Consider the following 55,323-nt stretch of genomic DNA (forward strand, 5'->3'; position numbering starts at 1 on the left):
TTCGAAGATTGACGGATTGCCGGGTCAAACCCGGCAATGATGTATAATCGAGATGTTTCCGTGAAAACGTGAAACGCTATGGTTACCGGAACGCCGAGAAGCGGCTGTCGAACGAGTTCCTCGACGCCACCGGCGCTGCACTCGGCGTCGGCGTAGCCGCGTCGGCGTCGATCGCGGGCTTTAACGGCGGGCGTGTCGCGACCTGCTTGGGCTTGCCTGACTTGTCAGCCGTCTTTTCCGTCCCGTGTGCTGGGCGCTTTTCCGCCAGGGCCGGACGAAGCGGAGCGGTATGTGCCGCGGGGGCAGCCGTCTTCGGCTTGGCCGAGGCCGTCTGTTTGGTTGCGGTTGCGGTCGTTGCGGTGGTGTCGGCGGTGCCGAAACCGATCTTGCGCGCAAGGTTGCTGAAAATATTGCTCGACGGGGAGGGGGCGAGCAGCGACGAGGACGGTCTCGTGGCTTCGGCCTCCGGTTCATATGGGATTGCCGCCGTTGCCGCCGCCGGATCGCGCGGCGGATTGACGGTCGGTGGAATGGTGCCGGGCGCCGTCGAGTACGCCGTGAGCTTCAGCCCGGGCTCGGCCGGATCTGACAGTCCCGTCTGCCCCTCCGGGATTTTCGCGGCGAACACGCGATTCATGCCGCCGTCGATCCCGGTGTTGAGCCTGGCCACCGGCGTCCCCTTCGAGATCAGCCTGGCAAGCTCGGTATTGTCGCGCTCCTGCTTTTCGCGCACGGCGCTCGCGATGTCGTCGGGGATCACATAGGCCGGGCACTGCGCAGAGGCGTTGAACTGCAGCGGCTTGGTCGAGCCCGAAGGGGCTACCGGATCGAACACGTATTTATGCTCGCAGAACTCGACCTTCGGCTCCTGATGGGTCACCTCGAAATGATCGTTGCCTTCCTTGATCATCTTCCAGAACGGCATGTTCGGATTGTTGCGATGCTTCGCAAGGTTCGCCGGCGTCATGTGAAACGGATAGGCCTGGAACTGAAAGGCGCGTTGTCCGCCGAAAAACGACTCGCGTCCGACCGCGTAGATCTCGGCGATCTGCTCGTCGGTCATGGCGTAGCAGCCGCGAGAGGAGCAGTCGCCATGCACCATCAGTTCGGATCCGGTGCGTCCCAGCGACTTGTCGAAGGCATTCGGATAGCCGGTATTGAACGAGAGATAGTAGGCCGAGCGCGGATTCATCTGCGCCGGCGTGATGCTGTAGAAGCCTTCCGGCGCCTGGCGGTCGCCTTCGCGGACCTTGGGGCCAAGATCGCCGGACCAGCGGCAGATCGGGTAGGTCTTGAGAAGCGCGAACTTGCCGGACCGGTTCTGCTTCCAGACCTCGAGTTCGGCTTCCTGCTTGAACAGCCGGATCAGGATCGGCGACTGCAGATCCATGTCCTTTTCGGTCATGGCGGCGACGAGCTTGGGCGGAACGGGCTGGTTGGCCTTGGCATTGCTCGCGAGCGAAGCGTCCTCGCCGTTACAGCCGGCCAGAAGCGCGGCGCCTGCCAGCAGCGCGGCCAACGTCATGATCGCACGACCGGTCGTGCGATGGATCAAAGCCGGGCGATGGATCAAAGCAAAGCTCCGCAAGCGACGGGCAAGCCTGCACCCCGAATTCATGGCGTCCGTGCCCCAAGCCATTGAATAAAATATTATCCTTAAGCCTCCGGCCCCGCAAGCCGGGCCGGCCGGGCGTGAACCATCCATGACGACGATGGTGAACGGAGGTTAAATATTCGGTACCGGGCTGAAATAGGGCGGTTCGGCGGAAGTCCATAAAAAGCCGCGATTTCGCAGCCGTCCGAGCGGCGGAGAACGGAAATGCGGTTATCCGTCACGAATCCTGGCGGGAGCGGGCGTACTCAGCCCAGTTTGCGTCCGATATCGAGGAATTTCTGACGGCGCTGTTTGCGTAGCGCGTCGCGGTCGAGATTGCGCAGATCGTTGAAGGCATCAGCAATGGCGTCGCCGGTGAGCGAGACGACTGCTGAGGGATCGCGATGGGCGCCTCCCGGCGGCTCTTTAAGGATGGCATCGATCACGCCGAACCGCAGCAGATCCTGTGCGGTGATTTTCATGTTGGTCGCGGCTTCCTGCGCCTTGCTGCCGTCCCGCCAGAGAATCGACGAGGCCGCTTCTGGCGAAATCACGCTGTAGATCGCGTGTTCAAGCATCAAAACGCGGTTGGCGGTCGCGATCGCGATGGCGCCGCCCGAGCCGCCTTCGCCGATGATGACGGCGATATTGGGAACGCCGAGCGACAGGCAGGCATCGGTCGAGCGTGCGATCGCTTCGGCCTGGCCGCGCTCCTCGGCGCCGATGCCGGGATAGGCGCCGGCGGAATCGACCAGCGACAGCACGGGAATATCGAAGCGGTCGGCCATTTCCATCAGGCGTACCGCCTTGCGATAACCTTCCGGTCGCGCCATGCCGAAATTGTGCTTCAGCCGGCTCTCGGTGGTTGCGCCTTTCTCCTGACCGATGACGCAGATGCTTTCGCCGCGGAAGCGGCCGAAGCCGCCGATCAGCGCCTCGTCCTCACCGAACTTGCGGTCTCCTGCGAGCGGCGTGAACTCGGTAATCAGGCCGTTGATGAAATCGGAGAAGTGCGGTCGCTGCGGGTGGCGCGCCACCTGGGTTTTCTGCCAGGGCGTTAGGTTGTCGTAGAGATCCTTCAGCGCCTGCGCCGCCTTGTCCTCGATGCTCGAAATCTCCTCGCCGATGTCGCTGCCGGAAGCCGCGAGTGCGCGCAGTTCGTCGATCTTGGAATCGAGTTCGGCGACAGGTTTTTCGAAATCAAGGTAGCTGCGCATGGGATCCGGCATTTCAGCAATATAGGACGAACGTGTCGGGGGACGAAAGCTATCAGCGGGAAGGACAAAAAATCCTTTAATTCAAACGCTTAAGGGGACGATGGAGGGCGGCCAAGTCGATTGTTGGCGGGAGATGCTGCGCTCTTTCGCGGGTGATGGGTGCGAAGTCAAGAGCCGGGCTGGAGAGGTCTTCCGGCCCGGAGCATCGTACGACAAAAAAACCCCGGCATTGCCGGGGCTTCGAGGTGGATCTGAGGTAGCCGGACGGTTCGGCTGCTGTGGGTCGCCGAACCGTCGGGATGAGGCCGATGCGAATCGACCTTATCAATTGCCTACAGATTAGAACTGCTGACGCGGGATGGAAGGTGGAACTTGGTCGAGGCGAGATTTGGTGCGGCCGTGTGATGGTCTGGTAACACCCGGACGCCGCCGGCGTTTCGCACGTCCGATGTCTTGAACCGCATCGTCCTGGACGAGCGGTCAGGCATCCGCCAGCGGATGCAGATCGCGCACCAGGCTCTTCAACCTTTCTTCCACGACGTGCGTGTAGATTTGCGTGGTGGAGATGTCGGTGTGGCCGAGCAGCGTCTGCACGATTCGCAAATCCGCGCCGTTATGCAGCAGATGGCTTGCGAAGGCATGTCGCAGCACGTGCGGCGAGACCAGCCGAGGTGCGAGACCAGCGGCGGCGGCCAGTTCTTTCAATTCGCGTGCGAAATGCTGCCGCGTCAGGTGGCCGCTTTCGCCGAACGAGGGGAACAGCCATTTCCGCTTTGCTGTGGCCGTCTTGCCCGCACTGCGCTGATCGTCCATTGCGGCGAGATAATCGGCCATCGCCTGCCGTGAGGCGTCGTTGAGCGGCACCAGCCGCTCCTTGTCGCCCTTGCCGCGCACCACGATCATGCGGGCGTCGCGCCGCGCGGCCGACAGCGGCAGCGAGACCAGTTCGGACACGCGAAGCCCCGTGGCGTAGAGCACTTCGAGCAGGCAATACAGCCGCGCTGCGCGCAATCGCTGGGCGGCTGAGGCATCGGGCGCGTCGATCGCAGTCTTGGCTCGCGCCAGCAGGCGATCGACGTCGGCTATCGACAGCACTTTCGGCAGGCTTCGGCCGCGCTTCGGACCCGACAGGATGGCGGCAGGATCGTCGCTCCTGATCCGTTCGCTCAGCAGAAAGCGAAACAGGTGGCGCATCGCCGAAAGACGGCGAGCGACGCTGGAAGACTTGAAGCCCCGGACGTCGAGATCACCGAGATAGTCCCGCAGGGTCTGGGTGCCGGCGGTAACGAAATTTTCGCCAGCGCGCGTCAGGAATGCGGAAAAGTCCTCGAGGTCGCGACGGTAGGCGCCAAGCGTGTTCTCGCCGGCGCCTTGCTCGGCCGCCAGCATGTCGAGGAACAGGTCGGTCAGCCTGGGGTCGGATGATTTGTCGGATGTCATGCCGCCGCCCATAGCGTTTTCGAGCGAAGTGGATACCGGTTCGCGTAAAGAAAACGCGTCAAAACGAAAAGCTGGAGCCCGGCTTTGATTCCGTCAAAGCCGGAATAGCTCTAGCAGCTATTTCTTGAGAAATTTGTCCGGATGGATGGTCACCGTCATTTCCCGAGGCGCCGGATTGACGAAATTCGCCAGCGCGAAGATCACGCCATAGCCGATCGCGCCGATCGCCGCGACGACAGTCAGGAAGCGGAGCAGGCTGGGCATTGGCGGTCCGGAACGCGATAGTGACCTTGGGACGAGCAGTGAGTACCAACATGTTCGCCGGATCGGTGCAAGAGTCTCTGGCAACCCCCTCGACGAGAGTAGTATAGCTGGCGGGAAGAGATGGTCCAATCTGACGTCGGCATCCGTTTCAGCGATCCGCCGTTCGGATGTCAGAACCGTGGGGCCAGTTCATCCACGCTTGCAACCGCGTTCCGACAGGTGTCTTTTGACGTCCGAAACCGTTTCACAGGCCAGTGCGGGTATGCCCCCGGAGAGCGCGATCGTGGCGGCGCTGGGCGGACGGTCGCTGGTGCTTGTCGGCATGATGGGAGCCGGAAAGTCCACGATCGGCCGGCGTCTTGCGACGCGCCTTGCGATGCGGTTTGTCGACGCCGATGCCGAGATCGAACTCGCCGCCGGCATGTCGATTACTGAAATTTTCGAAACCCATGGCGAGCCGCATTTCCGTGACGGCGAAGCGCGGGTGATCGCGCGGCTCCTGAGCAACGGTCCGATGGTGCTTGCCACCGGCGGCGGTGCCGTGCTGCGCGAACAAACCCGCGCGCGCATTCGCGAGCGGGCAATCTCGATCTGGCTCAAGGCGGATGCCGAAGTGATCCTGCGTCGGATCAGGCGCCGCGCCGATCGGCCTCTGCTGCAAACGGCCCATCCCGCCGCGACGATCGGGCGTCTTATCGTCGAGCGTGAGCCCCTCTATCAACTGGCGGATCTTACGATCGCATCGCGCGACGTGCCGTATGAGAGGATCGTCGATGAATGCATCGACCTGCTTCACCGCCGGCTGACCGCCGCGGACCGGCGGAACTGAAGCCGCCCGGCTCGCGACGAATGCTTGAAAGACTTTGACATCAACGGATTTGGCAACACGCGATGACTGCTTCGCTGAAAACTCCCGACCCGATCACGGTCGATGTCGCGCTCGGCGACCGTTCCTACGACATCGTCATCGGCCGGGACATTCTGCCCTCGCTCGGTGAACGGATCGCTGCGCTGCGTCCTGGCGCGCGCGTGGCGATCGTCACCGATGAATATGTTGCGACCCATTGGCTGCGGCGGACCGAGGCCTCGCTGCAAGGCGCCGGCATCGCGACATCGCGGATTGTCGTCGATGAAGGCGAGGTTTCGAAAAGTTACGAAGGCATCGAGTTCGTTTGCGAGGAACTGATCGCTGCGAAAATCGAGCGCAACGATCTCGTGGTTGCGCTCGGCGGCGGCGTGGTCGGCGATCTTGCGGGCTTTGCCGCCGCGATCGTCCGCCGTGGCGTCGATTTCGTGCAGGTGCCGACGTCGCTGCTCGCGCAGGTGGATTCCTCGGTGGGCGGCAAGACCGGCATCAACTCGCCTCAGGGCAAGAACCTGATCGGAGCGTTTCATCAGCCGATTTTGGTGGTCGCCGACACCGCCGTGCTGGATACGCTGTCGCCGCGCCAGTTCCGTGCCGGCTATGCCGAGGTTGCGAAGTACGGCCTGCTCGGCGACGAGCCGTTCTTCGCGTGGCTGGAAACCAACCATGCCGAAATCGTCAAGGGCGGCGCTGCGCGCGAACACGCGATCGCCGTCAGTTGCCGCGCCAAAGCCGCCATCGTCGCCCGCGACGAGCGCGAGACCGGCGAGCGGGCGCTGCTCAATCTCGGCCACACCTTCGGCCATGCGCTGGAAACCGCGACCGGATTTTCCGACCGGCTCTATCACGGCGAGGCGGTGTCGATCGGCATGGTGCTGGCGGCCGAACTGTCGTGCCGGTTGGACATGATCGCCGAAGCCGACGTGTCCCGTATCCAGCGGCATCTGGCGGCAGCGGGTTTGCCGACGCGGTTGCAGGACATTGCCGGTTTCAAGCAGGAAGGGCTGGCAGACGCGGACGGGCTTATGGCGCTGATGGCGCAGGACAAGAAGGTGAAGCGCGGCCGCCTCACCTTCATCTTGCTGAAAGCGATCGGCCAGGCGGTTATAACGTCAGACGTCGAACCGGCCACGGTCCGCGATTTTCTTGCCGGCAAGCTCGCAGTCGCGACTGCGTAGGACTTTCGAATCAGAGCAGTGGAATAGGCAGCGGACTCTATTCTGGATTCTGGCGTGACGCCTTTTCTTCGCGCGAACCGGTATCCACCTCGTGCGAAGACGTTATAGTCCGGCATGATCATGGGCCCCCGATGAGTTCGACGCTTCTCCAGATATTTCTTGCATCGCTGCTGCTTGCCGCCAATGCGTTTTTCGTTGCCGCCGAATTCGCGCTGGTGAAAAGCCGCGGGTTCCGCGTCAAGGCCATGGTTGAGCGCCGCGCATTCGGCGCGCGGCTCGTGCATGATATCGTCGGCAACATCGAGGCCTATCTCGCCTGCTGCCAGCTCGGCATCACCATGGCGTCCCTCGGTCTTGGCTGGGTCGGCGAGCCGACGGTGGCGGCTCTGCTCGAACCCTTGCTGCGGCCGCTCGGCATGCCGGAACCGGCGCTGCGCCTGACCTCGTTCCTCACCGGCTTTCTGGTGTTCTCGTCGCTGCATATCGTGATCGGCGAACAGGTGCCGAAGACGCTGGCAATCCGCCAGCCCGAACCCGTGTCGCAATGGATCGCCTATCCACTCCATGCGTCCTATCTGCTGTTTTTTCCACTCAACTGGCTGCTCAATTCAGCGTCGCGCGCCATCCTGCGTGCGCTTCGTGTCAAGGAAGTCTCGCAGCATGATGTATTGACCGGCGCGGAGATTGAAGGACTGGTCGGAGAATCCGCCGAGCACGGCGGAATCGAAAGCGGCGAGGCCGAATACATCCAGAATGTGTTTCGCTTCGGTGATCTCGCGGTGTCGGACGTGATGGTTCATCGCACGGCGATGGTGACGATCAATGCCGACTTGCCGCCCGAGGAACTGGTGCGCGAGGTGCTTGCCAGCGAATACACCCGCATTCCGCTCTGGCGCGACAAGCCGGAAAACATTATCGGCGTGCTTCATGCCAAGGATCTGCTGCGGGCGATCCGTGCCTCTGACGGCGACATGTCGCGCATCAACGCCAGTGCCATTGCGCTGCCGCCGTGGTTCGTGCCGGAAATGCGCCCGGTATCCGACCAGCTCAAGGCGTTTCGCCGCCGCAAGACCCACTTCGCGCTGGTGGTCGACGAATATGGCGAAGTCGAGGGCATGGTGACGCTGGAAGACGTTCTGGAGGAAATTGTCGGCGATATTTCCGACGAGCACGACGTCGTGGTGGCCGGGGTCCGGCAGCAGGCCGACGGATCGGTGGTGGTGGACGGCTCGGTGCCGATCCGCGATCTCAATCGTGCCATGAACTGGCATCTGCCGGACGAGGAGGCGACCACGATCGCGGGCCTCGTGATCCACGAGGCGCGCTCGATCCCCGAGCGCGGTCAGAATTTTACGTTTCACGGCTTTCGCTTCAGGGTTTTGCGCCGCGAGCGTAACCGCATCACGGCGCTGCGCATCCAGCCGGTGCCGCGCGGGACGGAGGCCATGGAGAACAGACCGAAGCAGGCGCGCTCGGCGACCTGACGATCGAACCTGCATGAGACTTTCGGAAGGAGGCGCAACAGCGGAGCGCGGTTGTACGGGAAGGCCGGCGGTTCAAACCCGGATAGACGGCGCGTCACGAATCGGATCTGGCGAGCGCGCGCCCTTTCTTTTTCTTCTTGCCGGGATCCTTGTCCTCGACGAATTTGACGCCGATCTCGTCGCCATTGATGCGTACGAGTTCGCAACGGCGAAAGGCCAGCCCGGTCGACGATAACAGCAGAAAGAATTCCTTGAGGTTCAGCCCTTCGATCGAATCCTTGACCTGAAGCCGCGCGCCGCTGTTCGAGATGTCCAGCAGGATGCACGGCCGTTGCCATGTTCCGTCGATTGCCATCATCAGGACGGTATAGCCCGTGGCAAACGTCACCCGGTCGGCTTTTCGGTTACCCCAACTCACAGCTTAGATGTCCGAAATGGCGACCGCCGTGTTCGGCGCGTCGGCTTTCCTCGCCGAGCCGCGCGCCGACCAGAACCGGATCGTGCGTTGCGCCGAGGACAGCGAAAGCGCCTCAAACACTTCCCGACCGTTTTCGAAGTCCTGCTTGCTCAGGGGACGGCAATGCGGGCGATTGCGCAGGATCATGCTGGTCGTCGACCAGTTCAGCCGGGCGGCCTTGCACGCGACGATCAGCCCGTCGGGACGGGGGTTTGTGATCAGCGGCTCGATCGCTTCGATTTTTACCGAATTCAAAAGCGAGAGCGCTGCGACGATGTGGATGTATTCGCCCTGCATCGCAAACCGGTTGATGGTTTGATCGCCAAGTTTTCCAGCCCGGTTCATAGCCAGGACCATCGACTCCGATTCGGTATAATCTTCCGGCACCAGGCTTGGGGCAGCGATCTGTTCGACGACGGCCCGGATCGCTTCCTGAATCTTCGCGCGCATTTCCGGCGGCGCGGCCCTGAGCAGGCGGTCGCGGACCGCGGCGCTGGCTCTTGAAAGAAGTTCGCGCAGCACCTTGAGCGGAATGTCGATCCGCAGCCCCAATTTCTCGGCGAGTGCATCGTCCTTTTCAGAGCTTTCGACCAGGGTGGCGTAGCCAAAGTCGGAGAAGCGAGCCCCCGCATTTTTGGCGAGTGCGTGGGAGACTTGCGAATCGCCGCGCCGGAGCAGGACGTCTGTCACGCCCTCGCTCAGCGAGTCGCGGTGCGAAATGGCCAGCAGGTGTTGTGGCCCACGCAGATTCGCGATCTCGATCAGGTCGCCTTCGGACAGCCGGGCGGATTTCGTCAGGACCGGGGCCGCGACGGACACTTCCTCATGATAGGCAAGCTGCCGGATGGTTTCTTTCGGAGCAGTCTTCGAACCCGAAAGCGTCGTGCCGAGTTGCGCCAGCGCCCGCGTTTCCATCTGCTCCATGAGCCGGACGAGGACGTCATCGAAAACGCCGATCTGATTTTCGTTCAGCCTGTCCGCATCGGACAGGAACAGATCGGTGACCTGGCGAAGCATCTGGAGCCGTCGCTCGGACGAGCCGCCCTTCACCGCACTTTCCAGTTCCGCGATCAGCGCCGTTGAGGCTGCTTCGGACATTGCATAATCCCAGCGAGTCAATTCCGGCGCGCTACGCTCCATTGCGTCCGCGTTCTACCGTACGACGGTGGTATTTTGCTCCGATGTTCTAAGTAGCGGGTTAATTTCCTATAAAAACAACGTCGAAATTTATCGGCGGACCGCTCGCAGGTCGTGATCGATTCCAACAATTTTTTAAGAAGGATGCGGGCGGAAAGCCGCCAAAGACTCGCTTTGTCCCGCTCCAGGATGCGCCGCTTGTGTAATCTCGAAGGATTGTTGTCGGCCAAGGCGGGGCGTTTGGCGGGCATCGTTGATGCGAAGGCGCGAGGCAGGCCGTTCTCGCTCCGATCGGGATCCGGTGGCGGATCGTCCGTCCGCCGTTCAGTGCCTCTGTTCGTCCGGTGCCAGCGCCCGGATCGCCAGCGCGTGGACGCTGCCCGCCAGTTCCTCCGCGAGCAGCGTATTGATCATGCGATGGCGATCGATCCGGCTCTTCCCTTCGAACGCCCGCGACACGATATTAACCCGGAAATGCGTTTCGCCGCCCGGCCGATGGCCGGCGTGACCCTCGTGAAGATGTGATTCGTCGGCGACGTCGAGACTCTCCGGCGTGAAAGCCTCGTTCAGTTTCTTTGCGATGTTGTCCCTGACGCTCATGCGAGCGACTTAACGCCCCTCGCTCTCGTCCGTCAATGGCGCAGGCGGTGGCGGAATAAATCCGATGTCAAGACTTGAAGCGTAAGGCGTTGCGGTGTCAAAGATGGCCATGCCGATCGATACATCGAAATTCTTCGACAGCATCCGCATCAAGCCCAGGGCCGGCCCGAAGGCTGGTGCGAAGCAACCGCGCGCACGCGAGGAAGCGGTCGCCTGCGAGTGGCCCGACTGTCAGAACCGTGGATCGCACCGCGCGCCGAAAGGCCGTGGCAATGAGCGCGGCTATTTCCATTTTTGCCTCGACCATGTCCGCGCCTACAATCAGTCCTACAATTTTTTCCAAGGCATGAATGCGGAAGCGGTCGCGCGTTATCAGAAGGATGCGCTAACCGGCCACCGTCCGACCTGGAAGATGGGCGCCAACGGCACCCGCGGCAAAGGCAAGACCGACGCCATCGATCTCGACGGGACGGCTGATCCCTTCAGCATGCTTGGCGAACTCAATGGCCGCGGAAGGTGGCGGCCCGGCCCCGGGGCGGGGTCCGAGGCCAAACCCGAGACGCGCAAGATCTTCAATGCGGAGCGTAAAGCGCTGCAGGTGATGGGACTCGGTGCCGACGCAACGCTCGAAACCGTCAAGGCCAAATACAAGATGCTGGTGAAACAGCATCACCCCGACGCCAATGGCGGTGATCGCTCGACGGAAGATCGCCTGATCGAGATCATCAAGGCCTACAACTATCTGAAGACGGTTGTGCGCGGCGCCTGATGTTTGGCAGGATCTACTTTTTCTCCAGCATCAGCGTGCCCTTTTTCTGAATGACGCTCTGAATTCCGTGGGCCAGGCTGTTGAGCAGCCACGGCAGGGTTACTTCGAGGCGGACATGGTCCTCGAACACGTCCAGAATTCCCGACACCTGCTGCTTCATGGCCGTGACGGAGAACGCCAGACGGTCGCCGCTCCACACCTCTTCGTTGACCTGGATGAACTGCGCGTACTGCGTTCGGGCGCTGCCGAGTCCCGCCTTCATCCGGCGCAGCGCTTCATCCTTGCCGAGGCGATGGGGGATGGAAACCACGAGAGGTTTGGCCATGATTGATCCAATGGTTAGCCGGTTCGTTCGGACGCGGTCTTGACGGGTAAGTTAATGCCGCGCCGGCGCCGCCGCCACCATGTCGCGGCGCCGACGATCGCGGCAATGACGATCACCGTCGGAATCCAGATGAGTTTGCCGACGTGAGTGTGGTGGGGCAGCCCGCCATATTGATGCAGCGCCGTAACTGCCAGCACGCCGGGCAAGACATGCGCGGGAGCCCAGAGCAGGATCGCCGGAATGTTCACCGCATAAAATCGCGACGGCGGCATCGCCAGCGCGCCGGCGGTGATCGGCACGAAGGCGCGGATCGGCGGCACGAACCGCGCGAAGAACACCGCGAGCGTGCCCCAGCGGTTGAAAAACGTTTCGCTTTGCGCGATCACGCCGGGATACCGGGACATCGGCCAGGAATTGAGGATTTCGCGTTTGGAGCGATGGCCGGTCCAAAACGCCGTTCCGTCGCCAAGCATGGCACCGGAGACGGCGGCGGCCAGCACCGCGGCCAGTTGAAGGTTGCCGCCGGGAATCAAAGCGCTCAGCGCGAGGATGATGGTCGAGCCCGGCACCAGCGAGCCCAGCACTGGAACCGCCTCCAGCAAGGCTGCGAGAAATATCGTGAGATAAGCGAGCCAGGCGTGGGCCGAGACGAACGCAACCAATGGGTCGATCAGTGAACTCACGAAAATCCCGCTTCCGGCGTCCCACGGGGGACAGATTTCCGGCTCCCCATTAGCACAACTCCGCAGTCGGCAACGTCCATGACGGTTGATGGTTCGGTTCCGTAGGATGTGCTTGCAGCCTCCGCTGATTCGCCAGGCGGCTCTTAAAAATCCGTCGCCAGCATATATCTTGATGATATCACAAAGGAACTTTGATCACGCAGCAGGCTTCTGCCGGGTCCCGCTCTCTGCTAAATTTCGTGCGACCCACTCATCCGCAAGCCACGCAGTCTGGTTTCGGGAGCGCGCCCGAACCTCGGAGGATTGATGACGACCGCCGCCATGACCACAACCGAAACCTCCGCAGGTTTGCCAGACATGAAGGTCTCGGTGCGGCAGGTGTTCGGGATCGACAGCGATCTCGAGGTCCCTGCCTATTCCGCGACCGATCCCCACGTGCCCGACGTCGATCCGGATTACCGCTTCGATCGTGCGACCACGCTCGCCATTCTGGCCGGTTTCGCCAGGAATCGCCGCGTCATGGTCACCGGCTTTCACGGTACCGGCAAGTCGACCCATATCGAGCAGGTGGCCGCGCGCTTGAACTGGCCCTGCGTGCGCGTCAATCTCGACAGTCACATCAGCCGGATCGATCTTGTCGGCAAGGACGCGATCGTTGTGAAGGACGGCAAGCAGGTCACCGAATTCCGCGACGGTATCCTGCCGTGGGCCTACCAGAACAACGTGGCGCTGTGTTTCGACGAATACGATGCCGGCCGTCCGGACGTGATGTTCGTGATCCAGCGCGTGCTGGAATCCTCGGGCCGCCTGACGCTGCTCGACCAGAGCCGGGTCATCAAGCCGCATCCGGCGTTCCGCCTGTTCGCAACCGCCAATACCATCGGCCTCGGCGACACCTCGGGCCTTTATCATGGCACTCAGCAGATCAACCAGGCGCAGATGGATCGCTGGAATATCGTCACCACGCTGAACTATCTGCCGCATGACAACGAGGTCGAGATCGTTCTGGCCAAGGCCAGGCATTATCGCACGCCGGAGGGCCGCGACATCGTCGGCAAGATGGTGCGGCTTGCCGATCTCACGCGCAATGCCTTCGCAAACGGCGATCTGTCCACGGTGATGAGCCCGCGCACGGTCATCACCTGGGCGGAGAACACTGAGATCTTTGACGATCTGGGCTTCGCCTTCCGCGTCACGTTCCTCAACAAGTGCGACGAGCTTGAGCGGCCGCTGGTCGCTGAATTCTACCAGCGCTGCTTCAACGTCGAGTTGGCGGAATCGGCGGTCAATGTGGCGCTGAGCTGATGATTTTTCACCTCTCCCCGCTTGCGGGGAGAGGTCGGCAAGCGAAGCGAGCCGGGTGAGGGGCTTCGCGTCACGCCATTCATTGTTGCCCCTCACCCCGACCCTCTCCCCGCAAGGAGAGGGAGAGGCGTCATGAGTACCGCACCGCCGAACAACAAGTTTCGTACCGGGCCGAAGGAAGCGCCGAGCGAGCCGTTCAAGCGCGCGGTGGCGTCCTGCCTGCGCGCGATCGCCCGGCGGCCTGAACTCGAGGTGACGTTTGCGGTCGAGCGGCCCGGCCTGTCGCCGGGCAAGGCGCGATTGCCGGAGCCCGGCCGCAAAATGAGCAAGCGCGACGCGGCCGTCGTGCGGGGACACGCGGATTCCATCGCGCTGAAGATCGCCTGCCACGATCCGAAAGTGCATCGCAAGCTGATGCCGGGCAATCCGCAGGCGCGCGGCGTATTCGATGCGGTGGAGCAGGCGCGGGTCGAGGCCATCGGCTCCCGCCGGATGACAGGTGTCGCGAAGAATCTCACCGCCATGCTCGATGACCATTTCCATCGTGGCAAGTTTGACGAGATCACCGACATCGCCGATGCGCCGTTGTCGGATGCGCTGGCGATGCTGGTGCGCGAACGGCTGACCGGGCTCGCACCGCCGGCCGCCGCGCGCAAGATGGTCGATCTGTGGCGTCCGTATCTGGAAGACAAGATCGGCACGCGGCTGGATCAGCTCAGTCGCCTGACCGAGGATCAGGCAAAGTTTGGCGACGTGGTGCACGACCTGCTGTCGGAGCTCGATCTCGGCGACGACACCAGCGCCGAGGCCGACAGGGACGAGAACCAGGACGACAACCGCGAAAGCGAAAGCGATCAGGCCGGGGCTGAGGGTTCGCCCGACAGCGATGCCGTGCAGGAGATGAGCGCGGATCAGGCGCAGGAGACCAGCGACGAGCTGTCGGACAGCGCGGTCGAAAGCGCGCAGGCTTCCGCGAGCGATACTTTCGACGACGGTGAACTCGGCGACGACGAAACGCCGGGCGAGGCGACGCGGCCGAATGCCAGGGGCGCCAACGAGCCGCGGGGTCCGGAATATCATGCTTTCGCGCCGAAGTTTGACGAGGTAATCGCAGCGGAAGACCTTTGCGATCATGACGAACTGGAACGGCTGCGCAGCTACCTCGACAAGCAGCTCGCGCACCTGCAGGGCATCGTGGCTCGGCTCGCCAACCGCCTGCAGCGCCGTCTGATGGCGCAGCAGAACCGCGCCTGGGAGTTCGATCTGGAGGAAGGCATTCTCGATCCGGCGCGGCTGTCGCGCATCGTGATCGATCCCTATCAACCGCTGTCCTTCAAGCACGAGAAGGAGGCGACCTTCCGCGACACCGTGGTGACGCTGCTGCTCGACAATTCCGGCTCGATGCGCGGGCGTCCCATTACGGTGGCCGCGACCTGCGCCGACATCCTGGCGCGCACGCTGGAGCGCTGCGGCGTCAAGGTGGAAATTCTCGGCTTCACGACGCGGGCCTGGAAAGGCGGGCAATCGCGTGAAGCGTGGCTCGCCGCCGGCAAGCCGGCAACGCCGGGCCGTCTCAACGATCTGCGTCACATCATCTACAAGGCCGCCGATGCTCCCTGGCGGCGCTCGCGGAAGAACCTCGGCCTGATGATGCGCGAGGGCCTGCTCAAGGAGAACATCGACGGCGAGGCACTGGACTGGGCGCACAAGCGGCTGCTTGCGCGCGGCGAACAGCGCAAGATCCTGATGATGATCTCGGACGGCGCGCCGGTCGACGATTCCACGCTGTCGGTTAATCCCGGCAACTATCTCGAGCGCCACCTGCGCTGGGTGATCGAGGAAATCGAGACCCGTTCGCCGGTCGAATTGATCGCGATCGGCATTGGCCACGACGTGACGCGCTACTATCGCCGCGCGGTGACCATCGTTGATGCGGAAGAACTCGGCGGCGCCATCACCGAACAGCTCGCCGAACTGTTCAGCGAGACGCACGATCCGCCGGCGCCGGTGCGGCGGCCGCGCAAGCTGCATTCGTAGACGTTTTGCTACGGCCGTGTCCCGAGCGCGACGCAACGTCCTCAGCGCGCTCACGCGCGTCTTCGATGCGGCATGGCGTTGCTTCGCAGACCCGGGACCGTTACACATTCAGCCTTTGTGGCGGTTCCCCAGCGTGGCATAAGAATTCCACGTTGCGTCCGGGACACGTCGCCGAAAGATGGTCCTCTCAGCGATGGTTCCGTTGATCGATCGCCGCCGCTTGCTGATTCTGACGGCAACGTGCCTCGTGTTGACGTATCCCGTCGCCGCCCGCGCGCAATTTGCAACGCACCCTCGGACGCAGCCGCCACCCGACGAACTGACGCCGCCGGCGCCGGTGTCGATCACCGTGAATGCGCGGCCGATTCCCTCCTTCGACCTGCGCGACCGCTCGCGCACACGCTTCGGCGCGCTCGCCTTTCGCAGCGGCCTGGTCCTGACCTCGTCGTTTCCCGGCTTCGGAGGATTGTCGAGCTTGCGTGTTGATCCGAAAGGGCGGCAATTCATCTCGGCGAGCGACAAGGGCACCTGGATCACCGGACGCATCGTCTATGGGACCGCCGGCGAGATGACCGGGCTGGCCGATGTTGAAGCCGCGCCGATGCTGGGTCACGACGGCAAGCCGATCACTGCGCACGGCCGTTTCGACACCGAGTCGATCGCGCTCGACGGATCGTTCGTCTATGTCGGCATCGAGCGCGTCAACCGCATCATGCGGTTCGATTTCGCCAAGGACTTCACGCGCGCCCGCGGCGAGGATGTCGAGACGCCGCCGGCCGTGCGCAGGCTGCCGTTCAACCGAGGGCTGGAGGCGCTGGTGGTCGTTCCACCTGGCAGGCCGCTCGGCGGGACGCTGATGGCGATCTCGGAGCGCGGCCTCGATGCCGGCCGTAATATCGTGGCGTTCCTGATCGGTGGGCCATCGCCGGGCCAGTTCTCGATCCGCCGCACCGACAATTTCGACATCAGCGATGCCTGCCTGCTGCCCACCACCGGCGACCTGTTGATCCTCGAACGCAAATTCTCGCTGACCGGTGGCATCGGCATCCGCATCCGCCGCATTGCGATGACAGCGGTCGCGCCCGGCGCGCTGGTGGACGGCCCCTCGATTTTCGACGCGGATCTCGGGCAGGAGATCGACAATTTTGAAGGGCTGGACGCGTTCGTCAACGACAACGGCGACGTCGTCGTGACGCTTGTGTCCGACGACAATTTTTTGCTGATCCAGCGCACGCTGCTGCTGCAGTTTACGCTGGTCGAATAGACGGGGCGACCGGCGCTCCAACCATGACTTGGATGTCAGGATCAAGCCACTAGAAGGAGCCGCAAGTTTGTCAGTCTCAACGCCATCGTCCAGCAATTCGTCGGGCAAAACAGCTTTCGTGTTCGCGGGCGGAGGGAGTTTCGGCGCCATCCAGGTCGGGATGATGTATGCACTCGCCGCGCACGGCATCGCCGCCGACATTGTGGTTGGATCGAGCGTCGGGGCCTTGAACGGCGCCTATTACGCAGGCGTTCCAACCCTCGACGGTGTGAAGCGTCTCGCGGAAATCTGGCGCAGCCTGAGCCGTCGGGACGTATTTCCGGTCTCGGTCATGACCCTGCTCGGGTTTCTCTGGCGGCGGGATTTTCTGATCTCACATGAGGGCGTGCGCAAGCTGATCGACGATCACCTGCCTTACAAAAATCTTCAGGATGCGAAGCTGCCGGTGCATATCGTCACCACCAATATCCTGACCGGCGGCGCCGTCGTGCTCTCCGAAGGCTCGGCCACCGAGGCGATCGTGGCGAGCACGTCGATTCCCGGCGTGTTCGCGCCGGTCCGCTACAGGAAGATGTTTCTCGCGGACGGCGCGATCTCGAGCAACACGCCGATCAGGGTCGCTCTCGAGAAGGGCGCGCGGCGCCTCATCATTCTGCCGACCGGAACGGCATGCGCTGGCGAGGTGCCGCCGAAGGGCGCTGTCGCCAACGTGCTTCATGCGGTGACGCTGCTGATCGCGCGGCAGATGGTCGACGATCTGGAATATATCGATCCGTCGATCGAGTATCATGTCGTGCCGCCGCTCTGCCCGCTGGTCGGCTCGCCCTATGATTTTTCGCGCACCGAAGAACACATCGAACGTGCAACCCGGAAGACCGAACGGTGGATCGCAGCAGGCGGGCTCGAACAGCGCGGCGTGCCCGGCGAATTGCGGCCTCACGAGCATTGAGCGTGACAGCCTATTGCGTGAAGACCGCGGCGCGTCCGCAAAAGCAAAAGCCGGGTTCGGCTTGCGCGATCCCGGCCCTGTATGTTTTCGCGACGACGATGAGCGCGAGCGACCGATCGCTCGCCGTGTCAGCCGGCTTTGGCCTGCTTCTTCTCGATCTGGCGCTTGATCTCGATCGCTTTCAGCGACAGCTCCGAGTCCTTCGCCTTCAGCAGGAAGGCATCGAAGCCGCCGCGATGGTCGACGCTCTTCAGCGCGTTGGTCGATACGCGCAGCCGCACCGGGCGGGCCAGCGCTTCGGACAGAAAGGTGACGTTCACCAGGTTCGGCAGGAAACGCCGCTTGGTCTTGATGTTGGAATGGCTGACCCGGTGGCCCACCAGGGGAGCCTTAGCCGTCAGTTCGCAGCGCCGCGACATGGCGAAAATCCTCTGTCGTCCCCGGCATCGACCCTCAGGGCGGGCTCGGGGGTTCGAAATCGCGTCCATTTCAGGAACAGCGGACGTATAGGAGGAGAGCGGCGGGGCGTCAAGGCATGGAGGGCCGAAGTCGGGTCGTTTGCGATGCAAATGAACGCCAACTGCTTCATTCAGGCCTGTTTTCGGCGAACCGTCGCCCGTCCCTCCATCATATAAAGGGCGCAATCCGTATCGACATCATGGCGCTCGACCGACCGGCTGAGAGCCGGATTTGCAAGCCGCGTGAACCCGCAACGTGACGTGCAGGACCATCCCTTAAGTGAGCTTATCCCGAATGTGGTTGTCCCGGTCGATGCCCGCTTTGGTCCGGACTCCGGCCGCCACATCTTTCGTACTTCTTGCCGCGATGTTGGCGATGGCTGCTCCGGCGGCCGCGCAGGGCAAGCTGGAGGCTCACTACGACGTCACTTTGGCCGGGATTCTCGTGGGAACCGGCGCCTGGGCGGTCGACATCTCCGATGACCAATATTCGGCCGCCGCGAGCGGCGGCACCACCGGACTCCTCAAGGCATTTGCCCACGGCACCGGCAGCGGCAGTTCACAGGGTCGCATCGTCAACGGCGCGCTCGCTCCCGTGACCTATACCGCCACCATCTCGTCGTCGAAGAAGTCCGAGACCATCCGCATGTCGCTGGCCGGCGGCAACGTGAAGGATTTCGTCATCGAGCCGACCCCACCGGTGGATACCAAGCGTACTCCGGTCACCGACGCGCATAAGCGGGGCGTGCTCGATCCGATGAGCGCCACGCTGCTGCGCGTGCCCGGCACCGCCGATCCGCTCGGTCCGGAAGCCTGCCATGCCGCGACCGGGGTCTTCGACGGCCGCATGCGCTACGACCTGCGCCTCGATTTCAAGCGCATGGAAACGGTGAAGTCGGAAAAGGGCTATCATGGCCCGGCGGTGGTCTGCGCAATCTATTTCGCGCCGATCGCCGGCTACGTCCCCGACCGCCTTGCGATCAAATATCTCGCCGCCCGGCGCGACATGGAAATCTGGCTGGCGCCGATCGCCGGTACGCGGGTGCTGGTGCCCTATCGTCTGACGATACCGACGCCGCTCGGCACCGGCAAGCTGGAGGCGACCCAGTTCATCACGACCGCGACGCCGAAAGCCGCAGCGAAGGCGCAATAGCAGCAACCCCGCACTGATCGTGCGCTGCTTTGAAATGGAACGACCGATTACCGAGAGAGTTTCGGAATGCGCCCTCGATCATCTTGCACGCATCCCGCAAACCAATATCCGCCTATATGCGCCGCGCTCTTCGGAATCCTGTTGACTCCTGCCGCGGAATTCGTGCGCCCTCCAGATTCATAATTTGGGAGAAATAACCGCTCTTGTTGATGGCTATAGAACTTGATCTAGTTGCCGCATGTCGACCTGAACGCGAGATGTTGCGGTGAACGAACCCGGAGAAGAGGAGAGTCAGCGATTCGGGCGCGATTCGTTCCGGACTCGTTCCAAAGTTTAAGCCGCGGCCCTCCAGGCGTCGCATTGTGAAACACATCGGATCCCGGCGGTCCGATTCGAACATTTGCGTCCGTTCTCAGCAGGTGCTTGCGCAATGGTAGGAACCATAGGACCACCAGCAAATGTGGGATTTGGTGGAGGTTGGATTTGACACTTGCCTTCCGGATTCGCGGCCGGGCACGTCGCGAACGTCAAATACGCTCCACTAGCGCTGTGAAAACCCTCGGAAAATATGGCCTTTTCATCTTCGATATCTCCGCCCGGCAATGACCGCGCGCCCGGTGCGGGCGTAACGGCGGTGCTTGGCCCGACCAATACCGGGAAGACCCATCTCGCCATCGAGCGGATGCTGGCGCATTCCTCGGGAGTTATCGGCCTGCCGCTGCGGCTGCTCGCCCGCGAGGTCTACAACAAGATTGCCGACCGCGCCGGTGTGGATTCGGTCGCGCTGATCACCGGCGAGGAGAAGATCAAGCCGTCGAAGCCGCGCTTCTGGGTCTCGACCGTCGAAGCGATGCCGCGCGACCTCGACGTCTCGTTCCTCGCCGTCGATGAAATCCAGATTGCCGCCGATCTGGAGCGCGGCCATGTGTTCACCGACCGCATTCTGCACCGGCGTGGCCGCGACGAGACGCTGCTGCTCGGCGCTGCGACCATGCGTCCGATCATCGAGCGGCTTTTGCCCGGCGCGAGCATCATCACCCGTCCCCGGCTGTCGCAACTTGAATTCGCCGGCGACCGCAAGATCACGCGGCAGCCGCGCCGCACCGCCATCGTCGCCTTTTCAGCGGACGAAGTCTACGCCATCGCCGAACTGATCCGCCGCCAGCACGGCGGCGCGGCGGTGGTACTGGGATCGCTCAGCCCGCGCACCCGCAATGCGCAGGTCGCGCTGTTTCAGTCCGGCGACGTCGATTATCTCGTCGCCACCGATGCGGTCGGCATGGGCCTCAATCTCGACGTCGATCACGTCGCCTTCGCTTCCGACCGAAAATATGACGGCTACCAGTTTCGCAGGCTGAATCCGGCTGAGTTCGCACAGATCGCCGGTCGCGCCGGCCGCGCCACGCGCAACGGCACCTTCGGCACCACCGGACGCTGCGCGCCGTTCGAGCCCGAACTCGTCAACGCGTTGCAGAACCATACTTTCGAGGCCGTCAGGACGCTGCAGTGGCGCAATTCCGATCTCGACTTCTCCTCGCTCGGCGCCTTGCAGGTATCGCTGGCGCTGACGCCCTCGCACGAGGCGCTGACCCGCGCGCCGATTGCCGAGGATCTGCGCGTGCTCGATCACGCCGCGCGCGATGTCGACGTGCGCGCCATGGCGCAGGGCGCGGCGGCCGTGGAGAGACTGTGGGACGCCTGCCAGATTCCGGATTACCGCAAGGTCGCGCCGGCCGCCCACGCCGAACTGGTGACGACGTTATTCGGCTTCCTGATGCGCAATGGCCGCGTTCCTGACGACTGGTTCGCCGCTCAGGTCGCGCAGGCCGATCGTACCGACGGCGGTATCGACACTTTGTCGGGGCGGATTGCGCAAATCCGGACCTGGACCTTCGTCGCCAACCGGCCGGACTGGCTCGCCGACCCCGACCACTGGCAGGGAATTTCGCGCGAGGTCGAAAATAAATTGTCTGATGCGCTGCACCAAAGGCTCACTGAGCGTTTCGTTGATCGCCGGACCAGTGTATTGATGCGCCGCCTGCGGGAAAACACGATGTTGGAAACGGAAATCGGCAAGACCGGCGAGGTGATCGTAGAGGGCCATGTCATCGGTCGTCTCGACGGCTTTACGTTCGCGCCCGATGCGACTGAAGCCGGCTCGGAAGCCAAGGCGTTGCAGGCGATCGCGCAAAAGGCGCTGGCCGGTGAAATCGAAGCGCGCGCAGAAAAGCTGTCCGCCGCGCCGGACGATCAGTTCGTGCTGACCTCGGACGGCACCATCCGCTGGACCGGAGACGCCGTGGCGCGGCTGGTTGCCGCCGACGACGTATTGCGTCCTCGGATCCGGATCATTTCCGACGAGCGGCTCACCGGCGCTCCGCGCGATGCGGTGCAGGCCCGGCTCGACCTGTGGCTGAAAACTCACGTCGAGAAATTGCTGGGACCGCTGTTCGAACTGACCAAGGCCGAGGATGTCACCGGCATCGCGCGCGGCATCGCATTCCAGTTGATCGAGGCGCTCGGCGTGCTGGAGCGGTCGAAGATCGCCACCGAGATGAAAGATCTCGATCAGCCCTCGCGCGCATCCTTGCGTAAATATGGCGTGCGCTTCGGCGCCTATCACATCCATTTCCCGGCGCTCCTGAAACCGGCGGCGCGAGCGCTGGCCTCGCTGTTGTGGGCGCAGAAGCAGGACAATGTCGATCTGTCGGCGCTGTCGAGCGCGCAGCATCTGGCTGCCAGCGGCCGCACTTCGTTCCCGGCCGACAAACTGCTCAATCAGGACGCCTATCGTGCCCTTGGCTATCGGCAATGCGGCGAGCGGGTGGTTCGCGTCGATATCCTCGAGAGACTGGCTGATCTGATCCGTCCCGCGCTGGCGTGGCGGAAAGGTGCCCTCGGCGTCATGCCGGCCGGTGCATTCGACGGCCGTGGCTTCGTTGTGACCCAGGCGATGACGTCGCTCGTCGGCACCGCCGGCGAGGAATTCGCCTCCATCCTGCGGGCGCTCGGCTATCGCATGGAGCGTTGTCCGGCGCCTCCACCCGTGACAGAACCCGTTCCGGCGATTGAGGGCGCGGAGGCGACGTCCGCCGAGGTGTCGGAGCGCGTGCCGGAGGAATCGACTGTGCCGGACGCCATGCCCGAAGGGCAGGGAGTTGCGTCGGAGGGCACGGGTGCGCCCGATCCCGGATTGGTTGCGGAGCCAGCGCTAACGGCGGATGCGGGGTCGTCGGAGGCGATCGCTACGGAGGCCGAAGCCGCTGGTACGGCCGAGGATATGCAGGCGACGGTGTCGTCCGACGCTGCGGTCCTGCCGGCTTCCGAGGCTCCTGAACCCGCACCCTCTGATTCTGCGCAAGCCGAATCGGGCGCCGTTGACGCCGGGAGTGCGCCGGAGGGCGAGACATCCGCCGCGAGCGCCGCGGATGTCGCTGCAAGTGACGTCGAGCCGGCGACGGTCGAGGTCTGGCGGCCAGGCGGTCGTCCTGCCGACCGGCGTCCGCGCCACGATCGCACCCGCCATCGCCGGCATCAGGCGGGGCAGGATGGCGCGCAACAATCCGCGGCCGCGGATGGCGAAGCGGGCGAGGGGGCGCAGGGACGCGAGCGGCCTGGGCGGGGACGCCGCAGGTCATATGTCGATGCACCAGCCGGAGCCGGGTCCGCCGGGAGCGAGCGCGCGCCCGGCGGTGAGTCGCGCGAGGGCAAAGGACGTCCACCGCGCGAGCGTTTCCAGGGTAAGGGTCGGGATCGGGACAGAGACAGGGATCAGGACAAGGGCCGGTTTCAGGGTTCGCGCAAGGGGGGCCGCGAGGGACGTTCGGACGCCGGGCCCTCGCACCGCCCCTACGCCAGCAGTGCGCCGCGCGAGCGCGAGCGAGCGCTGGATCCGAATTCGCCGTTTGCGAAACTCGCTGCGCTCAAGGACCAGCTTGCCGGCCGCAAGGAGTGATCGCGCAGGCGACAGGGTGCAAACTCGTCTAACGCGTTTTATTCACGCGAACCGGCATTCACTTCGCGTGAAAACGCTATGGATGTGAAGCTGTTTGGCTGTCCCGGAGCGCCAGCGTCTCGACAAGTGGTTGTGGCATGCGCGAGTGGTCAGAGCCCGGACCCACGCTGCGGCCCTGATCGAGTCCGGTCATGTTCGCGTCAACGGCGCGCGTGAGAAATCTCCGGGACATCCCCTCAAGGTCGATGACGTACTCACGGTCGGACTGAGCCACGGTGTCCGCATTCTCAGGGTCACCGGATTTGCCGAAAGGCGCGGGAACGCAACTGCCGCAAGAGCGCTTTATGATGACGTGTCAGATGCTTCCGACGGACGTCAATCGCACACATAGCGCTACTCCACGGCTTGCAGCCACGCTGTTCCTGCGGTACCCCAGCCTGCAAATTTGATCCTCCGGAGCCTTGGATGACTTACGTCGTCAACGATGCCTGCATTAAGTGCAAATACACTGATTGCGTTGAGGTTTGCCCCGTCGACTGCTTCTATGAAGGCGAGAACATGCTCGTCATTCATCCCGATGAATGCATCGATTGCGGTGTCTGTGAACCCGAATGTCCGGCCGAAGCCATCAAGCCAGACTCCGAGCCGGGACTGGAGAAGTGGCTCGAGGTGAACGCGGAATACGCCAAAAGCTGGCCCAACATCACGCAGAAAAAAGATTCTCCGCCCGACGCCAAGGAATTCGAGGGCGTTGAAGGCAAATTCGAGAAGTATTTTTCTTCCAATCCGGGATCCGGAGACTGAGTTAATCTCGGGACCGCATTGCGGGGGAGGGCCGAGTGGCATCCCCGGCCTTAACCTTGTTTTTGACCGGCCCTGCCAAAAGCGGTCCTGAAGAAGGTTCCTCCGGTTTAAATCATTGATTTTTGCGGAAAATGTGCTATATTGGTCGTGTTTTCGGAGCTGGATTACGTTTTTACCTGCTTGTAGCCCCCTGAGGGGCTCCCGTGAAAACATCGAACAGGGCGTGGCATGTCCACGCGCAGGTTGTGTCACAGAAAACGCGTAAAAAAAATACTTCTAGGGCATCTGCGGCTCGCCGCGGTGCAGCACGGGTTCGTGCCCGGACCGCTGGCACGAACGCCCGAACGGCTGCCAAGGGCACGGCCGGAAAATCCTCGAGAAATAAAAGAGGCGAAATGCCAAGCAAGACTGCCAAAGTGGCCGCCAAGACCGCTGCTTCGAAAACCGCCGGGGTGAAGACGGCTGCCTTGAAGGCTGCCGCATCGAAGGCATCAGTCGCCAGGGCTGCTTCCAGGACCGCGAAACCGGCTGCAAAGTCCGCAGCGAAAACCGCGGTGACCGGCAAGACCGTCGCGAAATCTCCCGCCAAGGCCGGCGCGCTCCGGGTCGAGGAGCCGAAGAAGGTTTTGACCCAGCGCCAGGGGTTCAAGACCAACGAGTTCGTGGTCTATCCGGCGCACGGTGTCGGCCAGATTCTGGCGATCGAAGAGCAGGAGATTGCGGGCGCCAAGCTTGAGCTGTTCGTCATCAATTTCATGAAGGACAAGATGACGCTGCGGGTTCCGACTGCGAAGATCGCGAATGTCGGCATGCGCAAGCTGTCGGAGCCGGGCCTGGTCAAGCGCGCGCTTGAAACGCTGAAGGGCCGCGCGCGCATCAAGCGCACGATGTGGTCGCGCCGCGCGCAGGAATATGAAGCCAAGATCAATTCGGGAGACATCGTTGCGATCGCCGAGGTGGTGCGCGATCTCTATCGTTCGGAATCGCAGCCCGAGCAATCCTACAGCGAACGTCAGCTCTATGAGGCCGCTCTCGATCGTCTGTCGCGCGAGATCGCCGTCGTTCAGCACGTGACGGAAACCGAGGCGGTCAAGGAAATCGAGGGCCAACTCGCCAAGAGCCCGCGTCGCGGCGCCAAGGCGGAGGCCGACGCCGAATCCGATGGCGACATTGACGCCGACGCCGATGGTGATGACGCGGCGGTCGCCGACGAAGCTGCGTAACAGGCTTTTCGACTGCATCAGGACAAGAAAAACCCGGCCGAGTGGCCGGGTTTTTCTTTGGAACGTTCTTCGTCGAAGCGATGCGAATTCCTCTCCCTACCTTTGAGAGCGTCTGGAGGAATGGAGTTCACTCGCTTCTGACGGAATCCGAAGCAGGTCCCCATGATTGATCTCGACGTGCTTCTTGATGCGAGCAGGTATCCGCATCATTCGAAAACGCTGGTATGACTTCGAGCCACCGGAAGCGGGAGGGTCAATCGGCGCTTCCATAGCGTTTTCAAGCGAAATGAATGCCGGTTCGCGTAAAGAAAACGCGTCAAACAAAAAGCTGGAGCCCGGCTTTGATTCCATTAGAGGAACTCTAGCGATTTCGTTGGACCGTCCTTGAATGCATGACGGCGCAGATCAATCCACCACGATCTTGACCCGGCTGCGCACCTTGACCTGCGCGTGCGGGTCGAGACCGTTGAGCACGCGAAAACGCTCCGCTGGATGATCGACGCCCGCCATGCGATGCGACAGCGATTCCACGGTATCCCCGGGTTGCACGGTGATGACCTTGATCCGCAGCGGGCGCGCCGCCTGGATCTCATCCAGCGTCAGGCGACGGAACGAGGCGACTGTCTCGCGGGCGTTGCGTTCGCTCTCGGTGGTCTTGTGGCGGGTTGCGAAGATAAAGCGATAGACGTCGCTGCCGAAGCGCAGGGCATAGACCCGGAACTGCCATTGCTCGCCGTTGGCGACCGCCGAGGCGGCGGGAAAACCGTTGATGGTCAACTCCTCGGTCGAACCTTTGTCGACGTTCTCCATCCAGCCGGAGTTGAGATATTCGGTGAGCTTCTGCTCGGCAGGCACGCGGACGACGTCGAAGCGCATCGCCTGGCTGCCGCCCTCGCGCACCCCGATCACGGCCTGGGCCGTATTATCGAGCGAAAAACCTTCCGGGGCCTGGAAGGTAAAGCCGAGCTTGGGGTGCAGGAAGCGGCGGCCGCGAACGAATCCCTCGCTCGGATCCTCGCCGTAGACGATGTTGTCGATCGCGTCGAGATAGGTCTCGCTGTCGCGCTCGCCTTGTGCAGGCGCACTGTATTGCCGCGCATTGGCCTTTGCGTTCTCGACTCGCTCAGGCGTTGCGGGGTGCGACGACAGGAAGTCCTGTGAGCGCGGGTCCAGCGACGGCTTGCCGGCCTTGAGCGCCGCATTGCGCTCCATCGCCGCCAGGAAGCGCGCCGCGCCGTAGGGATCGAAATGGGCCCGCGCGGAAATCCCGACGCCGATGCCGTCGGCCTCGAATTCCTGGGCGCGTGAAAAGCTCGCCAGCGTCAGCTTGGACTTGGCGAGCGCCAGCGCCGTCAGATCCGGATCCGTACCCATCTCGGTGACGACGTGGCTGACGAGGGCGGCCTGCCGCGCCTGGTCCTCGCGGATCGCCGCATGTTTGGCCAGAACGTGCGCCATTTCATGCGACAGGACCGAGGACAGTTCCGAGGTGTCGTTGGCGAGCGCGACCAGACCGCGCGTGACGTAAAGCTGGCCGGTCGGCAGCGCGAAGGCGTTCACCGCGCCCGAATTGAGAATCGTGACCTTGTAGGTGAGATCGGGGCGCTCCGACGCCGCGACCAGCCGCTCGACCGTCTTGTTGATCAGTGCTTCGAGCCGCGGATCGTCGTAGGCACCGCCGTAAGAGGCGAGGATGCGCTCATGCTCGTGTTCGGCTGCCGGGGTTTGCACCGCCGCCCGCGCCGGTTTTGCAGGTTTGACGGAATGAGGGGCTGCGGTCTGGAACCGGTTCACGTCCCCGCAGCCGGCCAGGATGAGCGTCGCGCCCACCAGAACGATAGGCGCAACCAAAAGGCGGCGGCCTATTCCAGTCCCGCGCCGTTCTGTGCTCCCCGCCATCGTCGCAACATCTCCGCCCGATCGGTGACTCTATTCCAACACTCGCAACCTTCCCGGTAGGCTTGTTTGCGAATGCCGGAATTCGGAACCGCCAGCATCTTACCATTTTCGCGCGACCAAGACTCAGAAGTTCGCGCTCGGCGAGTTTCTGAATACCAGGTCACGACGATTTTGATCGAATCGATCAAAAATCAGGAACGTGATCGATTCCAAATATTCCAGAGCGGGATGCGGGCGGGAAAACCGCGCCACATTTTCTCTCTATCATCCCCGCTCTAGTCGCCAATCAGTTCGATCTGCCCGACCCGGAGCACATTGATCCGCGGTCCGCCGCGCCGTTCGACCCAGCCGCGGATACGCACGCGGCGATTTTCCAGAGAGGACGGCGCGATGCCCGCCGCCTCCAAATACGGTACCATGCGCCTTGAAATAGTCGCAGCGAAGTCTCGTGTCCAGCGTCGGCCGAAGTTGACATAGACTGTTCCGCCGGCGTGTCTGACAGACACGACTTTGCCCTCGACGACGGCGAATTGACCGACGCGGGTCAAAATATCGCCGGGGTTTTGAACGTTCTTCACAACAGAGGAATTCGCCCAGGTTCCGCGCCGCGTCTGCCGCGCCGCAGCCTCGGCGGCCGCCAGTTCCGTTGCGCAGGCTTTGTCGACGATGTCGGCGGATGCGATCGCTTCGCCCCGCGCCAGCAGATCGTGCTGCGCCGAACCGGCGGACGGTTCGGGATAATATAAGAAAACCGATTGCCGGCCGTAGCGATCCGGATCGTCACGTTCGCCGCGCAGGATCATATGCCGGCCGATCAGCGCCGTGAACACGGACTTGCGATCCTTCGGCTCTCCCGCAACGATTTCAACGCCGGCGAGGCGGACCTCGCGGCCGTCCTCGAGACGGAGTGTCCGCGCGTCGACGACGGCGCTTACGACGCCTTCACCCTGGATGTCGAACTCGCATCCGGCCGCGAGCGATGGCGCGGTCGCGCCGAACAACATTCCGCAGAGCATTGCTCCGAGCAGACTGTTGCGCGTGCAAAACAAGCGCGCCGTCATCGTCGAGCTTTATCGGCAGCCTCGTGCACCGCGGATCGCTTTTGGCCCTCGGACATCGCCCGAGGGCCGCTTGCCTCACTTCGACCCGGGGTCGGCGATGACGCGCGCCGCGACCAGCCTGTTCCAGATGAACAACACGATGATTGCGCCGATGGTCGCCGTAATGAACCCGGCGCCCTGATTGGGGCCGTAATGGCCGATCGACTGTCCGATGAAGGTCGCGAGAAATGCGCCTGCAATCCCGAGCACCGTTGTGAGGATGAATCCGCTCGGCTTGTTCGGACCGGGAGACAGAAACCGTGCAATGATCCCTGCGACGAAACCGACGAGAATAATCCAGAGAATGCCGCTCATGATGAAAGTCCTTCCTCAGAATAACCGTGACGTTGAAACGTTCCGCAAGTCGGCCGTCAGCCGGCCGATTCCGTAACGGTCGGCAATTCCATCAAAGCATCCGGGACAGTTCGCTCTCGGTCGGGAGGCGCCCATCCGGTGTCAGATGGTTGACGACCTGGGGCAGGTGCTGACTGAGACCGGTGAGCAGCTCCTCCCGCGACAGGCCGGTCTGCGCCGTCAGGGCGTTGATCTGGTCGGCTCCCAACGCGTCGGCTAGGTCGCGTGGCGCGATTTGCTTGTTGGGCCCCGGACTGACCCATGAATTTGCGGTATCGCCATGCCCTTTCTGCTGAAGCTGATTAAGCAGATCGCCGAGACCACCGCTCAGAACGCTTCCGGCCGCGCCGCCTGCCAGCAACCCGCCAAGCCCGCCCTTGAGCAGGTCACCGAGGCCGCCTCCGCTGCCGGGCAGACCGGCATTGACCGTGCTTCTCGGCACGGGAGCCGGAGGCGCGGACGGGGTGGCTTCAGAATGGTTTCCGGTGAAATGCTTCAGCGCCTTGTAGCCCAGCAGGGCAAGGATCGCCAATGTCATCGGCGACATGCCGCCGCCGCTTTCGCTTGGCGCACCGGGAGCGCTGGGCTCACTTGGACCGCGGGGACCGTTCTGCATTCCGTTGAGGACGTCGAGCAAACCCATGATCGTCTCCTGTTCCGCTCCAGCCCCGTGGCCGAAGATAATGCCGCCACATGACGGTCACAAGGCACATGCGGGCGAGCACGAAGCATCGCCGCTTCATTTTGCTATCGAAACGAAAATGACTGCGGCATGAATGGCGGCGCCTCGGTAGGGCACGGCGCGTGCTTGGGGGCTTGCCCGATGCGCCTGAGTACCGGATAAGTACCGGACTTGCGTGGCATTCAGTCCCGGTAGCTCAGCTGGATAGAGCACAGGTTTCCTAAACCTGGGGTCAGGGGTTCGACTCCCTTCCGGGACGCCATTTTTTTTCAGGCGCCGATTGCGGGCCACCTGGATCAAGGGCCGCGAAAACACCCACGCGATAGCTACTTGCGTCGATCGCGGCCAGTGCTCGCGTGACTATCGTCGGGCGATGACGCGGAATGTTGTTCCCGCGCCGGCCCTCTCACAAAACAATTCGATTCTCGCTGGACTCAATCGCTTCGGCTAGTCTGGTAGCTGCCATAAGCCAGGCTGAAGATCAGCACCAGAAAAACCGCGAGGAAGCCTCCGACAACGAGCCAGAAATCATGTGGCATGATTTAGGGTCTCCTGAGATTAAGGATCGCCCCCGCTGGATAGGTACGCCGCTATCCTGGCTCATGCCAGTCACAGCTTCGGGACTGATGGTGCCGGGTCTTTCGATTGCTGCGGGCTGACGCCGGTCGAGCATGCAAACGGGGTGACGGTGCGCTTGCACAGCGCAGCCGCAATGCCTAATGCGCCGCGTCGGCCTTGTGATCCGCTTTCGTCGCGACACGGAAGAAAGTCGCAGAAATCAGCCACAGCGCTGTGAAGAAGCCGCTGAACAACAAAGCCTTGAACAAGCCATCCGGTGTGCTCGCGCTCGACGGAGCAGTCGCAATGGCTATAGCCAACAATGCCTGCATGATCGCGGCGCCGAGCATGGCTCGGGCCATGCCAGCGAGTCGAAACCAAGCGGAGAACCCGCCTACCGCTGCCGCCATGATCAGCAGAAAAAGCCAATGCCATCGTCGCGAACAATTGTGGTCCACGCCGTCAGGAGCGACGTCACGAGTGCGACGGTAATTCCTGCGCGGTAGGCCCGGCTTCCGCTCGCGCCGGTCCGTCCGCCCGGTCGGGGCCAGAGCGAAGCGAACTGGCGTGACACAAAGGCTATGGCGGACTGCGCCCGATAGCGATGATCATCCAGGTCGTCGCACGAAAGAGAGAGTTCCGCTCCCGACCCTGAACGGACCTTTATCGGCCGGGCGGTGGATTGCCGGTGAAAACTGCCAATTGCGCGTCGAAAGCCCGCTTGTAGGCGGGCCGCGTCTCGCCGCGTGCGACATAGGCCGCCAGGTTCGGAAATTCGTTCAGGAGGCCCGACGGTTTCAGCCTCAGCAGCACCGACACCATCATCAGATCGCCGGCGCTGAACCCACCTTCGAGCCATTCGGCATCGCCCAGACGCGCGGACAGTTGCTTCAACCGCTCGCGAATACGATCCATGACCAACGGTAGGCGGTCCTTAGCCCAGGGTTTGTCACCTTCCACAATCTTCGCGATCACGAGATCGAGGATCGGCGGTTCCACCGTATTGACCGCGGCGAACATCCACGCGATCGCGCGGTCCCGCGCATTGGCATCGTCCGGGAGCAGTCCCGCATGGCGCTCGGCGATGTGGAATACGATCGCGCCTGTCTCGAACAAAGCAAGGTCGTCTTCCTCATAGGTCGGAATCTGGCCGAAAGGATGAAGCGCGACATGCGCTGGCTCCTTCATCGCCTTGAACGAAACGAGACGAACCTCGTAATGCTGCCCCGCTTCTTCAAGCGCCCAGCGGACGCGCGTATCGCGCGCCAGTCCCGCGCCGCCATCGGGTGACCGTTCAAAGGCGGTAATGGTAACGGTCATCGTAAGGCTCCGGGTTGCGCGGCGCACACAAAGCGGTCATTTGGTAAAGATATTGAATGCCTGCTTTCCACCCGTGCAGCCTGCCAGATTGGCCAGCATGCGATATGGAGCCGCCAATTCTACGCCATGACAACAGGCGCTGCGCCAGACTACGCTAAACTTTGATGGTGGACCGCGACCGAAAGTGATGATCACTACGTCTACGCCATAGTTCTCCATCCCCCCGTCGCGGGCGCGGCTCGACATGTAATGGAGTGGCATCGAAGGGGGCTAGAAACACGCTGTCGATCCCGAAAGAAAAATCTGCTTCTTCGACCGACTTTGGAAGGACGTCAGCTTTGATGATTTCCATGTCGGCAGGATACATACAAGGTCGACGCGAAAGTCGCTCTTTAAAATAGCTGTCAGTAATTTCCAAAAGGTTTCGGTGGTCGGCACGTTCGGGAGTGAGGTGTTAGAACTTGCTGACAACAGGATCGCCGAAGCTTTCCGTTAGCGCTGCTACCGATGTTAGCGCTTCTCCCCCTCTCTATGGATCAAGCGCCACCTCGGCAAACCCCTCCTCCACGTGTCTTAAATTTCAGGCGGGAGAAATCATTTGCGGCGAACTCGGATCGCTCAAATTAAACGCGTAGGGTCAAGAATGTTGCAATTCTGCATCAATGCACGATTTTTGCCAAGTGCGGCCGCTTTATAGCCCGTCTGGGTTATGACCGTTTACGCGCCGCTATTTACGCTGCCTGAGCAGATAATTTTTGGGGATTCTCGATGAAAAAGCTAGTACTTGCAGCGGCTGCAACGGTTGCCCTAATGCCGGCTGCAAACGCTGCTGATTTGGCAGCGCGGACTTACACCAAGGCACCCGTCGCACCCGTTGCGGCAGTCTATGACTGGACCGGGTTCTACATTGGTGGTCACATCGGCGGCGGATGGGGTGACATAAGATCAACAGAACTCGCTCCGGGCACCAACGCATTTCCGACCGGCACCGCCTTTACAGCACATCATCCGAGTGGGTTCCTCGGCGGGGTGCAAGGCGGCTATAATTGGCAAGCCAGCAACAACTTCGTTCTCGGCATCGAAGGCGAATATACTTGGTCTGATCTGAGTGGGACCTCGAGCACTGTCAGCACAGTGAACGGTTTTGTTAGTACAACAACTAATAAAATCAATGATATAGCGATGGTTACGGGCCGCCTAGGTTATGCGGCTGGCAATTGGCTATTGTACGCGAAGGGTGGCGGCGCCTGGGGTCAGGGCAATTCAAGGGGCACTGGTTTTCTTGCAAACGGTACGTTGTTTGAAACCACATCCTCTAGTGCCGATCGCAGCGGTTGGGTGGCCGGTGCCGGCGTCGAATGGGGCTTCGCGCCCAATTGGTCCGCTAAGATTGAGTATAATCACATCGATTTTGGCTCAACCAACGTGGCGATCAATACCAGCCGCGCGACCACCAACTTTGTTAGGTCGTCGGAAACGATTGATCTCGTCAAGGCGGGCGTGAACTATCGTTTCAATTGGGGCGGCTCGACTGTCGCAAGGTACTGATAGACGAAGACTGATTATCTCCAGGATGCTCCTTGGGCCAGTCTCGCGACTGGCCCTTTTTTATTGAAGGGTTGCGCGGGGCAGGCCTCGCAGACGTCACTATGGCGGAAGTGGAGGGCTTCGCCGGACGTTTTGAAAATATCTAACCCAAATGCGCATGAGCTATCAGAGACGCGCGTGATTTGTTGCGCGCGCCTCTGATAGCGAGCGGGTTTCCTCTACCCAGCATTCATATAGTTACGATCAGTGCTGACGAGCATCCGCATATTCGTCGCAATCGGCCTGCGGCTCAATCGTCGTGTCCAGGTCGCATTTCAAAATTATGCCAATGATCCCTGAAGATGACATCGCTGTTGATCGGGTCCGATTCCGCCCAATCACGCTTGAAACAGTGGTCGATGCCATTAGCGAGGCGGACGCTGTCGAGCAGCTTCGAGCGTTTATCGATCGATGCGCGCAGCGGCGTGCATGATCGCAGTCGAAAGTTGGCGCGAACGACCGGACGGGAAGATCCAATTCACGATGAAACGGTTGCGCAGCGCGAATGAGGCACCACGGTCCAGCTAAACAACAAAACCGCCGGTGTTACGGGCCGCCAGCGGCGGCATTTCCTATTTCTGCCGTCCATGCATGCAATCGTGGACAAATTGCTTTTTTGCGAGTCGATCTAGCCCACCCCCAGCGCCGGTGTGGCCGCGTTGGCTGGCAAGCATTTTGCATCGCATAAGCCTTTCGGGGCGCGTACCGGCATGAGCATTGTAGTCAGCGTGGGCCATCGCACTGATCGCAATAGAAAAGAACGCGCCGACGATAAGCGGCAGAGCTTTGGAAATTAAAGGCTCGATATTGGACACTGCTGGTGTTCCCTGGTGAGGGTCGCCATCGTGCTCGCCGCAGGCGCACGCCGCTCGATTCCGAGACAGTGATTAAGTCACATTCAGAATTGACTCCTGACAATTGGAACCCATGCGCATTTGTAGAAGAGCTGCGTGGCGACGGCATGCCCCAAATGGGGTATGGGATATCGAAAATTCGATCGGTTCAAGGAAGCCGGTGACTTATGCCGAAAGGCGGTTATTTCCATCCATGAGGCTGGATCTGGGTGTCCACCAAAAGTCCAACGAGTTCGGCATTGCTGCTTGTGTCCTCGCGAGGACTACTCTCAACTGCTTATGGATTGTCTTATGGGAAAGCTCGTTGTCGCCCGCGATCTCTTCGAGTGTAAGGCCCTCGACGAGGCCTTGGGCGACCTTGGCTTCGGCCGGGCTCAAATCGAACGATCCATGAAGGATATAAGCAGGAGAGGCTTTGGGACTGGTGGGGAGCGTCGAAAATTCTGTGTTTGAGGCAGGTGAACCATCATGTGGTGACGAAACGCTCGTTGAACATGATGGCGAATTGAGCCTTCGCTTCGGATCATGCGCGTGATGGGCGTTTCGTCGAGATCACACTCGGTGAACAGCCAAATAGCTACTCCGTCGAGGCTGAGCAACTTCAGAATTGGCGGGCAATCGCGCTCATCTGACAGGACCCTAACGAGAAGAGCGACTCTTATCTTCAAGAGTCAAAGGAGAATCATTCAGCATGGGTGCCCGCAGCTTGCGCCGCGTCCTGGGCTTTGCCTCGGCTGAGACTACCGCATCCGAGGGAGCTGAAGTCGTCCGGCCACCGGGCTGAGCGTACTCGGCTATCGCAAGATGAAAGACACGCTGGAACCTTCGCCAAAGGACCTGCGCTTGGGTGAAGGTCTCGCGCGCAAAGTTGCGATCTCTTCATCAGACCTTCCGGCCCTCCACTAGGTCAGTGTTGCGGCCAAGAGGATTGAGGAGAGGAAGGTATCCGCCTGCTTGTCATAACGGGTTGCGATGCGCCGGAAGTTCTTGAGACGGCAGAACATCCTCTCGATGACATTGCGTCCCTTGTAGGCATTTTTGTTGTAGCGATGAGGATGCTTGCGGGTCGGGCTTGGCGGGATAACGGGTCTTGATCTGGTGTCCGGCGAGTACCTCTCTCAGACTCCTGGCATCATGAGCGCGATCGGCGAAAAGCCTCTTGGGTTGATATCCCGCCGCGAGCAGGCTGCGTGCAACGGTTCAATCCGCCGCCACTCCGCATCGCTTAGCCAATAAACCTGCTTCGCCATTCAGTCTCCCGATCATGGAAAACTTGAATCACATAGCCTCCTCCCTCGGAAGAATCCGGACGCTAGACCGGCATAGCACCTGATCGTCCCCATCTAGAAACATCACCAGCGCGACCTGCTGACGGTCCATTGATCGCCGCCGACATAGCGCCAATGCGCTTGTCATAGGGGATGAGCGCATGGAGAACTCAGACATGGTGACCTCCGACAAGAGGACGCTGCCCGCGGTGGGTCGCCGGAAGAATCTCAAAGACAGCTCCACTGGGCCGTCTTATCGATGCACTCTCAGTAGTAAGCGCGATGACCTCGCCGCCTTACAATGGAAGCAGCAGGCTCATAACATCGAGGCCGAGTTGGGTAAACTCCGAACAGATCAAGCTCCGTCCAGCCCGTTACAGGTGCTGGTCGATGAACATCGGTCGAGGAATCGCGCCGCGTCGTGCAGCAGCATTTCCCACCGATCTGGTATCATCCAGTCGGGGTTCTCGCGCGCTCCTAGCTCTGCCGTTCAGAATCATCGTCAGCATTGCAGCCTGTTCCCATGGGGCGCAGGTTGTGGTAACCCTAGACCGTACGGGTTATTAGCCTTCGCTAGATAGTGATAGGTTTTTCGCCATGGGATCCAGCGGCGGCGCCCACCAATCCCTGAGAGAGGGCCTCTCCAATCTGGGAGACGCCGTCCTTGACCCGGCACAGTGGCCGGCTGTGATGGATCGCATTTGCAGAGCAGCGGGAGCGACGGGCGCATTCCTGGTTCAAGCTGACGCCCGCACGCCCGATGTGCCCAGGACCGACTCACTCCGCGACTTCGTCAACGACTACTTCCGGAACGGTTGGCACACGCGTGACGTACGTGCGGCGCGAGGCGCACCGTTGTTATTGTTGGGACGTTCCGTTGTCATCGACCAGGACATTCTGACTAAGGACGAGATCGCGAGAGAACCCCTGTACAATGAATGCAACCTGAAGCACGGACTCGCATGGTTCGCCGGCGTGAAGGTTTGGGCTGGTCCAACGCTATGGGCGATGGCTATTCAGCGGTCCGTCAAGGAGGGCCCCTTCACCCAATCGGAGAAGGAGGTTCTTGGATTGCTTTCCCGTCCCCTCAGCGAAGCCGCCACGCTTTCCGCGATGATCGGCGGTGTTGCGCTGACAAGTGCCACAAGTGCACTGGATAGCATCGGCGAGCCTGCTGTTGCTCTCGGCCGGCACGGGTTGGTGCTGGAGTCGAACCTAGCTGCTGAAAAGCTGTTCGACGATGAGTTATATCTCCGGAACGGACGCCTATTCATAAAAGATCGTGACGGTAGCCGCCGTCTAGCTCAGTTGGCGGATCACCTCACGACGGCTCCTGATACAGCTCCTTTCATCGCAAGCCCCATTGTGATCCGTCGAACCGTTAGACCACCGCTGATAGTTTGCACGCTTCCAATACACGGGGCGGCTCGCACACCGTTTCTGGGGGCTCGAGCGCTCTTGATCTTTCGTTCCACCGGCCCGCGGCCTGGCATCGAGCCGGCGTTGTTATCGGAAGTGTTTGGGTTGACCTCGGCGGAAGCTCGCGTGGCCGCTTTGGTTGCCAACGGGAAGTGTCCAGAGGACATCGCGCGACACATGAATACGTCGCGCGCAACCGTCAAGAACCAGCTGAAAATGGTGTTTCAGAAAACAGGTGTCCATAGGCAGGCGGAGCTTGTCGCACTGTTAGCAAGCTTCCCTCGGAGATAGGCGGGTCGGGGCGGCAGGACATTTGCCGACTCCTCGTTAAGCGGCCACACTCCAATGTTTCATTGTGATTGATAGACGCGGGTCAGATCGAGCTTAAAATGATTTCCCCCATAAAGCGGCCCGCTACCAGGACGCGGTAAGCTCACAAGAGCAAATTTCAGACGTCTTAGCCCCGTTCGGGTCATGCGCAATCGAGACGAACGGTTCTTTGCTTTGAGCACTCGCTAGATCGCCCCGTAGTAGAGGCCAGGATGGAGAACTTATGTTATTCGGCGTTCAAATTTTGCACGTCGAATGACAGCTGGAAGAACTCGGGGTTAGGCGAGGCGGATCTTGATAGCGTGAGCTGGTCGGACGATGCCGTTCTGACCAAACGGGACTCCGGAGTCGCCCATTATGTGTCGCGTCAGCTTAAGCTTTCATCTTGCGATTACTACGGTTTCCATTCTGGCGTCGTCCCTATCAGCTATGAGCGCTTCGGCCGAGGACGTTTCAAAAAAGTGCGGTCCCGGCATCTATTGCGTGGAAGAGATGCTCTGCATCGGCAGGATTGACGGGACTCCTCCGCCGGACATGAATCCCAATTTCTTCGTCGAACTTCTGACCCTGCGCTCGGCTAAGCTCGTCCGAAAAGACAAGACGCTGGCCGATGGCCTGATGATGGATGACGTGCCTCTTGGTGATGATCATCCAAATATCACTATGGAGGAAGCCAAGAAGCTCGCCGATTGGACTAAGGGGCGAACTGGCCCTCCAGCCCGGATGAAGGACGACAGGCATGTTTCGACGAAGTGGGACACGGTCGGATTTTCCGACGGCCTGTCGCTGACCATCGAGAGAGCCGAGCCACTTGGGCCTCACCGGTGGGACGTGTTGAACGGCTCGGCAAACTACAAAGGTATAACGGTCAGTGACTACAAGATGAACTATCAGTGCGAGGCGCTGGTAGTGGATGCGCCGTCGCTTGTCGTGGACGATAAATAGCGGTCGCAGGTTTTTTGTTTTTATGCGAGCTGGCCCATTTGGGTTGTCTTACTCTAGGCTCAACAGAAACTGGTCATGATGTTTGTCTTGTTCCCTTTTGAGAGAAAGACTCTCAAAGTCGCGTTCGTTGTCCCTCTCTGGCTGTTCGCGTGCAACAATCCGATTTCTGCTACCGAGCAAACGTTCAATTATCGGATCGATCGTTCTGTCGACGAATTTTCAAAATACCTTGTAAAGGTGGCGGATTACTTTGAAGCGCCGCCACGCATTGCGGTCGCAAGTTTGGACAAAGCCAGTCAGAACAGATATGCGGCAACGGGCAAATTATACTGTAGGCTTTTGAATGGACGCCAGACCTACAAAGGTAGCGCCCAACTGACATATAAACACGATCTAATTACAACAGCAGGCCATTCCCTAATTAACATTGAAGGCACCAACTGCCAAACAATGGCGAGAGCGCAGGATTGCAAGTTTATTATCAACGTTGGCGGCAAAACTCGTGAAATGGGCATCGCTGGGCTTGAAGGGATAGGCCTCTCGTGTCCGACGAAGAACTCGCCCGACGATGACTGGGCCATTATGCGCCTCATGCGACCGATCAAGGATGTGGAGCCGTACGGAATCAGCAATCAAAGTCAGTTACTGTCAATCGGAACGCGCGTAGTCACTGTTGCTCATTCCGTCGATTTCAAATCACCCGCACAGCATGAGTTGGGCGTGAAACATTATGGAATGTGTTCTGGCGATGTTTCACTTTACATACCCAACGACATGATGTAGATTCTGGCCATTGGAGATTAAGTCATGGCCAACTCAGTTCTTTCAGACGTCCGATTTCATAACGAAGATGCTGCTTTCGAGTATGTCGAAGCTCAACTTTGGCCTAATGGCCCTGTCTGCCCGCACTGTGGCAATGCTGATAGCGCGAAGATTGGCCGTCTTCAGGGTAAGACCACGCGCGTTGGACTGCGCAAGTGCTACGAGTGCCGCAAGCCTTTCACTGTCCGTATGGGCTCGATCTTCGAGGAGTCGAAACTCCCCCTTCGGTTCTGGCTTCAAGCCATCCATTTATTGTGCGCTTCTAAGAAGGGAATCTCGACCCGCCAGCTTCAGCGGATGCTTGGCTGCGGCATGAAAACCGCGTGGTTCCTCGGTCACCGAATCCGCCATGCCATGGCTCCCGGCGGGGATGTCGGTCCGCTTGGTGGTGCCGGTAAGACCGTGGTTGCGGACGAAACCGAATTGGCTCGTTCGAAGAAAACCCGGCGCTCTGAGAACTTCCGACGTAAGACTCATAACCCGATTGTTGTCAGTCTCGTTGAACGAGACGGCGCTATCCGATCCACCTTTCTTGACCATCGTATGGTTATGAGCGTGGTACGCCAGAACGTGCATCCAGATAGCCGCTTCATGACCGATAGCGCACAGCACTACAAGCATGCGCCCGTTGCGAAGCACGAGTTTGTCGATCACTCTAAGTTTGAATGGACGCGTGGCGACGTTTCAACAAACGAACTGGAAGGCTTCTTTTCTGTGCTGAAGCGCGGCCTTGTTGGGACCTACCAGCATGTCGATAAGAAGCATTTGGATCGGTATCTGGCCGAATTTGATTTCCGTCAGAACACCCGCGCAAAGCTTGGCGTGGACGACGAAATGCGCGCGGATTTGGCGCTAAGAAGCTTTGTCGGTAAGCGGCTCACATATGCAGCAACTAATAGCGCCGAGGAAGCTTAAGGCTCCTTTGCAGCTAGAATTTCGGCTTCCTTCTAAACGTCGCAGCAAGAAATAATGTGTTACAGTAGCATCCGATGGTGTTGCTAGCGTGATTGATTCCCGTCGCGTGAGAGGGGCGAATTAAGAAGGCCAACTGTCATGGCGCGCATCAAAGTGAGATTTAAGATCAACCAGGGGCGTCACGGCGCCCCTATGGCGAAGCTTGGAAAGATTTCGGAACAAGCCGAAAGATTTTTGAGGTCGTTGGCGGCGGATTGCGACATAGAAAGCCAAGCGGGCGAATGGCTGGCGGTACACTTCGACAACGGCTCGGTGTCCTATGACGCTGAATTTCAGGGCGATGTTCCGCCGGGGGCCGCCCAAATATTCACGCGTAATTTGGAATTTTTAGCGGATTTCGATCCTGCTACGGAGGGCTTGAACGCCGCGATCAAACCTGCCACTGCGCTGGAATACGCTCGCATTGGCTCAATTATTGACCCGGATGAAGAGATAGGACTCGGAATTTACGCTCCTGATGCTTTGGAATCCAGAGCGCCGAGGTGGCGCGCAATCACCTATCGGAAAAGCGTAGCTTTAAAGCGAGAGATAGAAACTCCGGTGCCTTCCCATGGTTCCGTGCAGGGCATCCTGCACGCGTGGTTCAAGGAAGCTAGAGAGCCTTACTTTCAACTGAGGGAGTTATCTACAGACACTATCGTCAAGGTGATTTATTCGTCCGCGCTTTACGCTGATGTAGCTAAGGCGGTCCAACAGCGCACCACCATGTTGATGGTTTCGGGCAGCATGCTTTTTGATCGTTCAACCCGTCTTGCGATTGAACTGCGCGCTGACAGAATCGACCCGATAACGATGCTGTCTACGGCCGAGTTTGAAGAATTTTTTGGCAGCGCTCCTGATTATGTTGCCGAGATGGATGCTGACGAGACTTGGGCAAATGGTTGACGTTCGCAAAGTCTATATGGATGCATGCTGCTTCATCGATATGGTGAAGGTAAAGGTCGGGAAAGTCGTTACGCAGGACAGAGATATCGATGTTTGGCATTTAAAGCGTCTTCTTGAGGCCAATAGAGATAAGGAAATCGAGATTTATTCTTCTACAATCTCTATTGCCGAATGCACTCACGCAGGCGAAAACGACATTAGTCCATCCGTAAAATCTGAATTTGATCGATTGCTGATGTCGGGGCAATATGTGCGATTGGTCCAGCTAACGCCCTTCATTGCCACCGATGCCCGCGACCTGCGATGGATTCAAAGCATCAATCTCAAGGGTGCCGACAGTATCCATGTTGCGTCAGCGCTGGCCATGAACTGTGAGGAGTTTTTGTCGTCAAACGGTAGACTTGCGCGCTTAGGAAATGCCGGAAATGCGCTCGTGAGGTTGGGGCTACAGGTTCGCGGTGGAAGACAAACGAGATGCCTTCCTGAGAGGTACCGACAGCTAACGCTTCCCGATGAATCTCGTGGGAACTAACATGGACAAAAAGACCAAACAAAAGCCAGACGATCCTGAGCAGTCCAAACGCTTCCTTGAGGCCGCCAAAGAGGCTGGAGCAGATGAGACCCCCAAGGGTGCTGAGCGCGCCTTTAAGGCTGTGGTGAAGCCTAGGAGTCGCAAAGATGGCTGAAGGCGGCTGGGTCGTCTTAGGGGCTGCGATCGGCACCATTGGTTCGGTCGCTACGACCTTCTTGAATGCTTGGCTGACGAGGAAAGATAAGCCGGATCACTTTGACAAGAAGGCCATGAAACTCTTGGAAGCTGTTCTCAAGGACAGCGAGCAACCATGGCACCACATTGAAACGCTGTCTCGGCTTGTCGGGCTTTCGCGACAGGACACCCGTGAATTGCTCTTGCTAATAGGCGCACGCGGCAATGAAAGTGGGTCTGGAGCTTGGGCCTTGATTTCTCGCGTAGGGACCGAAATCAACTCCAGCCAAGTACAGAACGACGCGAAAACTAGCTAATTTCGCTATGGGTATGCGAAGTGAAACATCGCCGAGGAAGTCTACTGTCTCTTGACCCAGATCCGGTCCTGCTCGGAGTTGTGTCCCAGAGTTTTGAAACTTCGGCTCAGGCCAACGCAGCACAGGCCAATGGAAAGCCGCGCATGGTGCATTGGCAAAAGGATGGAAACGGTACTTATTATCGAACTCTGACTTTCTCGTAACGCTTATAGAGGCTGGAGAAAAATCTCGAGATTTGATTCTCGGCAGTCATGCTCAACCATAGTCTGATCGAGGCAAGCTGGACCGATGTGAGATCGTAAGCGTATTTATAGGACTGTAGGATATCCGAAGACAATCCGTATTGATCAAGGCTAGGAGTTCGTTTCGCGCGATCTCGATTTGTGGGCCTATCAACGCGACGTTATTTCTTCTTCTCGCGCCCCGGCAAACCGACCGACAATAGCTTCATCAAATCAGTCAACGGAAAGGTAGCCCTCCGGTGAGCCTCCGGGTGAAGCCTAAAGGCGCTGTTCGTTGTGAGGATGACGACCTAGGACGTCTCTGCATGACTTACCGGCGGCTTCTTCACAGACCCTGCCTCAGTGGCAAGCGGCTCAATCACCGACTAGCGGCCAAATTGTAGAACAAATAAGGAAATTTCGCGAGTCCTAGCCCATTTGGGTCATGCATGTAGGAGTGCGTTTTGCAGGATTAGGTGTGGGCCAGTGCCCAAATGAGACTCAATAGGGGCCGGTCACGATGTTTGTCTTGTACCCTTTTGAAGGAAAGGCTCTCAAGATCGCGCTCGTCGTCTCTCTCTGGCTGTTCGCGTCCAACAATCCGATTTCGGCTGGTCAGCCTCATAACAGGCGACTTGCCCCGAACCGCCCTACGAAGCTTTTCTACTGTCTGGAAGGGTGGAAGACCTCTGCGGAGCCTGATGCACTTATGCTTGACGAACGAACTCCGGGCTCTGGCAATCCAACAGAAACAGATCTGGATCGATCGGCGCTCATTGATTCGGTTCAATGCGCGCCAAGTGAGGATCAGATAAGAGCGGATTTTTGCTATAATGACCTTTCAAATGCCACCAAGAGAACTTCCTTGAAGTTTTCCGAAGATAGTTTTGAACTTACCAGAAAGAACGTAGTTTCAATTCGGAGCACAGCCGCGATTCTAGTCAACTGCCCGTCACTGAAAATCGTGGTCGCGGGTCACACCGACGCTCGCGGGTTGGTGGCCGGTAATCAAAGGCTCGCAGCTCATCGAGCCCAAGCGGTGACGACGGCGCTTGAACGGCTTGGAGTCGACGCCGGACAGCTGATGACTGCAAGCTGGGAGGAGCCTAGGAATAAGTGCTCTCGCGGGTCCCACCGCGTTCGATCTTTATGTAATTCTCGAAGCAGAAATGTTAAACTATCCGTTGCACGCTAAGCTTGATCTTATCTCATCAGGTTAGATTCTCGGCTCGTCCTTCATTCGTTGGCGCGCTCTATGGCCACAACGTCGTCGCAGACGTTGGCATCCAAACCTACGGCTATGCTGTAGCTGAGGTCGGCTTCCGACACGCTCGCACCGACCTTGAAAGGCTTGTAATCGGCGATCGGATGGCCGCCCCGTGTATGCAGCGCCTTTGCCACTAGATTGCCGTTTGGTTTCCTTATCAGCACGATCGACCCGCTGGCCATCACGGTGCCATTACAGTCCGAGTAGATGACGCTCGAAGCTTTGGCTGTTCGCGCGTAATATGCCATGACAGTGCAGGCCTGCGCGATCGGCTCGCTGTTCACATCCGTTTCGTAGGCGAATTTACGATTCTGAACGTAAAATAGAATGGGATGCTGTGGCATCGGAAACGTCAGCTGCTTTTGGTCCGCAGAGATCATCATCAAGCGGTCACCCCGCTTGATCGGAGTTTCATCCGGGTCGAAGGGGAGTGGGTTGGCGCCGGGAATGCGGCGGATGAGGCGCACGATCGCCCGGTCATTGTACCAGGCAACTCTTGGATCCAGCGTGTAGAATCTGTAGGTCCGCTAACTTGAAAAATCGAGCCTGACGATTGCGAATGGATCTGCCAGGTCGATAAAGCGGCAATCGGCCAAGGGCTCGCGGCGAAGATTGGTCTCTGGATCGATAAAGAGGTGAGCGTCCGTCACGATCTGATGGCCGTCGCCAACAAGCATGCCTGTTCCTGCTGACGCCAAGGCTCCCCCACTAGGTGGGGTGCCAGGACAGATCACGTAGCCAACACTCTTGCGAATGCGCTGCATCTCCACGGGCGAAAGACCTAGCTCCTGAGCCTTTCGGCTGAGCGGTCCGCGCGGATCTTTCCAAACCGTCTGGCCGTCCTGAAGGATGAGGTTCACAGGGTGACGCAGCTCGGTCTGGCATAAGGATGCCGACGGCGACAACGCAAGAAGAACGGCCAGCGCGCCAAAAAAGCTGGCGTCCCCGTTCTTCCTGTCGGTGACGTCCTTCATTCGTTGGCGCGCTCCATGGCCATGATGTCGTCGTAGACATTGGCATCCAATCCTATTGAGAGCGCAAAGCTGAGATTGTCGGGACCGACGCCTGAACCAACCTTGAACGGCTTGTAGTCGGCGACCAGTTTGCCGCCCTGTGTATGCAGCGCCTTTGCCGCTAGATTGCCGTTTGGCTTCCTTATCAGCACGATCGACCCGCTGGCCTTTGCGGTGCCATTGCAGTCCGAGTAGATGACGCTCGAAGCTCTTGCCGTTCGTGCGTAGTATGCCATGACAGTGCAGGCTTGGGCGATCGGCTCGCTGTTCACGTCCATTTCGTCGCTGAATTTGTGATCTTGCATGTAAAAAAGAATGTGATGCCTCGGCATCGAAAACGTCAGCTGATTTTGGTCCGCAGAGATCATGATCAAGCGGTCACCCCGCTTTAACGGGGTTTCGTCCAAATCCAGCGGAAATGGGTCGGCGCCTAGAATGCGGTGGGTCAGACGCACAATCGCGCGGTCGTTATACCAAACGGCTTCTGGAAACAGTGTATAGAACTTGTAGGTCTTTTCACTTGAGAAATCGAGCCTGACGATTGCGGATGGGTCTGCCAGGTTGATAAAACGACAATCCTCAAGAGGCTCGCGTCGCTTGTTGGTATATGTATCGATGAAGAGGTGAGCATCCGTCACGATCTGATGGCCGTTTCCAACGAGCATGCCGGCCCCTTCTGACGCCAAGGCTCCCCCATCAGCCGGGTTGCCAGGACAGATCACGTAGCCCACGTTCTTCCGAATGCGCTGGACCTCCTCGGGTGAAAGACCTAGCTCCTGAGCCTTTCGGCTAAGCGGTCCGCGCGGATCTTTCCAGACCGTCTGGCCGTCCTGAAGGATGAGGTTCACAGGGTGACGCAGCTCGGTCCGGCAGAAAGATGCGGACGAGGACGATGCAAGAAGAACGGCCAGCGCGACAAAGAAGCTGGCGCCCCTGTTCTTCCTGTCGGTGACGTCCTTCATTCGTTGGCGGGCTCCATGGTCATGATGTCGTCGTAGACTTGGCGTCCTCTCTTACCGAGAGCGCAAAGCTTGCAACCGAACGTATAAGAGCGGCGAGCGGAGCTCTTGACCTGTTTGGGCTACGGCGGAGCAAATTAGCGCAAATGGGCCATGACGGCCGACTCCAGTTCGCCGAGACTGCGACCGAGTTTTTCCCCGTTTCAACTTCTCTGACTACGGGCGCATTACCAGGCGATGCCTGATGGCGAGCCTGCCTTGGTTTGATCCAGTCCTACCGACGGGCCCGGCAAAGAGATGGCTACGGAAGGGGATATTGATGTCGGCTGTGCTTGTCGATCGCACTAATTTTTGCTGAACATGAAGGTCAAGACGCATGCGCAAAATCAGCTTTGCTGTTAGCGCGATCTTCCTCTTCCGCGCTGCGACTTATGCGCACTGCCTCAACAAGGTTTGTAAGGCCATCGTCGACGACACGCCTGCAATCGAGCGCAATGCATCTTCTGATGGCCACGACCGCCTCTGGAGAAATCAGCCGGCGAATCCCCACGATGCCGGCCTCTTATATTTCGGCGAAGCCCGCTTCACATGTGGCGCATTCAACAAGCTCGGGCTGCAGCGTCGCCCCTGTACGGCGCAATCCCTGCCGGTATGAGCCAACAATTATTTCTGTGCGTCTAAAATGGCTGCCAAAAACTGATCGGAGAGCGTTGCATAATAGGTGCCCTGGCCATCCAGTTGCCAATCGACAATGTTCGGATGATTCCGTTTCTGAGCGGCCTTTGCGTCATCGAGACTTTCGCCACCATTTGTCACAATTCCGAGCAAAATCGGATTGCTTCCCGGTGTCAGAAGGCTGCCACCCGAACATCCATGAGAACAGCCGCAGGCCGTACTTACCCCTGCCGTGGTAAAAGATCCGTAACGGCCCAGGACGGAGCATTCGCCATAGTGCTTTGGACCGGTTTCGTTGGGCGAAGGGGAATGAAAGTCAACGGAGTGCCCGATCGTCACCACACGATTTCCAATTTGAAGGTTTTGACCGAGCGATCCATTCACCGCATAGGGAGTTATATTCTTAGCCGGAAACTTCAGCCGCATAACCGACCAATCGTCCTCCGGGCGCGCGTTTGGACACTTAACGCCGCTTCTGAATTCGGTAGCCACAGGAATGACCTGGTCACCGACGTAGAATGTGCAATCTTGGGGATTCGAGTTCCTGCGACAATTGGTGCCATCGATATCCCATAAGGCGTGACCAGCCGTCGTAATAATATTTGCGTTCCCATTCTTATCTCGAACTGTGAGCTGCGCCGTCAGGTCATAGTGATGTCCAGCGTAAGGCGTCTCTTTAGCTCCATAACATCGCAGTTTTCCCGTAGCGCTGTATCTGGATTGAACGTCACTAGGAAGACTGCTCACCTCAACTCGAGGCGGTGACCCGGTGTAATCCGCAACTTGGATAATATATTTCGAATACTCATCCGGCGAAGCTAAGTCCGCACGCGGACCACAGTTCTCACGAGCAAAACCAGAAATGGAAACAGCGGTGAGTGGCAAAAAAACAATGCGAAACATTCTCATTCTAACCAATCACACCAACGATCAAAACTGTAATTGTTTGCGAACCCATCTGCTGGACCCGCCTTAATGCCGGGCTGGATCTCCGAAGGGAGAAATTTCAGTCGCGAAGCAGCCCGAACTTGCATCTCACGAGGATGCGAATGCGACCGGTTGCCTGGCGCAATGAAGTGCCAGTCGATGCCGTTGTCGTTGCACCAGGCGAGCATGGCGTTGCAGGTGAACTCGGTGCCGTTGTCGGAGACGATTGAGCCCGGCTTGCCGCGCTGCGCGACGAACTCCTCAAGGACCCTGTTCACCTCCCTCGCGCCCGCTCGCGCGGTGCTGGCGGCGTGGATGAACGGTTACAACAACGTTCGCCCAAATAGCCGCCCGGCGGCCTCACACCGAGCGAGTTTGCCGATCACAGTGTTCGTCGACCGCAACGGACTGTGGCGCTGCGCTACGCCGGCGGCTCCGCACCCGCCCGTGAGACCCTTTGGCACAAATGTCACCCGGACTCTACCTGTCGGTGAAGAGTTGGCCCTCACGTCAGTGAATCTACAGATCCCAGCGGATAATAAGCACCAGCTTTCATCTATCTGTTTGCAAAGGATGGCCGAATGACAAACCTAGCTGCGATCAGCAGTCCGTAACTGACCAGCCATTGCAGGTTTTGGAACGATTCCAACCATCGACAGTCCAGTTGCGCGCCTGACCCGGCGACATGTTCAAGTAATCCATCCCATCATCGGTATATATCACAAAGGTGATGTTGCGCCCGCACATGTTGTGTACCCAGAAGCCGACATCACCTCCGTCATCTCGAGGTCGGAACTCCGCACATCCGACCGTTTTGGAGTAAGACAAGTGGGTCGCCGAGTCGAAAGCAGTAGCGATTGCACAAATAGAGATCGTCAAGAACAACCCAACTATTTTTTTCATAACTGAAATCCTCCAAGTTGCGGATTGAAATGCCTTTCCCGAATGCCTGGAACGAGAGCATCGACGCTAACCTCGATCAACCGCTTAGTGCTTCCAACCGTAGCCTCGTCGAGCAAACCACTCCTTCTAGCTTGTGAGGAACTGGGAGTTGTTCATCGCGACTACTGCGAAGAAAGAGCAATTCCGGGCGGAGCGGTCCAGCCTACTCTTGTGCAATAGGCCGCCACCCGTCCTCTGTCATGGCCCATTTAGGCTAAACTGGGCTAATGCGTCTGCACGGAAACCTTGATCGCTTGAACGCTGGATCAGAATAGGGCCGGCGGTTGGTTGGGATCAACGAGTAACGCGATGCTGCGGGGTGGATAACCAGCGACGAAGTCGAGTTGATGTGGCGGACGCCGCCGCCCCGCATGCCGTTTATGCCGCGAGCTATCGATGCGGCAACGCGGGGAAACGCGCCTTAAGCCTTTGAAACCGCCGATAGGATGCGATCCCACACCCCCGCCTTGCGCCATCGGTTGAAGCGGTTCACGCAGGTCGTATGCGGGCCGTAGCGCGCTGGAATGTCCGCCCACGGCGCCCGGTCCGCAAACGCCAGAATATCCCGTTCAGCACCCGCCGGTCATCCACCCGTGCAACGCCCCGCGATTTGTTCGGCAACAACGGCTGGATCACAGACCACTCGAAATCCGTCAGATCAAAACGCGCCATTCAATCCTCCATTGCTGGACGTTTTGAATCACCCTGCGACCAAAAACGAAATCCCCTTTATGGGTTCGTAACCTAGTGTCCGCAGTATACCTCTAGCCCTAGCTTGAGCGAAGCTGCTCAGAAAAATGAGCCAAACGACGTCGCACTTCTTGTCCTGGCAGCCGACATCTTGGATGGGCGAGCAGAGTGCTCAATCCGTGTGGAGCCGGTCGAAAGCAACATGATTGCCTTCAGCGAACTGGTCGAAGAGCCATAACACACCATGCATGTCGATCTGCTCCGCGACGGCGAGCTCGCGCAATGTCCCATCGCCGGTCAGGAGCGTCCACTGGCGAGCCTCGGCGATCGCAAAGGCGAATGTATCCGGAACGGAGAGACGGGCTCCTGTCGCCGGACAGCCGTGGCGCGGCTCAACTCGGCGGGGCTCAGGACTTCGATGCGCAGCCCCAGCCCCACCAACTGATCGCCAAGCTCGCCGGCCAACTCTCTCGCATAGAGCAAGTCGGGCACAGCGAACTCGAAGGGCAGACGGAACATGTCCTCAAGGAGTTGTGCTCGCTCGAGGTCAATCAGCACCGATGTGTCGGAGACGAGAACTGGCACTTATCAAGCCGTCACCTGGTCCAATCTCGCGTCGAGTTCGCGGACGGATATGCCAAGCAGTTCCGCGGCGCGGGATTCCCCGATCACGCCTTCGGCCAACGCCCGGTAACATAGCCGCTCGAAACGCTTGGGTTCCTCCAGATCTGGCTCCAACGTTTCCGGCTCTTTGTAGGGCGCCGTTCTCCATCCCCGCTCGGCGAAGATCTTGAACAGCCGTGAGAAGGAGGCCTGGCTGATGATGCCGAGGTCCTTGCAGCGGTAAGCGAGCGCCTGAATGCTCACGCCGAAGCGCTTTTTCAGAGCGACCAGTTCACCGAGGCTGATCGACGAACGATGGACGCCGACTTCGGCGCGCAGGACGTCAGCCGGCATCAAAAAGGCGCCAGCGAAGCGATGCGCGGCCTTCTCCTCGTCGACGTCACCTGATGGTGCGATGACCATATGGCCGAGTTCATGGGCGAGGTTGAAGCGCTTGCGCTCGGACCACGTGCTGCGCTTGATGACGATGACGCGTGCTGCTGCCCGGTCCTTGCGCCTGACCTTGGCGGCAAGGCCGTCGATATCGTCGAGATCGAGCGACAGGATCTTGATGCCGCGCTCCTCGAGTAGCTCGGCGAGCTGCGGGATCGGGTCATTTCCGAGGCCCCAATCATCACGCACGGAACGCGCCGCATCTTCAGCATCGCGCAAGTCAGCGACGGGGTGAGGCGCACTTCGCGGCTGCTCCCACTCGACGCTGCGCATCTGCAGGAGATCCTCGACGGCGAGATAGCGCTCAAGCATGTGAATGGCGCGCGCCTCAAGGACGGCCTCCTCCTTCGAAGACGCTCCGACCTTCTTCCTGAAATCTACCCCCTCCAGGGCAATCTCGTCCTCACTGAGGAGATATTCCTCCGTGACGTCGAGCGCCTTTGCGAGGGCCATCAGGACGCGCGAACTCGGCATGTCCTCGTTTCGCTCATATTTTCCAATGGCTTGAGCCGAAACAATGCCTTCCATGGCATCGGAGAGCGCGCGCAGCGACAGGCCCGACGCGGATCGGGCTACTTTGAGCTTGTTTCCGATCATGGTGGCCTCCTTGCGACTATTAGTTTCCAAAACTACGATATAGATCGAAAATTGTAAACCAGAATCCCTTGAAAACTGGCCTAAAATAGCTCACATGTGAGTACAGCGCTGTTCCTCATTCCGGTTTTGTAAACCGACGGGCGCGGCGGCCGCGGCAGACCCATCCAATCGGGCGGGCGACGGACAGGCGCCGAGCGAGAAAAGGAAGAGGCGATGGCGTTGAGCAATACGGAACTTCGATACTATGACAGCAACGTCCTGCGCCTGCCGGACGACAAACGGAAAGAGTATCACGAGCAGGTCGACCGGCTGATCGTCGAACTGTGTAAGGGCGTCCGCGACAAGACCGAGATCAAGATCACCAAGGTGGTGAAGGCTGGCTCCTTCGCCAAATATACGATCTTGCGAAAGACAAGCGTAGATCCGGTCGACGTCGATGTGGTGTTCTACATTTCCGGGCGCGACGCCGACAAGGAGACGCTCGATAGCCTGAACAACACGATCTACGACCTGTTGATCAAGCAGTACCCCAACAAGTCGGTCGAGGATTTCGAGATCCAGCGTAAGGCCGCGACAGTGACTTTTGTTGGCACCGGGCTCAGCGTCGACATTGTCCCGGTGATCGAGGATGAGAACCGGCCCGGTTATGGATGGCAGTTCGACATCCACGATGGCTCGAAGATTCAGACCTGCGCCCCGTGCCAGATCAAGTTCGTTCGGGATCGCAAGAATCAGGACGGCGACTTTCGCACGCTCGTGCGCCTAGCGAAGAAGTGGCGCAATCACGCGGAGATCAAGCCGCTCAAATCCTTCGCCATCGAGCTGATCATGGCCCACGTGTTGGCGACGCAGGGTAATTCGGGGGGCATCGAGCAGCGCTTTCGCAACTTCCTCCTTTACATCGCTCAGTCGGGTCTGAAGGAGCAGATCAGCTTCCCCGAGAACACCGCGCCGTTCGGGACCTTCACCGATCCGGTGGTGATCCTCGATCCAGTTTACAGCCTGAACAACGTGACCAGCCGTATCTCGGAAGCCGAACGCAAGGAGATCGTCGCGGCCGCGGAGGCGGCATGGGAGGCCGCCAATTTCGCATCTGCCGAGAATGACAATGAGGTCTGGAAGGAGATCTTCGGCCCTCGCTTCAAGACGGAGGACTGAGATGAGCCAGACCAGAACCGCAAGCGCTACCTACACGGTTGTCGACATCGAGAACGTCGTCCGTCGCGTGAAAGCTGACCTTGTAATGATCGCCGACAGCACTGGTGGTTGGACGTCCGCCAAGGCTGCCGAATATGCGCATGATGTCGAGGTTCTGGCAAAAGCCGGTTATCTCGCTTGGGTCGACGTCACGCTGTTCAGCAATGGCGTCGAGGTCAAAGCCGTCAGGTTCGAGGTCGATACCGACGCCGGTTCGCTCACCACGAGCAGGCCCGGGGGTGTCCTCTGGCCGAAGGTGGCGGGGGCATATCTGCGCATCATCCTCAGCTACACCGACGCCTACACGAGTGCCGCGCGCCAGGCCATGAAGGGCAAGCTCAAGATCGGGTCACCTCTTATGACGACACCAGCTATGCCAGCCTGACTTCCTCGGGCGGCCGCAACTACGTCAGCAACGCCTATGGCATGCAGAGAAAGGATTGGGCAGCGTGAGCCAGCCGAGCACCTTCGATAGCGAAACTCCACTTCCCAATGAGGCGCTCGCCAAGCGGGAAAAGACGCTGCTTGGCTTTGCGTCGCGTTATTCCCGCATCCACGACCAGCTTCGGCTGCTCTTGAATGTTGGTGGCCTGGGGGACTGGAACCGCAAGCATCATGGCGGCAAGCTCGCAATCTGCGATCTCGTCGCCGAGCAATATCCGCTGGTGATTTTCCACGGCGACGTCGGGACCGGCAAGACGGCGATGGCCGAGTGCATCGCTAATAAGCTTGTGGCTGAGGCCAAGAGCGAGGACTCGATCCTTGATCTCGTCCATTGCGGTGGCTCTCAAGTCGGATGCCGGTCGGCCAGTTCGCGCAGATAAGGCCACGGATAGATGCCACGGTCATGTCCATCCGAAAACGAGAGACGCAATGCGTAATTCCCGATCGGTTCGATAGAGACCACATGTAGCTCGGGCGATATCACAAGCTCGATGCCATCGACTTGACGACGAATTTCCGTGGCCGCGCGGCTGGCGCGGCGCAGTCGTTCGGCCTCGATGCGTCTGACGCCGCAATCAGGCCATGTCAACGCGAGCGCCGTAGCGCCGTCAATGAGTTCGACGTTAGTTGGTTGCATTTTTCATCCAGATTGTCATTTGCAGTCGTCTTGTATGTTCGATCTCGTAATCGATGCGCGCAATAAATTGCTTTTGCGGGATTGCGGATGGGCATGGCCAATTTCTGCGGTGAGCCGCTATTAGGGCAAGCCAGTGCAATCACTGTCGTCTGAATTGGTGCAAGCTTTGTGAAGGGAGCTGAGACGACGGACGGCGCGTCTCAGACGCTCCAGGCCGTATCGGTCACGCTCACCGATTGCGAAATGAGTTGAAGTTTGGTGACGGTGTCAGCGACAGGCGGCTGGCCGTTGATCTGACGCGTCGCTCAGAAATTCACGCCAGGAACAACATTCTCGTGAACGTCATCGATAAAAAATTGGTATGGCGGCGAGTGCAGATTTGCGAGCTGGATTGTCTTCGACGCGAATAAATCAGACGGCATTCGTCCACTGAAAGCGCGAACATGTCTAGGCAGTTGAGGTTTGAGGAAAACGGTTCTCTCCATAAAAACCGATAGAAAAAACGAAGTGTGATTGGTTGCCAGCCAAAAACAAACGTGACGCGCTTTGCGAAATAACAGCGGGAGCGTTGTTATTTTTCCTCGCGTATCGACATTCCGCTTTTTGCTGCACATCATTCCGCATCTGAGTTTGTCGATCCGAAGTTTGTGCTCGATAACAAGGCGGGAGATTCAAGTGAAGCGCGGCGACTTTGATAGCCGGAGAGGTCGTGGTTGTTGCGACACAAGCATCGGTGTTGAAAGAGAGCCGGCCGCCGGTAATCGGCGTAACCCGACAAGGTGTTGTCGACAGACTTCATAGCCTGGCCCGCTTTCACAAGCATCGTCGTTCGCGACAGCGTTCCTTGCGGGTCGGACGTTCTCAATCATTACAACTCGATCGGAGAATTTAACATGCGTTCGTTCGAACGATTGATGGCGGTTGCCATCTTGTCGATAAGCGTCGTCGCGGCATCCGTAGGAGTATCCTACGGTCAAGACAAAGTCGTCCGTGTCGGCTACCAGAAATACGGAAACATCATCCTGCTCAAGGGCAAAGGGAGCCTCGAGAAAAAGCTCGCTCCTCTTGGCTTCAAGGTCGAGTGGAAGGAGTTCCCGTCCGGCCCTCCGCTGCTCGAAGCATTGAACGTGAACGCCATCGACTTCGGGCATGCGGGTGAATCGCCACCGATCTTCGGTCAGGCCGCCGGCGCGCAATTTCTTTACGTCGCGCACGAGCCGCCAGCGCCGAAGGGGGAAGCAATCCTGGTGCCGAAGACATCGTCGATCAAAACGGTTGCCGACCTCAAGGACAAGAAAGTAGCGCTCAACAAGGGCTCCAACGTTCATTACCTGTTGGTGAAGGCGCTGGAGAAGGCGGGCCTGAAATATGCCGACATCGAACCGGTCTTCCTCGCGCCGGCCGATGCTCGTGCTGCTTTCGAGCGTGGTTCGGTCGATGCCTGGGTGATTTGGGATCCGTATCAGGCTTCCGCGGAAGTCGCGACGGGTGCCCGCACCATTGCCGATGGGACGGGGCTTGCGCCCAATCACCAGTTCTATCTTGCCAACCAGAAATTCACCGAGGCTCATCCGGAGATTGTCGATGCGGTGATCGATGCGATCGCTGATATCGACCGTTGGGCAGATGGCAAGGAGAAGGCGGTCGCCGAGGAACTCAGCGCGGGCATCGGTATTCCGGCTCCCGTGCTGGAAATCGCGCTCAAACGCCAGACCTATGGAATCCGGCCGCTCGATGACAAGGTGGTCGCCGGTCAGCAAAGCATCGCCGATACCTTCTACGCATTAGGGCTTCTGCCGAAACCCCTGGTCGTCTCATCAGTCGTCAGAAAGGCCGGGTTATGAGCGCTGCTCCGGCTGCAAACGCCAACATCCTCTGGTTTCTGCCGACCCACGGTGATGGCCGCTATCTCGGCACCACCACCGGTGGCCGCGAGGTGAACTTCAGCTACCTGCGCCAGATCGCTCAGGCCGCCGACCAACTCGGCTACTACGGCGTGCTGTTGCCGACCGGCCGGAGCTGCGAGGATTCGTGGGTGACGGCCTCTGCGGTGGCGCCGTGGACCGAACGCCTGCGTTATCTGGTGGCGGTGCGCCCCGGTCTGCAATCGCCGACGGTCGCAGCACGGATGACGGCGACGCTGGATCGTGTATCCAACGGCCGTTTGCTGATTAACGTCGTGACCGGAGGCGACCCGGTCGAAAACAAGGGCGACGGCATCCATCTCGATCATGACGAACGCTATGTCGTCACCCGTGAATTCCTGAATGTCTATCGCGCGCTGCTGGCAGGCGAGACCGTCAACATAGAAGGCAAGCATATCCGCATCGAGGATGGCCGCCTGCTGTTTCAGCCGGTTCAGCAGCCGCATCCGCCGCTTTACTTCGGGGGATCGTCGGATGCGGGCATCGATGTCGCGGTCGATACCGTCGACAAGTACTTGACCTGGGGCGAGCCTCCGGCGCAGGTCGCGGACAAGGTCAATCGCGTCCGCGCGGTGGCGGCGGCACGAGGACGCCAGCTCAGTTTCGGAATCCGGCTGCACGTCATTGTGCGCGAGACCAATGCCGAGGCCTGGAGGGCCGCGGACGAACTGATCTCGTACGTCACCGACGATACCATCGCGGCTGCGCAAAAGATCTTCTCGCGGATGGACTCCGTCGGCCAACAGCGCATGGCGCAGTTGCATGGCGGGCGTCGCGACAAGCTCGAGATCAGTCCCAACCTGTGGGCAGGCGTCGGGCTGGTGCGCGGCGGTGCGGGTACGGCCCTGGTCGGCGATCCCGATACGGTCGCGGACAGGATCAGGGAATATCAGGACGTCGGTATCGATACGTTCATTCTGTCCGGCTATCCGCATCTGGAGGAAGCCTACCGCTTTGCCGAACTAGTGTTTCCGCTGCTGTCGCCGCCGACGCGCGACAACGTTAAATCCATCCGGCTCAACACCGGGCCGTTCGGCGAGACCATCGCCAATGAGAGCCGTCCGACCGACGTGCGGCCGCTGCAGCGGGAGATCGCACGCTCATGAGCATGGCGGAGACGCTTTCGGGCGACCGCAAGTGGCGGCTGCCGCGTCTTGACGGCATCATTCAATGGATCCTGCCGGCCGCTATCCTGCTTGTCTGGCAGGTCGCCTGCAACACGGGCTATGTGCCGGCACGCGTGCTGCCGGCGCCGACCGATGTCGTGCTGGCGGGCTGGAAATCGCTGCAGTCGGGCGAACTGGTCCGCAACATATGGGTCAGCTTCTGGCGCGCGACCATTGGCTTCTTGATCGGCGGCGGCATCGGCTTCGCGTTTGGACTTGCCAATGGGCTTTCGCAGCTCAGCGACAAACTGACCGACACCACCTTGCAGATGGTCCGCAACGTGCCGCATCTGGCGCTGATCCCGCTCGTCATTCTGTGGTTCGGCATCGACGAGTCGGCAAAGCTGTTTCTTGTGGCGCTCGGCGTGTTCTTCCCGGTCTATCTCAACACGCTGCACGGCATCCGCACCGTCGACCCGCAACTG

The 55,323-nt window shown here is 59.8% G+C and carries 54 protein-coding genes, 1 tRNA gene and 4 pseudogenes (1 of these 59 only partly in view); 32 read left to right on the forward strand and 27 right to left on the reverse strand.

Translation table 11 applies throughout. From position 1 onward, the window contains the following. Positions 1 to 82: 82 nt before the first annotated feature. The 4 genes from ACS3WB_RS11895 to ACS3WB_RS11910 form a co-directional block, all read right to left on the reverse strand. On the reverse strand, positions 83 to 1,555 hold the full coding sequence (locus tag ACS3WB_RS11895; RefSeq protein WP_438275841.1) for a L,D-transpeptidase family protein: 1,473 nt from the start codon (positions 1,553 to 1,555) through the stop codon (positions 83 to 85). A gap of 305 nt (positions 1,556 to 1,860) precedes the next feature. Next, a complete protein-coding gene (locus ACS3WB_RS11900) occupies positions 1,861 to 2,823 on the reverse strand; it encodes an acetyl-CoA carboxylase carboxyltransferase subunit alpha (protein WP_438275772.1) in 963 nt (320 codons plus the stop codon). A gap of 468 nt (positions 2,824 to 3,291) precedes the next feature. Then, positions 3,292 to 4,251 (reverse strand): site-specific tyrosine recombinase XerD, encoded by a 960-nt coding sequence (gene xerD, locus ACS3WB_RS11905; protein ID WP_438275773.1) that lies wholly within the window; start codon positions 4,249 to 4,251, stop codon positions 3,292 to 3,294. A gap of 117 nt (positions 4,252 to 4,368) precedes the next feature. Next, positions 4,369 to 4,515 (reverse strand): histidine kinase, encoded by a 147-nt coding sequence (locus tag ACS3WB_RS11910; protein ID WP_438275774.1) that lies wholly within the window; start codon positions 4,513 to 4,515, stop codon positions 4,369 to 4,371. Between the two features lie 226 nt (positions 4,516 to 4,741). On the opposite strand from ACS3WB_RS11910, the gene ACS3WB_RS11915 reads away from it, so the two are divergent. The 3 genes from ACS3WB_RS11915 to ACS3WB_RS11925 all read left to right on the forward strand — a co-directional run bounded on the left by ACS3WB_RS11915 (position 4,742) and on the right by ACS3WB_RS11925 (position 8,042). Further along, positions 4,742 to 5,344, forward strand: coding sequence for a shikimate kinase (locus tag ACS3WB_RS11915; protein WP_438275775.1), 603 nt, complete (start codon positions 4,742 to 4,744; stop codon positions 5,342 to 5,344). A 62-nt stretch (positions 5,345 to 5,406) separates the two neighbouring features. Then, positions 5,407 to 6,558, forward strand: a complete 1,152-nt coding sequence (gene aroB, locus ACS3WB_RS11920; RefSeq protein ID WP_438275776.1) for a 3-dehydroquinate synthase — start codon at positions 5,407 to 5,409, stop codon at positions 6,556 to 6,558. A 131-nt stretch (positions 6,559 to 6,689) separates the two neighbouring features. Next, entirely contained in the window at positions 6,690 to 8,042 is a 1,353-nt protein-coding gene (locus ACS3WB_RS11925) for a hemolysin family protein (RefSeq protein WP_438275777.1), read from the forward strand. Between the two features lie 94 nt (positions 8,043 to 8,136). On the opposite strand, the gene ACS3WB_RS11930 is transcribed toward ACS3WB_RS11925, so the two are convergent. The 3 genes from ACS3WB_RS11930 to ACS3WB_RS11940 form a co-directional block, all read right to left on the reverse strand. Beyond that, positions 8,137 to 8,460: a PilZ domain-containing protein gene (locus ACS3WB_RS11930; RefSeq protein WP_438275778.1), complete on the reverse strand. Its 324-nt coding sequence runs from the start codon at positions 8,458 to 8,460 to the stop codon at positions 8,137 to 8,139. Positions 8,461 to 8,463: 3 nt separating this feature from the next. Further along, entirely contained in the window at positions 8,464 to 9,597 is a 1,134-nt protein-coding gene (locus ACS3WB_RS11935; RefSeq protein ID WP_438275779.1) for a DUF2336 domain-containing protein, read from the reverse strand. Between the two features lie 363 nt (positions 9,598 to 9,960). Then, complete coding sequence (locus tag ACS3WB_RS11940; RefSeq protein ID WP_438275780.1) at positions 9,961 to 10,236, reverse strand: BolA family protein; 276 nt, start codon at positions 10,234 to 10,236, stop codon at positions 9,961 to 9,963. A gap of 109 nt (positions 10,237 to 10,345) precedes the next feature. Here ACS3WB_RS11940 and ACS3WB_RS11945 point away from each other — a divergent pair, with 109 nt between their 5' ends. After that, positions 10,346 to 11,005 carry a J domain-containing protein gene (locus ACS3WB_RS11945; protein WP_438275842.1) on the forward strand — a complete coding sequence of 220 codons (660 nt, stop codon included), beginning with the start codon at positions 10,346 to 10,348 and terminating at the stop codon, positions 11,003 to 11,005. A gap of 13 nt (positions 11,006 to 11,018) precedes the next feature. Here the strand turns inward: ACS3WB_RS11945 and ACS3WB_RS11950 are convergent, their stop codons facing one another. Together ACS3WB_RS11950 and ACS3WB_RS11955 are read right to left on the reverse strand one after the other, a co-directional pair. Continuing rightward, positions 11,019 to 11,330, reverse strand: a complete 312-nt coding sequence (locus ACS3WB_RS11950; protein ID WP_438275781.1) for a polyhydroxyalkanoic acid system family protein — start codon at positions 11,328 to 11,330, stop codon at positions 11,019 to 11,021. A gap of 14 nt (positions 11,331 to 11,344) precedes the next feature. Next, positions 11,345 to 12,013: a DedA family protein gene (locus ACS3WB_RS11955; protein ID WP_438275782.1), complete on the reverse strand. Its 669-nt coding sequence runs from the start codon at positions 12,011 to 12,013 to the stop codon at positions 11,345 to 11,347. Between the two features lie 306 nt (positions 12,014 to 12,319). On the opposite strand from ACS3WB_RS11955, the gene cobS reads away from it, so the two are divergent. The 4 genes from cobS to ACS3WB_RS11975 all read left to right on the forward strand — a co-directional run bounded on the left by cobS (position 12,320) and on the right by ACS3WB_RS11975 (position 17,568). Continuing rightward, positions 12,320 to 13,318, forward strand: coding sequence for a cobaltochelatase subunit CobS (cobS, locus tag ACS3WB_RS11960; protein WP_438275783.1), 999 nt, complete (start codon positions 12,320 to 12,322; stop codon positions 13,316 to 13,318). A 132-nt stretch (positions 13,319 to 13,450) separates the two neighbouring features. Next, positions 13,451 to 15,355 (forward strand): cobaltochelatase subunit CobT, encoded by a 1,905-nt coding sequence (cobT, locus tag ACS3WB_RS11965; RefSeq protein ID WP_438275784.1) that lies wholly within the window; start codon positions 13,451 to 13,453, stop codon positions 15,353 to 15,355. Positions 15,356 to 15,533: 178 nt separating this feature from the next. After that, the gene (locus tag ACS3WB_RS11970; RefSeq protein WP_438275785.1) at positions 15,534 to 16,619 is read left to right on the forward strand and encodes an esterase-like activity of phytase family protein; all 1,086 of its coding nucleotides are present in this window, start codon (positions 15,534 to 15,536) and stop codon (positions 16,617 to 16,619) included. A 67-nt stretch (positions 16,620 to 16,686) separates the two neighbouring features. Then, positions 16,687 to 17,568: a patatin-like phospholipase family protein gene (locus tag ACS3WB_RS11975; RefSeq protein ID WP_438275786.1), complete on the forward strand. Its 882-nt coding sequence runs from the start codon at positions 16,687 to 16,689 to the stop codon at positions 17,566 to 17,568. A gap of 128 nt (positions 17,569 to 17,696) precedes the next feature. Here the strand turns inward: ACS3WB_RS11975 and rpmB are convergent, their stop codons facing one another. Further along, complete coding sequence (gene rpmB, locus ACS3WB_RS11980) at positions 17,697 to 17,987, reverse strand: 50S ribosomal protein L28 (protein ID WP_438275787.1); 291 nt, start codon at positions 17,985 to 17,987, stop codon at positions 17,697 to 17,699. Between the two features lie 334 nt (positions 17,988 to 18,321). On the opposite strand from rpmB, the gene ACS3WB_RS11985 reads away from it, so the two are divergent. From ACS3WB_RS11985 to ACS3WB_RS12005, 5 genes are all read left to right on the forward strand, one after another. Next, positions 18,322 to 19,179: a DUF3108 domain-containing protein gene (locus tag ACS3WB_RS11985; protein WP_438275788.1), complete on the forward strand. Its 858-nt coding sequence runs from the start codon at positions 18,322 to 18,324 to the stop codon at positions 19,177 to 19,179. A 568-nt stretch (positions 19,180 to 19,747) separates the two neighbouring features. Beyond that, on the forward strand, positions 19,748 to 23,134 hold the full coding sequence (locus ACS3WB_RS11990; protein ID WP_438275789.1) for a helicase-related protein: 3,387 nt from the start codon (positions 19,748 to 19,750) through the stop codon (positions 23,132 to 23,134). Between the two features lie 94 nt (positions 23,135 to 23,228). Beyond that, a complete protein-coding gene (locus tag ACS3WB_RS11995) occupies positions 23,229 to 23,525 on the forward strand; it encodes an RNA-binding S4 domain-containing protein (protein WP_438275790.1) in 297 nt (98 codons plus the stop codon). A 74-nt stretch (positions 23,526 to 23,599) separates the two neighbouring features. Then, a complete protein-coding gene (gene fdxA, locus ACS3WB_RS12000; RefSeq protein WP_438275791.1) occupies positions 23,600 to 23,938 on the forward strand; it encodes a ferredoxin FdxA in 339 nt (112 codons plus the stop codon). Positions 23,939 to 24,333: 395 nt separating this feature from the next. Continuing rightward, entirely contained in the window at positions 24,334 to 25,161 is an 828-nt protein-coding gene (locus tag ACS3WB_RS12005) for a CarD family transcriptional regulator (protein ID WP_438275792.1), read from the forward strand. A 405-nt stretch (positions 25,162 to 25,566) separates the two neighbouring features. Here the strand turns inward: ACS3WB_RS12005 and ACS3WB_RS12010 are convergent, their stop codons facing one another. The 4 genes from ACS3WB_RS12010 to ACS3WB_RS12025 all read right to left on the reverse strand — a co-directional run bounded on the left by ACS3WB_RS12010 (position 25,567) and on the right by ACS3WB_RS12025 (position 29,157). Next, the gene (locus ACS3WB_RS12010) at positions 25,567 to 27,060 is read right to left on the reverse strand and encodes a M48 family metalloprotease (protein ID WP_438275793.1); all 1,494 of its coding nucleotides are present in this window, start codon (positions 27,058 to 27,060) and stop codon (positions 25,567 to 25,569) included. Between the two features lie 275 nt (positions 27,061 to 27,335). Further along, on the reverse strand, positions 27,336 to 28,121 hold the full coding sequence (locus tag ACS3WB_RS12015) for a thermonuclease family protein (protein ID WP_438275794.1): 786 nt from the start codon (positions 28,119 to 28,121) through the stop codon (positions 27,336 to 27,338). A 75-nt stretch (positions 28,122 to 28,196) separates the two neighbouring features. Beyond that, positions 28,197 to 28,475, reverse strand: coding sequence for a GlsB/YeaQ/YmgE family stress response membrane protein (locus ACS3WB_RS12020; protein ID WP_438275795.1), 279 nt, complete (start codon positions 28,473 to 28,475; stop codon positions 28,197 to 28,199). A 91-nt stretch (positions 28,476 to 28,566) separates the two neighbouring features. Further along, entirely contained in the window at positions 28,567 to 29,157 is a 591-nt protein-coding gene (locus ACS3WB_RS12025; protein WP_438275796.1) for a YidB family protein, read from the reverse strand. Between the two features lie 224 nt (positions 29,158 to 29,381). On the opposite strand from ACS3WB_RS12025, the gene ACS3WB_RS12030 reads away from it, so the two are divergent. Next, a tRNA-Arg gene (locus ACS3WB_RS12030) sits at positions 29,382 to 29,458 on the forward strand. A gap of 454 nt (positions 29,459 to 29,912) precedes the next feature. Here the strand turns inward: ACS3WB_RS12030 and ACS3WB_RS12035 are convergent. Continuing rightward, positions 29,913 to 30,104: a hypothetical protein gene (locus tag ACS3WB_RS12035; RefSeq protein WP_438275797.1), complete on the reverse strand. Its 192-nt coding sequence runs from the start codon at positions 30,102 to 30,104 to the stop codon at positions 29,913 to 29,915. 313 nt (positions 30,105 to 30,417) lie between these two features. Next, positions 30,418 to 31,074, reverse strand: coding sequence for a glutathione S-transferase family protein (locus tag ACS3WB_RS12040; RefSeq protein ID WP_438275798.1), 657 nt, complete (start codon positions 31,072 to 31,074; stop codon positions 30,418 to 30,420). A 768-nt stretch (positions 31,075 to 31,842) separates the two neighbouring features. Here ACS3WB_RS12040 and ACS3WB_RS12045 point away from each other — a divergent pair. Together ACS3WB_RS12045 and ACS3WB_RS12050 are read left to right on the forward strand one after the other, a co-directional pair. Beyond that, positions 31,843 to 32,622, forward strand: coding sequence for an outer membrane protein (locus ACS3WB_RS12045; protein WP_438275799.1), 780 nt, complete (start codon positions 31,843 to 31,845; stop codon positions 32,620 to 32,622). A 341-nt stretch (positions 32,623 to 32,963) separates the two neighbouring features. Next, a complete protein-coding gene (locus tag ACS3WB_RS12050) occupies positions 32,964 to 33,170 on the forward strand; it encodes a hypothetical protein (RefSeq protein WP_438275800.1) in 207 nt (68 codons plus the stop codon). A gap of 63 nt (positions 33,171 to 33,233) precedes the next feature. Here ACS3WB_RS12050 and ACS3WB_RS12055 read toward each other — a convergent pair whose 3' ends face one another. Both ACS3WB_RS12055 and ACS3WB_RS12060 read right to left on the reverse strand, forming a co-directional pair. Then, a complete protein-coding gene (locus tag ACS3WB_RS12055) occupies positions 33,234 to 33,476 on the reverse strand; it encodes a hypothetical protein (protein WP_438275801.1) in 243 nt (80 codons plus the stop codon). 941 nt (positions 33,477 to 34,417) lie between these two features. Further along, positions 34,418 to 34,600 (reverse strand): annotated as a pseudogene (locus ACS3WB_RS12060) (transposase); the annotation flags it as partial. Positions 34,601 to 35,638: 1,038 nt separating this feature from the next. Here ACS3WB_RS12060 and ACS3WB_RS12065 point away from each other — a divergent pair. The 10 genes and pseudogenes from ACS3WB_RS12065 (at position 35,639) to ACS3WB_RS12110 (ending at position 42,598) form a co-directional block, all read left to right on the forward strand. Continuing rightward, positions 35,639 to 36,493 carry a helix-turn-helix transcriptional regulator gene (locus ACS3WB_RS12065; RefSeq protein WP_438275802.1) on the forward strand — a complete coding sequence of 285 codons (855 nt, stop codon included), beginning with the start codon at positions 35,639 to 35,641 and terminating at the stop codon, positions 36,491 to 36,493. 396 nt (positions 36,494 to 36,889) lie between these two features. After that, complete coding sequence (locus tag ACS3WB_RS12070) at positions 36,890 to 37,477, forward strand: hypothetical protein (protein WP_438275803.1); 588 nt, start codon at positions 36,890 to 36,892, stop codon at positions 37,475 to 37,477. Between the two features lie 75 nt (positions 37,478 to 37,552). Beyond that, positions 37,553 to 38,260: a hypothetical protein gene (locus ACS3WB_RS12075; protein ID WP_438275804.1), complete on the forward strand. Its 708-nt coding sequence runs from the start codon at positions 37,553 to 37,555 to the stop codon at positions 38,258 to 38,260. 24 nt (positions 38,261 to 38,284) lie between these two features. Then, positions 38,285 to 39,214 (forward strand): IS1595 family transposase, encoded by a 930-nt coding sequence (locus ACS3WB_RS12080; RefSeq protein ID WP_438275805.1) that lies wholly within the window; start codon positions 38,285 to 38,287, stop codon positions 39,212 to 39,214. Positions 39,215 to 39,352: 138 nt separating this feature from the next. Continuing rightward, entirely contained in the window at positions 39,353 to 40,159 is an 807-nt protein-coding gene (locus ACS3WB_RS12085; protein WP_438275806.1) for a hypothetical protein, read from the forward strand. Next, positions 40,152 to 40,691, forward strand: coding sequence for a type II toxin-antitoxin system VapC family toxin (locus ACS3WB_RS12090; RefSeq protein ID WP_438275807.1), 540 nt, complete (start codon positions 40,152 to 40,154; stop codon positions 40,689 to 40,691). Before ACS3WB_RS12085 ends, ACS3WB_RS12090 begins: the two co-directional genes overlap by 8 nt. 1 nt (position 40,692) lies before the next feature. Continuing rightward, on the forward strand, positions 40,693 to 40,845 hold the full coding sequence (locus tag ACS3WB_RS12095; protein ID WP_438275808.1) for a hypothetical protein: 153 nt from the start codon (positions 40,693 to 40,695) through the stop codon (positions 40,843 to 40,845). After that, positions 40,838 to 41,182 (forward strand): hypothetical protein, encoded by a 345-nt coding sequence (locus ACS3WB_RS12100; protein WP_438275809.1) that lies wholly within the window; start codon positions 40,838 to 40,840, stop codon positions 41,180 to 41,182. Before ACS3WB_RS12095 ends, ACS3WB_RS12100 begins: the two co-directional genes overlap by 8 nt. Positions 41,183 to 41,500: 318 nt before the next feature. Beyond that, positions 41,501 to 41,652: pseudogene (locus ACS3WB_RS12105) on the forward strand (IS3 family transposase); the annotation flags it as partial. 460 nt (positions 41,653 to 42,112) lie between these two features. Beyond that, positions 42,113 to 42,598, forward strand: coding sequence for an OmpA family protein (locus tag ACS3WB_RS12110; RefSeq protein WP_438275843.1), 486 nt, complete (start codon positions 42,113 to 42,115; stop codon positions 42,596 to 42,598). A gap of 41 nt (positions 42,599 to 42,639) precedes the next feature. Here ACS3WB_RS12110 and ACS3WB_RS12115 read toward each other — a convergent pair whose 3' ends face one another. From ACS3WB_RS12115 to ACS3WB_RS12125, 3 genes are read right to left on the reverse strand one after another with little or no spacing between them, the layout of a single operon-like run. Further along, a complete protein-coding gene (locus ACS3WB_RS12115) occupies positions 42,640 to 43,137 on the reverse strand; it encodes a hypothetical protein (RefSeq protein WP_438275810.1) in 498 nt (165 codons plus the stop codon). Between the two features lie 60 nt (positions 43,138 to 43,197). Then, positions 43,198 to 43,644: a hypothetical protein gene (locus tag ACS3WB_RS12120; RefSeq protein ID WP_438275811.1), complete on the reverse strand. Its 447-nt coding sequence runs from the start codon at positions 43,642 to 43,644 to the stop codon at positions 43,198 to 43,200. Further along, positions 43,641 to 44,645, reverse strand: coding sequence for a hypothetical protein (locus ACS3WB_RS12125; RefSeq protein ID WP_438275812.1), 1,005 nt, complete (start codon positions 44,643 to 44,645; stop codon positions 43,641 to 43,643). The genes ACS3WB_RS12120 and ACS3WB_RS12125 overlap by 4 nt, the downstream gene beginning before the upstream one ends. A 373-nt stretch (positions 44,646 to 45,018) precedes the next feature. Here ACS3WB_RS12125 and ACS3WB_RS12130 point away from each other — a divergent pair, with 373 nt between their 5' ends. Continuing rightward, positions 45,019 to 45,297 (forward strand): hypothetical protein, encoded by a 279-nt coding sequence (locus ACS3WB_RS12130; RefSeq protein ID WP_438275813.1) that lies wholly within the window; start codon positions 45,019 to 45,021, stop codon positions 45,295 to 45,297. A gap of 8 nt (positions 45,298 to 45,305) precedes the next feature. Here ACS3WB_RS12130 and ACS3WB_RS12135 read toward each other — a convergent pair whose 3' ends face one another. The 4 genes and pseudogenes from ACS3WB_RS12135 to ACS3WB_RS12150 all read right to left on the reverse strand — a co-directional run bounded on the left by ACS3WB_RS12135 (position 45,306) and on the right by ACS3WB_RS12150 (position 49,529). Continuing rightward, positions 45,306 to 46,220 carry a hypothetical protein gene (locus ACS3WB_RS12135; RefSeq protein WP_438275814.1) on the reverse strand — a complete coding sequence of 305 codons (915 nt, stop codon included), beginning with the start codon at positions 46,218 to 46,220 and terminating at the stop codon, positions 45,306 to 45,308. Positions 46,221 to 46,378: 158 nt separating this feature from the next. After that, positions 46,379 to 46,552: pseudogene (locus ACS3WB_RS12140) on the reverse strand (integrase catalytic domain-containing protein); the annotation flags it as partial. A 1,061-nt stretch (positions 46,553 to 47,613) separates the two neighbouring features. Next, positions 47,614 to 47,858: pseudogene (locus tag ACS3WB_RS12145) on the reverse strand (transposase); the annotation flags it as partial. A 606-nt stretch (positions 47,859 to 48,464) separates the two neighbouring features. Beyond that, a complete protein-coding gene (locus ACS3WB_RS12150) occupies positions 48,465 to 49,529 on the reverse strand; it encodes a helix-turn-helix domain-containing protein (protein ID WP_438275815.1) in 1,065 nt (354 codons plus the stop codon). Between the two features lie 213 nt (positions 49,530 to 49,742). On the opposite strand from ACS3WB_RS12150, the gene ACS3WB_RS12155 reads away from it, so the two are divergent. Together ACS3WB_RS12155 and ACS3WB_RS12160 are read left to right on the forward strand one after the other, a co-directional pair. After that, positions 49,743 to 50,687, forward strand: a complete 945-nt coding sequence (locus ACS3WB_RS12155) for a CBASS oligonucleotide cyclase (RefSeq protein ID WP_438275816.1) — start codon at positions 49,743 to 49,745, stop codon at positions 50,685 to 50,687. A gap of 1 nt (position 50,688) precedes the next feature. Beyond that, positions 50,689 to 51,111: a hypothetical protein gene (locus ACS3WB_RS12160; RefSeq protein ID WP_438275817.1), complete on the forward strand. Its 423-nt coding sequence runs from the start codon at positions 50,689 to 50,691 to the stop codon at positions 51,109 to 51,111. A gap of 34 nt (positions 51,112 to 51,145) precedes the next feature. Here ACS3WB_RS12160 and ACS3WB_RS12165 read toward each other — a convergent pair whose 3' ends face one another. Together ACS3WB_RS12165 and ACS3WB_RS12170 are read right to left on the reverse strand one after the other, a co-directional pair. Then, the gene (locus ACS3WB_RS12165; protein WP_438275818.1) at positions 51,146 to 51,502 is read right to left on the reverse strand and encodes a hypothetical protein; all 357 of its coding nucleotides are present in this window, start codon (positions 51,500 to 51,502) and stop codon (positions 51,146 to 51,148) included. A gap of 11 nt (positions 51,503 to 51,513) precedes the next feature. Next, positions 51,514 to 51,807: a gamma-butyrobetaine hydroxylase-like domain-containing protein gene (locus ACS3WB_RS12170; protein WP_438275819.1), complete on the reverse strand. Its 294-nt coding sequence runs from the start codon at positions 51,805 to 51,807 to the stop codon at positions 51,514 to 51,516. A gap of 893 nt (positions 51,808 to 52,700) precedes the next feature. On the opposite strand from ACS3WB_RS12170, the gene ACS3WB_RS12175 reads away from it, so the two are divergent. The 3 genes in view from ACS3WB_RS12175 to ACS3WB_RS12185 are tightly spaced (each overlapping or abutting the next) and all read left to right on the forward strand, a layout consistent with a single transcriptional unit that may run on beyond the window. Continuing rightward, on the forward strand, positions 52,701 to 53,651 hold the full coding sequence (locus ACS3WB_RS12175) for a sulfonate ABC transporter substrate-binding protein (protein WP_438275820.1): 951 nt from the start codon (positions 52,701 to 52,703) through the stop codon (positions 53,649 to 53,651). After that, entirely contained in the window at positions 53,648 to 54,838 is a 1,191-nt protein-coding gene (gene ssuD / locus ACS3WB_RS12180; protein ID WP_438275821.1) for an FMNH2-dependent alkanesulfonate monooxygenase, read from the forward strand. The genes ACS3WB_RS12175 and ssuD overlap by 4 nt, the downstream gene beginning before the upstream one ends. Beyond that, on the forward strand, positions 54,835 to 55,323 hold the 5' portion of the coding sequence (locus ACS3WB_RS12185; RefSeq protein WP_438275822.1) for an ABC transporter permease subunit. The gene runs 318 nt beyond the window's last position; 489 of the gene's 807 nt are visible here — the first part of the coding sequence; its start codon is at positions 54,835 to 54,837; its stop codon lies off the right edge, out of view. The genes ssuD and ACS3WB_RS12185 overlap by 4 nt, the downstream gene beginning before the upstream one ends.

The sequence above is a fragment of the Nitrobacter sp. genome (assembly GCF_051535215.1).
GTDB lineage: Bacteria > Pseudomonadota > Alphaproteobacteria > Rhizobiales > Xanthobacteraceae > Nitrobacter.

What these genes read in the sequence shown, in the direction of transcription:
- ACS3WB_RS11925 (WP_438275777.1), top strand. Translation starts at nt 6,690, where the DNA reads ATGAGTTCGACGCTTCTCCAGATATTTCTTGCATCGCTGCTGCTTGCC.
- ACS3WB_RS12160 (WP_438275817.1), top strand. Translation starts at nt 50,689, where the DNA reads ATGAGCCAGACCAGAACCGCAAGCGCTACCTACACGGTTGTCGACATC.
- ACS3WB_RS12125 (WP_438275812.1), bottom strand. Translation starts at nt 44,645, where the DNA reads ATGAAGGACGTCACCGACAGGAAGAACAGGGGCGCCAGCTTCTTTGTC.
- ACS3WB_RS11900 (WP_438275772.1), bottom strand. Translation starts at nt 2,823, where the DNA reads ATGCCGGATCCCATGCGCAGCTACCTTGATTTCGAAAAACCTGTCGCC.
- ACS3WB_RS12120 (WP_438275811.1), bottom strand. Translation starts at nt 43,644, where the DNA reads ATGAAGGACGTCACCGACAGGAAGAACGGGGACGCCAGCTTTTTTGGC.
- ACS3WB_RS12170 (WP_438275819.1), bottom strand. Translation starts at nt 51,807, where the DNA reads ATGCAACCAACTAACGTCGAACTCATTGACGGCGCTACGGCGCTCGCG.
- rpmB (WP_438275787.1), bottom strand. Translation starts at nt 17,987, where the DNA reads ATGTCGCGGCGCTGCGAACTGACGGCTAAGGCTCCCCTGGTGGGCCAC.
- ACS3WB_RS12095 (WP_438275808.1), top strand. Translation starts at nt 40,693, where the DNA reads ATGGACAAAAAGACCAAACAAAAGCCAGACGATCCTGAGCAGTCCAAA.
- ACS3WB_RS11940 (WP_438275780.1), bottom strand. Translation starts at nt 10,236, where the DNA reads ATGAGCGTCAGGGACAACATCGCAAAGAAACTGAACGAGGCTTTCACG.
- ACS3WB_RS11985 (WP_438275788.1), top strand. Translation starts at nt 18,322, where the DNA reads ATGTGGTTGTCCCGGTCGATGCCCGCTTTGGTCCGGACTCCGGCCGCC.
- ACS3WB_RS12085 (WP_438275806.1), top strand. Translation starts at nt 39,353, where the DNA reads ATGGCGCGCATCAAAGTGAGATTTAAGATCAACCAGGGGCGTCACGGC.
- ACS3WB_RS12150 (WP_438275815.1), bottom strand. Translation starts at nt 49,529, where the DNA reads ATGATCGGAAACAAGCTCAAAGTAGCCCGATCCGCGTCGGGCCTGTCG.
- ACS3WB_RS11935 (WP_438275779.1), bottom strand. Translation starts at nt 9,597, where the DNA reads ATGTCCGAAGCAGCCTCAACGGCGCTGATCGCGGAACTGGAAAGTGCG.
- ACS3WB_RS12130 (WP_438275813.1), top strand. Translation starts at nt 45,019, where the DNA reads ATGCGCAAAATCAGCTTTGCTGTTAGCGCGATCTTCCTCTTCCGCGCT.
- ACS3WB_RS12005 (WP_438275792.1), top strand. Translation starts at nt 24,334, where the DNA reads ATGCCAAGCAAGACTGCCAAAGTGGCCGCCAAGACCGCTGCTTCGAAA.
- ACS3WB_RS12075 (WP_438275804.1), top strand. Translation starts at nt 37,553, where the DNA reads ATGATGTTTGTCTTGTTCCCTTTTGAGAGAAAGACTCTCAAAGTCGCG.
- ACS3WB_RS12090 (WP_438275807.1), top strand. Translation starts at nt 40,152, where the DNA reads ATGGTTGACGTTCGCAAAGTCTATATGGATGCATGCTGCTTCATCGAT.
- cobS (WP_438275783.1), top strand. Translation starts at nt 12,320, where the DNA reads ATGACGACCGCCGCCATGACCACAACCGAAACCTCCGCAGGTTTGCCA.
- ACS3WB_RS12100 (WP_438275809.1), top strand. Translation starts at nt 40,838, where the DNA reads ATGGCTGAAGGCGGCTGGGTCGTCTTAGGGGCTGCGATCGGCACCATT.
- ACS3WB_RS12155 (WP_438275816.1), top strand. Translation starts at nt 49,743, where the DNA reads ATGGCGTTGAGCAATACGGAACTTCGATACTATGACAGCAACGTCCTG.
- ACS3WB_RS12135 (WP_438275814.1), bottom strand. Translation starts at nt 46,220, where the DNA reads ATGTTTCGCATTGTTTTTTTGCCACTCACCGCTGTTTCCATTTCTGGT.
- fdxA (WP_438275791.1), top strand. Translation starts at nt 23,600, where the DNA reads ATGACTTACGTCGTCAACGATGCCTGCATTAAGTGCAAATACACTGAT.
- xerD (WP_438275773.1), bottom strand. Translation starts at nt 4,251, where the DNA reads ATGACATCCGACAAATCATCCGACCCCAGGCTGACCGACCTGTTCCTC.
- ACS3WB_RS12035 (WP_438275797.1), bottom strand. Translation starts at nt 30,104, where the DNA reads ATGCTCGGCGCCGCGATCATGCAGGCATTGTTGGCTATAGCCATTGCG.
- ACS3WB_RS11950 (WP_438275781.1), bottom strand. Translation starts at nt 11,330, where the DNA reads ATGGCCAAACCTCTCGTGGTTTCCATCCCCCATCGCCTCGGCAAGGAT.
- ACS3WB_RS12020 (WP_438275795.1), bottom strand. Translation starts at nt 28,475, where the DNA reads ATGAGCGGCATTCTCTGGATTATTCTCGTCGGTTTCGTCGCAGGGATC.
- ACS3WB_RS12080 (WP_438275805.1), top strand. Translation starts at nt 38,285, where the DNA reads ATGGCCAACTCAGTTCTTTCAGACGTCCGATTTCATAACGAAGATGCT.
- ACS3WB_RS12015 (WP_438275794.1), bottom strand. Translation starts at nt 28,121, where the DNA reads ATGACGGCGCGCTTGTTTTGCACGCGCAACAGTCTGCTCGGAGCAATG.
- ACS3WB_RS11990 (WP_438275789.1), top strand. Translation starts at nt 19,748, where the DNA reads ATGGCCTTTTCATCTTCGATATCTCCGCCCGGCAATGACCGCGCGCCC.
- ACS3WB_RS11945 (WP_438275842.1), top strand. Translation starts at nt 10,346, where the DNA reads ATGCCGATCGATACATCGAAATTCTTCGACAGCATCCGCATCAAGCCC.
- ACS3WB_RS12010 (WP_438275793.1), bottom strand. Translation starts at nt 27,060, where the DNA reads ATGGCGGGGAGCACAGAACGGCGCGGGACTGGAATAGGCCGCCGCCTT.
- ACS3WB_RS11910 (WP_438275774.1), bottom strand. Translation starts at nt 4,515, where the DNA reads ATGCCCAGCCTGCTCCGCTTCCTGACTGTCGTCGCGGCGATCGGCGCG.
- ACS3WB_RS12110 (WP_438275843.1), top strand. Translation starts at nt 42,113, where the DNA reads ATGCTTGACGAACGAACTCCGGGCTCTGGCAATCCAACAGAAACAGAT.
- ACS3WB_RS11970 (WP_438275785.1), top strand. Translation starts at nt 15,534, where the DNA reads ATGGTCCTCTCAGCGATGGTTCCGTTGATCGATCGCCGCCGCTTGCTG.
- ssuD (WP_438275821.1), top strand. Translation starts at nt 53,648, where the DNA reads ATGAGCGCTGCTCCGGCTGCAAACGCCAACATCCTCTGGTTTCTGCCG.
- ACS3WB_RS12040 (WP_438275798.1), bottom strand. Translation starts at nt 31,074, where the DNA reads ATGACCGTTACCATTACCGCCTTTGAACGGTCACCCGATGGCGGCGCG.
- ACS3WB_RS12045 (WP_438275799.1), top strand. Translation starts at nt 31,843, where the DNA reads ATGAAAAAGCTAGTACTTGCAGCGGCTGCAACGGTTGCCCTAATGCCG.
- aroB (WP_438275776.1), top strand. Translation starts at nt 5,407, where the DNA reads ATGACTGCTTCGCTGAAAACTCCCGACCCGATCACGGTCGATGTCGCG.
- ACS3WB_RS12070 (WP_438275803.1), top strand. Translation starts at nt 36,890, where the DNA reads ATGTGTCGCGTCAGCTTAAGCTTTCATCTTGCGATTACTACGGTTTCC.
- ACS3WB_RS12165 (WP_438275818.1), bottom strand. Translation starts at nt 51,502, where the DNA reads ATGGACGAGATCAAGGATCGAGTCCTCGCTCTTGGCCTCAGCCACAAG.
- ACS3WB_RS12175 (WP_438275820.1), top strand. Translation starts at nt 52,701, where the DNA reads ATGCGTTCGTTCGAACGATTGATGGCGGTTGCCATCTTGTCGATAAGC.
- ACS3WB_RS12025 (WP_438275796.1), bottom strand. Translation starts at nt 29,157, where the DNA reads ATGGGTTTGCTCGACGTCCTCAACGGAATGCAGAACGGTCCCCGCGGT.
- ACS3WB_RS12050 (WP_438275800.1), top strand. Translation starts at nt 32,964, where the DNA reads ATGACATCGCTGTTGATCGGGTCCGATTCCGCCCAATCACGCTTGAAA.
- cobT (WP_438275784.1), top strand. Translation starts at nt 13,451, where the DNA reads ATGAGTACCGCACCGCCGAACAACAAGTTTCGTACCGGGCCGAAGGAA.